Origin of the sequence: Tenacibaculum geojense (genome assembly GCF_042676005.1) — a bacterium.
Classification (GTDB): domain Bacteria; phylum Bacteroidota; class Bacteroidia; order Flavobacteriales; family Flavobacteriaceae; genus Polaribacter; species Polaribacter geojense.
This window is the reverse complement of the sequence record NZ_JBHTJR010000050.1, coordinates 1-57,671: the sequence shown is the minus strand read 5'-3', so window position 1 is coordinate 57,671 and position 57,671 is coordinate 1. Positions and strand designations below refer to the sequence as shown.

Genomic DNA, 57,671 nt, shown 5'->3' with positions numbered 1-57,671 from the left:
TGAGGTGTTGGTAGCTAAAATTGTATCTTCAGCACAAACTTCATCTAATTGTTTAAAAATTTTAAGTTTTAAATCAATATTTTCAGTAGCAGCTTCCACCACTAAGCCAGCATATTGAACACCAGTTTTAATATCGGTGTGTTTCGTAATATTATTTAAGGTGTTTTGTTTGTCTTGTTCACTAATTTTTTCTTTAGCTACCATTCTGTCTAAGTTTTTAGCAATAGTTGCTACACCTTTTTCTAAGGCAGCTTCAGAAATATCAATTAATTGAACATTGTAACCAAATTGAGCAAAAGTATGTGCAATACCATTCCCCATTGTTCCTGCACCAATTACGGCAATATTTTTCATAATAAAAGTATATATAATTTTGGGCGTTCCCCTTCGGGGCGGGCTTTTGTTACTCGCTTTTTGTAACGTAAACTAAACAAAAGAGCTCATACAAATAACGCAATCCCTAACGCAATAATTAGTTAATAATTTAAAAACAGTCTATAATTTGTTGTGCTACTCGTAATGCTTCAGTGCCTTGGCGTAAAGATACTATTGGAGTAGTATTGTTTTGAATAGCATCTGCAAATGACTCTAATTCATCTAAAATAGCATTGTTGGCTGTAATTTTAGGGTTTTCAAAATAAATTTGCTTTTTTATGCCTTCTGCATTTTGTAAAATCATAGCAAACTCATCTGGATTTTCTGGAGCGTCTTTCATTTTAACAACTTCAGATTTTTTTTCTAAGAAATCTACTGAGATATATGCATCTTTTTGAAAAAAGCGAGACTTTCGCATGTTTTTCATAGATATTCTGCTAGATGTTAAGTTGGCTACACATCCGTTTTCAAATTCAATTCTAGCATTAGCAATATCAGGAGTTTCAGATATAACAGACACTCCACTAGCATGTACATTTTTAACTTTAGATTTTACTACAGACAAAATAATATCAATGTCATGTATCATTAAATCTAAAACTACCGGTACATCTGTACCTCTTGGGTTAAACTCTGCAAGTCTATGAGTTTCTATAAACATTGGTGTGTCAATCATATTTTTAACAGCTGTGAAAGCTGGATTAAAACGTTCTACATGTCCAACTTGACCGCGAACGTGATTTTGACTCGCTAATGTTCTAATTGCTTCTGCTTCTTGAACGGTTGTGGTTATTGGTTTTTCAATAAAAATATGTCTTCCTTTCTCAATTGCTTGTTTTGCACACTCAAAATGAGAAAGTGTTGGCGTAACAATATCAACAATATCTACGGCATCTATTAATTCATCAATAGATTTAAAAAGTGTATAACCAAACTCTTCGGCTACTTTTTGAGCGTTTTCAGTAAAAGGATCATAAAATCCTACTAATTCATATTTATCTGATTGTTGTAATAAACGCAAATGAATTTTTCCTAAATGACCAGCACCCAGAACCCCAGCTTTTAACATATGTAATTAAGTTATTAGTTTTTAGTTGATTATTGTTTTTTGGTTATCAACGCAAACAAAGATACACTTTTATAGATTTTTTTTGGCAATAATTACTACTTTTAGCTTGCTGAAAATGTAGGATTCGTGAGAGATACAACCAAACACCAAGGACTTAGAAATCAGTTAGCAAACGTATTACAAGCAAAGGGAATTACTGATGAAAATGTATTAAATGCCGTAAGAAAAATTCCACGTCATTTGTTTATTGATAGTAGTTTTGTAGATCATGCGTATCAAGATAAAGCATTTCCTATTGCTGCCAATCAAACCATATCACATCCATATACAGTAGCGTTTCAATCAGAAGTTTTGGCAGTTAAACCTGGAGAAAAGGTTTTAGAAATTGGTACAGGCTCTGGGTATCAAACTGCTGTTTTGTTAGAGTTAAAAGCACAGGTTTATACCATAGAAAGACAGCATGAGTTGTTTAAAAAAACATCATTGTTTTTACCTAAAATAGGATACAGACCTAAACGTTTTATTTTTGGTGATGGTTATAAAGGGTTGCCAGAACAAGCTCCTTTTGATAAAATTATAGTAACTGCAGGCGCTCCTTATGTTCCAAACCCACTATTAGCACAATTAAAAATAGGTGGTAAGTTATTAATTCCTGTAGGGGATGGAGAACAGGTTATGACTTTATTTATAAGAAAATCAGCAAAAGAATTTGAAAAGCACGAGCTAGGTGATTTTAGATTTGTACCGATGTTGGAAGAAAAGAATTAAATGTTTATCATAAAACAATAAAATCCGCCTGAAAAAGCGGATTTATTGAATTTGAAAAAAAGAACAATCAATCTTATTCAACAGTTGCGTCAGCAACTAATACTTCAGATTGATGATTTTGTTTAGTTTGTTTAGTTTTTTGCGATAAACCACAAGGACTTGTGCTTCCGCATGAAGTAAATCCTAATAAACCAACGATACAAATTGCAATAAATACTACTCTCTTCATTTTTAATAATTTATGGGGTAAAGTTACAAAATTCCTATTAATTTACCAGAATCAATCTTCTTTTCTATAACGTTGAAGTTTTCCATTTTATTTTGAATTCTGGTTAATATATTTTTTGAAATGGGTTTTCCATCGTTCCATTCGGTAATAGAAAGCCATTCTTGAATATCTTCTAGCTGTTGTTCATACCTATCAGCTAACGTTGCATCAATATTATTAATTTTTTTAAAATCTGAAGTACAATTATTAATAATATTTAAGACCGTAGCAACTTCTTTTGGATGATTTTCTAAAATTTCATCTCTTACAGCAACTACAAAACATGGCCATGGAGTAGGGCAGTCACCAACTCTTCTAAAAGTTCCGTTATCTACCAAAGGTTTAGTGGTAAAATGTTCCCACATAAAGTAATCAGCCTCTCCAGTTGTTAAAGCATCAATACCTCCTTGAATATCACCTACAACTTTAAACTTTAGTTTGGTAACATCCCATCCATTATTGTATGCGTTAACAATAGCCATTAAATGAGAACCTGAGCCAAACCTACTGATGGCAACTGTGGCATGCTCTAAATCTTGAATAGTCTTAAATTTAGAATTAGCTCCAACATGAATTCCCCAAATTAAGGGACTTTTAACAAAAGTTTGAATTATTTTAGATGGATTTCCATTAATAATATCTTTAATAATACCTTCAGTAAGAACTATGGCAATATCAACTGTTCCGTTGCGTAAGGCTTTACACATATCACCAGTTCCTCCAGGAAAATCAGACCATCTTAGATTGATTCCTTTTTTTGTGTATTCTTTATTTTTTAATGTAATGTACCACGGATAATTAAAATGTTCTGGTACACCACCTACTTTTAAATTTAGCATTTACTCTACTAATTTCTCTAGTGTATATTCAATTAAATCAGCTACAACTTTGCTTGGGTTATTGCTAAATGTTCCATTTGCTCTGTTGGCAATTATAGCATTCATAGAAGCTGCATTGTGTCCTAATAATTTAGCTAAACCATAAATAGCAGATGTTTCCATTTCTAAGTTAGTAACTCTAATTTTTTTAAAGTTAAAACTATCTATTTTAGTGTTTAAGTTGTTGTCTTGTAACGCTAAACGTAAAACTCTTCCTTGTGGACCATAAAAACCACCTGCGGTAGCAGTCATACCTTTGTACACCTTATCAGAAGATAATTTTTGATCTAAAACAGACGAACCTGCTATTACTATAGGAGCAGCTTTTTTTGAAGACCAGTTGGTATGAGCAACAAAAGCCTCTTCAATTTCTGGATGACTAATATCTTCTATTTGATAAGAGTGTAACATTCCGTTAGTATCAATAGCATGTGAACTTAATAAAAAGCTATCTACAGGTATATCTGCTTGTAAAGAACCAGAGGTTCCAATTCTAGTAATATTAAGTGTAGTATGTGTCTCTTTAACTTTTCTTGTTGCTAAATCGATATTAACAAGTGCATCTAATTCGTTTAAAACAATATCAATATTATCAGGCCCAATACCAGTTGAAATAACTGTTAAGCGTTTTTCTTTGTATACTCCTGTTGTGGTTTTAAACTCTCTTTTTTGAGTGGTAAACTCAATACTGTCAAAGTGTTTGGTAACTTTTTCAACTCTATATTGATCGCCAACAAATATAATATCATTGGCTATATTTTCTGGTTTTAAATTTAAATGATAAATACTTCCGTCTGCATTTAAAATTAACTCTGATTGTTGTATACTCATTTATGATGTAATTTTCAGTAGCTTGTTGTTTGCGTTCACATACAAGTAGCTGTATTTTTTAGAACCGCCAAGATACGAAAAATCAGAACGAATTTGCCCGTAGTAGTTTACTTGATTTTGGAGAACTTGTTTACCAAGTTCATTAAGTTTTACTGGATTAAAACTTTTAAAAAGGTTTTTAAGGTCATTTACGGTTTTATTGTATTGAGTATCACCAAAACCATAAACTTCTTGCTGCTTTATTATTTTACCAATAAAGGCTTCTTTATTTGCCGTTTTTTGATGTTCAGCAACTTGTAAAATATTATTTTCAATAGTATTTAACCCGTTCTCTATAGATGGAAAGCGTAATAAATGTGCTTTAATAGCTTCCTCTAAATATATAAACGGAGACATTGGATTGAATTTATGTACAGTTTCTAAACGTAATGGACTGTCTGAACAATATAATTGCCAAATATAATCGGCATATTCAATGTCATCTTTAGATAAAGTTATTCTGTTGTTATAGTGTGCTAATAATTGCTTTTGATTGAGTTCTCCTAAACCTTTTAATTTTTTGCTATTTTTTACATTACCACTTTGTACCAAAGTAATTTTTCGGTTATTTCTGTATTGTTTTAACCAACTAATAACAGCAATCATGTTAATTTGACAAAACAAATCATATTCAAACCATAAAACAATTTCATCTTGTTGTTTTTGATTACAAAGATTTCGATATTCTTTTAAGGTAAAATTGATAAATTTTTGCTTACTAATTTTATAATTGTCATTTAAAAAGTCAAATCTAGTTTTCCAGAAACCTTCGCTTCCAACATCTGTTGTAGTTTTACCTTCACATAGCATTTCTCGCCATGTTATTATTTCATCTTTAAAACCTAATTGTTTTAATTGCTGTGTGGTTACATCACCATTGGTTATATGTAAAATTGATTTCATGATTTTAGGGGTAGGTTTGTTGTTCAATAATACTAAAAAAACGGTAGAAAGTAAATTTTTAGTGTGTAAGTGTTTTATTTTTAGTTATTTAGTTTGGTTTTTGTTAAAAAAAAACGAATATAAAAAAATAAGTTGCTAAAAACATTCTGTTTTTAACAACTTACTATATTATCCGCCAACTCTTTTAACTTTAAAACCTTTATCTTTTAAAAGTGACATAATTTTATCTCGGTAGTCACCTTGAATTATTATGGTGTCATCTTTAAAGCTACCACCAACAGAGAGTTTGGTTTTAATTTCTTTGGCTAATTTTTTAAAATCTGATGAAGCGCCGTTATATCCTTCTAAAATAGTAACTGGCTTTCCTTTACGTTTTTCGTATTTACATATTATAGGATCATCTTGAAGCCAAATATCAGGTTTTTCCTCTTTTTTGGGTTCTTCGAATTGATGATCTGGAAAAAGATTTTTTAACTGATCTTGTAAATCCATCAGATACTATTTTATCAATCCTAATTCACGTAAACGTTCATTTAAAAACTCACCCGCTGTAATATCATCATATTTTTTTGGATTGTTTTCGTCTATACAATTCTCTAAAACATCTAATTTCATGTCAGATACTGGATGCATAAAGAAAGGAATTGAGTAACGTGAGGTGCCCCATAATTCTTTAGGAGGGTTAACTACTCTGTGAATTGTAGATTTTAATTTATTATTACTATGACGAGATAACATATCGCCAACATTTATCATTAACTCATCAGGTTCAGCAATTGCATCAATCCATTCTCCTTCATGATTTTGAACTTGTAAACCTTTACCTTGAGCTCCCATTAAAAGTGTGATTAAATTAATGTCTCCATGAGCAGCAGCTCTAACAGCACCTTTAGGCTCTTCATGTATAGGAGGATAGTGAATAGGGCGTAAAATACTGTTACCGTCTTTGATATATTGATCAAAATAAGTTTCTTCTAAACCTAAGTGAAGTGCTAAAGCGCGTAAAACGTATTTAGCTGTTTTTTCTAACATTTGATAGGTCTTTTTACCAACAGCATTAAACTCTGGTAATTCTTCTACTTCAACATTAGCTGGATATTCATTAGCGTATTTAGAATCTGCATCTACATACTGGCCAAAATGCCAAAATTCTTTTAAATCTCCTTCTTTTTTTCCTTTTGCACTTTCTTTACCAAAAGAAACATAACCACGTTGTCCACCAATACCTGGAATTTCGTATTTCTGTTTCGTATCTACTGGTAATTCAAAGAATTTTTTTATTTCTGAATATAAATTATCTACTAATTTATCGTCTAAAAAATGTCCTTTTAGAGCTACAAAACCAATGTTTTCGTAAGCGCTACCAATTTCATCTATGAATTTTTGCTTTGTTGCAGCATCATCAGATAAAAAGTCTTTTAAATTTACGCTTGGTATTCTATCCATTGTTAATAAGTTTTATTTTTCGAGCTGTAAAGTTAGTGAAATCAATACAATCAGCGAAAATTACTTATTAACAAAAGGTATAAGGTAAGATATGGTATAGTTAAACCCAAAACCTGTATTACTACTGAAAACCCTATTAAAACCAGGTGCATACAGTGTTTTAAAGCCTTCTTGATCTTCAATACTAATTCCAATCTTATAGGCAGCACTAAAACCAACAAATAAATTTTTAAATGTTTCTGCTTTAATTCCTACCTGAAATTCAAACCAATGGGAGGTTAACCCAGTTTGAGTTTTTGAAACGATTTGTTCAATACCCGGGAAATATGTTGAATTTACGTTTGGTGTAAAGCTATTTAAAGTATGATCAAAAATTGCAAGCCCGTATCTTCCACCAACATAAATTTCATTATTCATATCTAACCAATTATTGTAGGTATTTAAGTTAGCTCCTAATCGTATATACTGACCTTTGGAAGTGGATTTGGTAAAGTCTTCAAAAGTAATTTCTTCTTCATGACCTATTTCTGCAGCAACATACCACCTTTTTGAAACTCGATAGTCTCCAACAATCTCAAAGCCTGTATAGCTTTTATCTACAAATTGGAGAGCAGGTTTACTAATATCAACTCCTAATCTAAGTCCGTAACCTGTTTTGTATATAATGGTGTCTTTTTTTTGTTCTTGCTTATCTTTTTCTTGGCTTACTATTAATGTAGACGATATGATAAAACAAAGACTAATGAAATACTTTAACATGTGCGCTATTTTCATTGTTAATAGTAGTAATTTGTGAGGTAGATAAACTATCTATCCATCCTGTTTTTTCTAGAATAACATCGTTAAAAACTATTTTAAAACCACATGATCTAGAAACAAATTCTTCTTCGGTATTATAATTAGCTTTCAAAGTTGCTGTTTCTCTTGTGGTATTTACGCCATCCACAGTAAAGTCAGCTACAAGTGTATATTCTGTTTCTAATGCTGCAGCGTTTAAAGGAATAGCAATACTATCTGTAGTACTAGTTGTTAGTATACTATCTGTTTTTCCACTTGCAATTACAGATAATCTTTGTACGGTTTTAAGAGTATCTGTATTTGAGTAATCATAAAAACGGATGACTAAATTAGGTGTAACTGGATTTTGTGTGCAAAAATCATCTTTTTCACAGGATAAAAAAGATATAATTACAACTAATACAATGGCTGAAAGGATTCGTTTCATATATTATTTTTCAAAAAGCACCACAGTTTCAATGTGAGAAGTATGTGGAAATTGATCTACTAAGCTTATTTTTTTAATATTATAGCCAGCTTCCATTAATTGTTCTGTATCTCTTGCTTGTGTTGCTGGGTTACAAGATACATAAACCATTCTTTCTGCTTTTAAATTTATAATCTTTTTTAAGGTTTTTGGAGCTATTCCAGCTCTTGCAGGATCTAATATAATGGTTCTTATTTTGTTTTTATACTGCGGATGCTCTGTTAAAAACTTGCCTACATCTGCTGCAAAAAACTCCACACCACTAATATTATTTCTTTTGGCGTTTTCTTTAGCATCTTTAATGGCAGAAGCCACAATGTCTACACCTACAATTTTTGTATTATTGCTTTTTGAAGCTAAAATTTGACCTATGGTACCTGTACCACAAAATAAATCCATAACAACAGTGTTATCGATAGCTTCTTTATTTTCTAGAGCATAATCAATAACTTTAGTGTATAGTTTTTCTGCAGATTTAGGATTGGTTTGAAAGAAGCTTTTCATACTTATTTCAAAATTTAGTCCTAATAATTCTTCTACAATTTTACTTTTTCCATATACTAATTTAATACTACCGTCAGTGGCAATAGTTCTATCACCAATTTCGTCATTTATGGTATGTAATAAACCAGCAATTCTGTTGCCAAATAAATCAACTAAATATTTAGAAAAAGCATTTAAATCAAAACTATCTAAACCATCAGAAGTTGTTACTAAATTACATAGCAACTCATTAGTTTTGTATGATTTACGAACTACAAAATATCTGAAAAAACCTTCTTTTCTTGGTGCATGCCAAGGAGGTAACCCAGTTTTTTGTAAATAGGCTCTAATATTTTTAAGGTTATTTTCTAACTCAGCATCAAAAAGTCCGCTATCTTGGTCAAGGTTTTCACCCATCCACCAAGTACCACGCTTTTTAAAACCAAGAGTAAACTCATCTACATCAGAATTTAATTCTTTATCAAACCCAATAGCAGAAAAGCTATATTCCATTTTATTTCTATAATGAAATACGTTAGGAGAGCTTATGAATTCATCAAAATAATCTTCAATATTAGCTACTTTACCAATCTTTTTAAATAAAGAAAGAGTACTTGTGTATTTATATTCATGCTGTTTTTCTAAAGGAAGCTTAATATATGGAGCACCAGGTATTTGTTGGTAGTTAATTGCTATTTCATCATCAGAATCTTTGATTACTTCTAATAGTTTACATTCAGCATATTTTTTTTGTGATTTTGCAACACGAGCCTTTACCAATTGCCCTGGCAGTGTGTTAGGAACAAAAACAATAAATTCTCCTAATTCATTTCTAATTCTACCAATACCTTTTCCTCCAAAGGCATAGTCTTCAATAAGAAGTTCAATTACTTCTCCTCGTTTAACAAATTTATTACGTTCTCTGCGTGGCATGTGTTACAATTTATAAAGATTGCAAAATTAGAAAAAGATGAGTTGTTAACGTAAAAAATAGTAAAAAATCGTTGTAAGTGTTGCTTAATATTTACTAATTTGCACACTCATAGGGATGATTTCTCTCCCACGCTGCTTTTTCGAGTTCTTCGAAAAAATAAAGGTACAGTAGGAATGGTTATTTTATTCACACACTAAAATTTTTAAAATGGCTGTTTTAGACCAATTAACTTCGCAACAAGCGATAGATTTAGAAAACCAATACGGAGCACATAATTATCATCCATTACCTGTAGTTTTAAGCAAAGGTGAAGGAGTTTATGTTTGGGATGTTGAAGGAAAAAAGTATTACGATTTTTTATCTGCTTATTCTGCAGTAAACCAAGGACATTGTCATCCTAAAATTGTGGATGCCATGGTAAATCAAGCAAAAACATTAACATTAACCTCACGAGCGTTTTATAACGACATGTTGGGTAAATATGAAAAATTTGCTTCGGAGTACTTTGGTTTTGATAAATTATTACCTATGAATACTGGAGCAGAGGCTGTAGAAACTGCTTTGAAAATTTGTAGAAAATGGGCTTATGAAGTAAAAGGAATTGATGAAAATGAAGCAGAGATTATTGTTTGTGAAAACAATTTTCACGGTAGAACTACTACTATTATTTCGTTTTCAAATGATCCTGTAGCTCGTAAAAACTTTGGACCATATACGCAAGGTTTCATTAAAATTGAATACGATAATTTAAAAGCATTAGAGGAAGCTTTAGAAAACAATAAGAATGTTGCTGGATTTATGGCAGAACCTATTCAAGGTGAAGCAGGAGTATATGTGCCTTCTGAAGGGTATTTAGTAGCAGCAAAAGCATTATGTGAAAAATATAATGTGTTATTTATTGCTGATGAAGTACAAACTGGAATAGCGCGTACAGGAAGATTATTAGCAACTTGTGGTAACTGTTCTTGTGCTGATAAAAATTGTTCTGGAACACCAGAAGTAAAGCCTGATATTTTAATTTTAGGTAAAGCATTATCAGGAGGAGCTTATCCGGTTTCTGCTGTGTTAGCTAATGATCCAATAATGAATGTTATTCGTCCTGGTAATCATGGTTCTACGTTTGGAGGAAACCCTGTTGCAGCTGCAGTTGCTATTGCTGCTTTGGAAGTTATTAGAGATGAAAAATTAGCTGAAAACGCTTTTAGATTAGGTGAAATATTTAGAGAAGAAATTGGTAAGTTAGTTGAGGAAACGGAACTAGTCACTTTAGTTAGAGGTAAAGGTCTGTTAAACGCTATTGTAATTAATGATACTGAAGATAGTGATACTGCTTGGAATATTTGTTTAAAATTACGTGATAATGGTTTATTAGCTAAACCAACACATGGTAACATTATTCGTTTTGCACCGCCTTTAGTAATGACTGAAGAGCAATTAAGAGATTGTATTGCTATAATTAAAAAGACAATTGTTGAGTTTGATAAATAGATCAAAAATCAATGAATTATATAATTAAAAAACCTCACTTTTGTGAGGTTTTTTTAATTTATACTGCTGCTTCATGAACATTTAAATGTCTTTTTAAAACACCTGAAGGTGTGTTTTTTGTTTCGTCAAATATTTGTGTATCACCAAATAAAATAAAACTATCTTTTGCTCTGGAAACGGATACGTTTAGCATGTTGGGCTTGTTATCTTTTTCAAAAAACATTGTTCCTTCGTCTTTGTGTGTGTAAACAGAGCTAAATAATATTATGTTTCTTTCAGCACCTTGCAGCGCATGCACCGTTCCTAATTTAATATCATTAATTTTGTATCCTGCTTCAATTAAAGCTTTAGATAATTCACCTTTTTGGCTAGCAAATGGTGTAATAATCCCTAAAACACTTTCTATGTTTTTTACATTATATGCTTTTTGAATATCGTCTTTATGTTGCTGTAACCATGTAATTATTGCTTTTACCTCTGCAATATTACATCTGCTATTATATTTACGTTCACTAACACCATCTACATGGTAAGCAATCATAGAAGGGAATATTTGATCTTCTTTTGCTTTTCCTTTCATAGGTTGTAATATACCACCATAGGCTAACTCGTTACAAAAGTTAATAATTTCATCATTACATCGCCTATGCTCTAGTAAAATTAAACCTTTTTCAATTGTTTTTTTAACTGGAGTTTGGTATTCGCAAGCATGTTGTGCCATTTTCATGATACATCCATTTGAGGCTAAAAAACCAGTCTCTTGAAGCTGATCATAATTATAATGTTGAAATAACTCTTGCGTCGCTAAATTTCCCTTATCTATTTTTTGAGGGATAGACCAAATAGGTTCAATTTGTTTTAAATCACCAACAACAAAAGCTTTTTGAGCTAGTGCAAATACAGGAATACTTACTTCAGGGGTAACTTGTCCAGCCTCGTCAATAATTAAAAGATCTATAAAATTATAAAGCGGTAAATAATCAAATTGAGGTTTTCCGTTTTCGTTTTCACCTTGGTATTGACTGTATACAAAATGACTTGGCGCCATATAAAATGTAGCAACAAAGCACGGAGTTAACATTGCTCTTCGTTTCCATTTTAATTGAATTACGTGTTCACCAGTACCTTTTTCGGTATCTTCTTCTAATGCTTCTCTTGTAGCTACTAACCAACGAGCTTCCCAATAATGAGTAGCTAATAAGAAGGCTTTATGACGTAAGTTTAGATCTAGTTCATCATAAAAATATTGATGTTTTACCTCTTCTTCTTGCAGTTTATTAAGTTCAGATTCCCAGAGTTTTTCTTCAGATATAATAGGGAATCCATTAATATTGTGCTGAAAGCGCCAATCTTTTAATTTTAAATGGTTTTGTAATACGCTATTTAAGGCATTGTTTAATATTTTTATTTTTTGAAGAATAGATTTTTCATTTAATTGTTCTATTTTAAATAAAGCATTTGTATTAGGAGCCTCTCCAAATATTTTTTGAGCTTCATCTAAAAAAGATTGTTCTTTATTTTTACTTTTTAATTGCGTTAGCAATGCGCGCCATTGTGTAATTTTTTCAACCTTAAAATCATCTTTTTGTAAAAAATCTTTCTGGTTGACTAGTAGGTTGTTAATTACGCTTAGTGAAGCTAAGAAGTTGGTAGAATACTCTACACCGTCCATTAAAATATCTTCAATAGCAATAATTTCAGTTTGTAAATGGTGTATAGCATCTTCTAAAGAATTACTTTCAACCTTAAAATAATTACAGTATTGGGTTAAAAAGTAATATTCTGCATTGTTTAAATAGGCTTCATCTTCAAGATCACACAGAGTGCCCTCGTGCCCAAATAAATTTCCTTTCAAGAAATTAATATCTCCTAAGTATTTTTCATTTTTAGAATTGGAAGGAAGGTAAGTGGCATATCCTTTAAAATCAGGGATCCATCTTTCAGAGAGTTCTTCCATACTACTTTCAGCATTAATGAAACTATCAATAATATTCGTTACTGCTTGGTTATTGTTAGAACAAGCTAATACTATTGGAGGTTCTTCTCCAATAATAGCGCTTTTCACCACCTCTGTAGCAACTAAGCTTTGTAGTAATGTAGTTTTTCCTGTTCCTGGTGGTCCATTTACTGCCGTTACAGCACTTTCTTCAGCTGCTAAATAGGAAAGAAGTGTTTTACGTTGACTAATAGATAATGGAAATTGATCGGACATTTGCCCTAAATGTAAATGTGTATAATTTAAAAAGTCAATATTGGTAATAGCCTCTTTTTTATCTTTTTCTACAGGATTGGTGATTTTTGACAATAAAGGAAGCTCTTCTTCGGTTTTTAAAATATTTTCATATAAAAATAGAATACTTTTTGCGGTTGATATTTTAGAGCTAATGGCAAAATAAGTAAGCTTAAATTGTGTGGTATATCTTTCTGCTCTGTAGGTTTGTAAATTGGTATAAGTAATTGCAGTAAATACTTCATTAATGTAATTCCAATAGTCATTCCAAGCTACAGGCTCTGTATCGTCATCTTCACCCGGAACAGGTATGTTCTTAGCGTCTAATATGGTTTCTATAGATGAGAATATAAAGTCGTTTTTTATATCAGCAATAGGAGTTACATAGTTTCTTACAATTAACGGAAACAAATCTCTTGGTGCAGATAATTGACCTAATCTATTTACAACAGCGTTAATCCAAAAAGGATAAATAGTTTTTTGCTTGAAATTTTGATTATCTGTTTGATATTCTAAATGAAAAGGAGCTATTAAAATGCGAGTTTCTTCTATACTTTTCCAGTTTTTATGGTCTTTTTTTAAAATACCACGTAGTCTGTTAATTCTCTTTTCTTCAGCATCAATAAGTTCATTAGCTTGTTTTTTATTTAAAAAAGCATTGCTTACATCGGCATTGTTTTGGTGGTATAGATTTTTAATTTTAGTAATATCAATAGCTAAGTTTTCACTATCTGTTAAACTGTTTTTATAATATTCTAACCAATTCTTTTCGCTCATTATTTAAAATTACAAAGTGAAGAAAGTTGGCGAAAATAGTATTATTAGTGAGAAATGAGGTGTGTTTTTAAGTGATTTTGTTAACAATGAAAGAACAAACTAAAGAATAATTTTAAGAAGGTGTTTAGTAAGCGGTTTAGAAAATCTAAACCGCTTACTGAGTTAATGAACTTTGTAATTTCCTGCTTCTATTTTAAAAGTTCTCATAAGTCTTGTCCAAGTATTAATATGGGTAATGGCTAATGTGATGAAAATTATTTCTGATTTAGAAAAATAAGTATTCATAGTTTTGTAATTACTGTTAGAAATTGTTTTGGTGTTTAATTTTGTAACTGCTTCAGTAAAATGTAATAACGCTTTTTCTTTATCAGTAAAATAAGTAGTTTCTTCCCAAATAATTAAAGATGATAGACGTAAATCGGTTTCATTTAAGTGTTTTAATATTTTATAATGCATATCTATGCAATATGCGCATCCGTTAATTTGTGCTACTCTTAATCTAATTAATTCTAATAACTTCATGTTAATACCGATGTTGTTGATATAGATTTCTAAATCAACTAATTTATCCATCATTTCTTGAGGGATATCTGTAATTAATATCTGTTCCATTTTTGTTTTGTTTAAGTTTAAAACAAAAGTACCTTTGGTAATGCAGGTAGAAGTTAAGATATCTTAAGAAATAGATTTTGCTCTAATGGTACTTAAATGTTGAGGGGTAATATCTAGATAGGAAGCAATCATGTATTGAGGTACACGTTGAATGAACTCAGGAAATGTAGAAATAAATTTTTCATACCTACTTTTACTGTCTAAATTTAAATAATATTCACTTCTTTTTTGGATAGCAATCAACCAGTTTTCGGTTATTTTTTTGAATATGTTTTCTAAAGAAGGAATTTTAGTAAAGGCAAGTTTTAAAGATTTTTTTTCTATTTGTAGAAGTGTGGTATTTTCAATGGCTTGAATGTAGTTGTTAGACGGAGTTTCATTTTTATAACTATCCCAATTTGTAAGCCACCAATTCTCTAATCCAAATTGTGTGATTTTTTCATTTCCTTTATAATCAATATAAAAAGTTCTTGTTAAGCCTGATAAAATAAAGTATTGATGTTTGCAAGTTTTACCAGGTTCTAAAATATATTCAGATTTAAGAAAAGTTTTTAATTTAGTTTCTTTAACAAAGTAGTTAATATCTGATTTAGAAATGGTTCCGTAGCGTTTTAAATAGTTGGCTAATTGCTCTTTTTCATGCATTGTAGTCTTTTTTAAAAACAAACATCCTATTTAAATTATAGGATGTTTGTTGTGGTTCTATTTTAAAACAAACCGTCCATTCCTGGAATATTGGGCATACCACTTTTAGCAGCTACAGCCATTTCTTGTTCATTAATTTCACCTGCTCTTTTTAAAGCTTTGTTCAAAGTTAAAATTAAATAATCTTCTAATTCTTCAGCATCAGTTAATAAAGAATCATCTATAATTATTGATTTAATTTCACGGTTGGCAGTAACTGTTACTCTAATTTTATTATCAGCACCACTTTCATCTATTAAAACAGTATTTAAACGTTGTTTTGTTTCTTCAACTTTTTGCTGAGCTTGTTTCAGCTTATCCATCATTCCAGATAAATCTCCAAACATAGTGTTGTGTTTTTTTAATTACGTGTTACAAAATTAGTATTTTAACCAGATAAAAATCAATAAAAAATGAGAAAGCTACTACTACCCAGTTTCGTTTTATGTGTTATTTTTGCGTCCTGCAAAGAAAAGAACATGAATAACGATACTAAGGCACCGGTTGCAGAAAAGCAACCCAAACAGTTAGAAATGCATGGTGATGTAAGGACAGATAATTATTTCTGGATGCGATTAACCGATGCACAAAAAAATGCTGAAATTAAAGATGAACAAACACAAAAGGTGTATGATTATCTAAATGCTGAAAACAAGTATTTTGAAAGTGAAATGGGATATACCAATGATTTTCAGAAAAGTTTGTTTGAGGAAATGAAAGGAAGAATTAAAGAAGATGATGAGTCTGTACCTTATAAAGATAACGGTTATTTTTATATTACAAGGTATGAAACTGGACAGCAGTATCCAATTTATTCAAGGAAAAAAGAAACCTTAGAAGCTGAAGAAGAGGTGTTGTTTAATGTTAACAATGAAGCTAAAGGATATGATTATTTTCAGCTAGGAGGTTTAAATGTATCTTTAGATAATAAGTTAGTCGCTTTTGCTACAGATACGGTAAGTAGAAGACAGTATTTTATAAGAATAAAAAATTTAGAGACGGGTAAAATTTATAAAGATATTATAGAGAACACAACAGGAGGAAGTGTTTGGGCAAATGATAATAAAACATTGTTTTACACCAAAAAGGATCCTGTTACTTTAAGATCGTCAAAAATTTACAAACATACTTTAGGATCGGACTCAAAGTTAGATGAATTGGTTTATGAAGAGAAAGACGATACTTTTGGAACTTTTGTTTTTAAAACAAAATCTAACAAGTTTTTAGTAATAGGCTCTTACAGTACTGTATCTACAGAATATCGTGTTTTAGAAGCAGATAATCCAAATGGAGAATTTAGAGTTATTCAGCCTAGAGAACGCGATTTAGAATATGAAATTTCTCATTATCAAGATCATTTTTACATCAAAACCAATAAAGACGGAGCAACAAACTTTAAGTTAATGAAAACTCCTGAAAATAAAACTACCAAAGAAAATTGGGTTGATGTTATTCCGCATAGAGAGGACACACTTCTTGAAGATTTTTCTATTTTTAAAGAGTATTTGGTGTTAGAGGAGAGAAATGAAGGACTAATAAAAATTAGAATTAAGCGTTGGGATGGCTCTGAAGATTACTATTTACCTTTTGATGAGGAAACTTACACAGCAGCTGTTTACAATAATCCAGAGTTTGATACAGATATCATAAGATATTCTTATAACTCAATGACTACCCCAAGTTCTGTAGTTGATTTTAATATGAAAGATCAATCTAAAGAAATAAAAAAAGAACAAGAAGTATTAGGAGGGAAGTTTGATAAAGCAAATTATATCAGTAAACGTTTATGGGTTCCTGCTCGTGATGGTAAAAAAATAGCTTTATCTATTGTTTATCATAAAGATACTAAAATATCAAAAGATACTCCTGTTTTACAGTATGCTTATGGTTCATATGGATACACAGTTTCTGATGGTTTTTCTACCACTAGACTAAGCTTACTAGATAGAGGTTTTATTTTTGCGTTAGCTCATATTAGAGGAGGGCAATATTTAGGAAGAGACTGGTATGAAGACGGTAAAATGTTACATAAGAAAAATACATTTACTGATTTTGTGGATTGCTCAAAGTATTTAATAGATAACGGTTATACGTCTTCTGATCATTTATATGCAATGGGAGGTTCTGCTGGAGGTTTATTAATGGGAGCTGTGGTAAATATGAATCCAGAATTATATAATGGTATCATAGCTGCTGTTCCGTTTGTAGATGTAATTTCTACCATGTTAGACGATAGTATTCCGTTAACTACAGGTGAATACGATGAATGGGGGAATCCAAATAATAAGGAATATTATGATTATATTAAATCTTATTCTCCTTATGATCAAGTAGAAGCAAAAGAATATCCAAATATGTTGGTTACCACAGGTTTACATGATAGTCAAGTGCAATATTGGGAACCAGCAAAATGGGTAGCTAAATTAAGAGAATTAAAAACCGATAATAATTTATTATTACTGCATACTAACATGGAAGCAGGACACGGTGGAGCATCTGGTAGATTTGATGCTTTAAAAGAAACAGCAAGAGAATATGCCTTCTTTTTAGCTTTAGAAAATAAGTTAGAAAAATAATGTTACTTTTGCCCTCGAATTGAGGAATTTTCATTTTGAGCAGAGCGAAAAATCAGTGATACAATACGATTCTTCTCTTCTGTTCAAAATGACTTTTTTATTATAATAAATGGAGAATAATACCACGATTAAAAACAATATCTTAGAATTAATAGGGGAAACACCAATTGTTAAACTACATAAAATTACTAAAGATTTACCAGGTAATTTTTACGCTAAAATAGAAGCTTTTAACCCTGGACATTCAGCAAAAGATAGAATTGCTCTTCATATAGTAGAAAATGCAGAAAAAAAAGGGATTCTAAAACCCGGAGATACCATTGTTGAAACTACTTCAGGTAATACTGGTTTTAGTTTGGCTATGATTAGTTTAGTTAAAGGTTATAAATGTATTTTAGCTGTAAGTGATAAATCATCTCAAGATAAAATAGATATTTTAAAAGCTATGGGTGCTGAGGTGCATGTTTGTCCTGCTAATGTTCCTGCTGATGATCCTCGTTCGTATTACGAGACTGCTAAAAGGATTCATTTAGAAACTCCTAATTCAATTTATATAAATCAATACTTTAATGAGTTAAATATAGAAGCTCATTACGCTACAACTGGTCCTGAAATTTGGAAACAAACAGAAGGTAAACTAACACATGTAGTTGTTGCGAGTGGAACAGGTGGAACTATATCTGGTATTGGACGATATTTAAAAGAACAAAATCCTGATGTAAAAATTTTAGGAGTAGATGCAATAGGTTCTGTAATTAAAAAATACCACGAAACAAGAAAATTTGATGCAGGAGAAATATCTCCTTATAAAATAGAAGGTTTAGGAAAGAATTTAATCCCTACATCTACAGATTTTGATGTAGTTGATGTTTATGAAAAAGTATCTGATAAAGATGCAGCATTGCAAGCTAGAGCTTTAGTACAAGCTGAAGGTATTTTTGGAGGTTACACCTGTGGTGCGGTTATACAAGCAACGAAACAATACGCTGCAAAAAAATATTTTACAAAAGATAGTTTTGTAGTTTTAGTTTTACCAGATCATGGAGTTAGGTATATGAATAAAGTATATTCTGATACCTGGATGAATGATTGTGGTTTTTTAGAGTAAATTTATTGGATTGTAAAATACTTACTTGTAAAGTAAGTATTTATCACGGATTTTTTTAAATTTATTTAAATCTTCTTTCCAGCTCGCTTTAATTTCTTGTTCAGAAAATCCATTTTTAATCTGTTCTTGAAGTTTAGTTGTACCAGCTAGTTTGGTAAAAAACGAATTGAAAAATGTTGTTTTGTCTGAAGTCTGTTGGTATGCGTTAATCAACCACTTTAAATGTATTTGTGCTACTTTTTTAGTGCTACTCAAGTCTTCTCCATAACAAATTTTACCGTTGTGTTTTGGGTATTTAGCACCTTCATTAGGTTTTGGAGTAAAACTGAATTCTGATTTGTTTAAAAATGGCGAGCCGTAAATTTGAAATTGTTTTGATGTTCCTCTTCCGGCAGAAACGTTAGTTCCCTCAAAAAAACAAAGACTAGGGTAAAGGTTTATAGCTGTATCATTAGGAAGGTTAGGAGAAGGTTTAATAGGTAGACTATAGGGTGTATTACGGTTGTAATTTTGGAGTTTAATAACTGTTAAATCACAATTAATGTTATTTTGAAGCCATTTTTCGCCATTAATCATGTTTCCATATTCGCCAATTGTCATTCCGTAAACTACGGGAACCGGGTGCATTCCTACAAAACTTTTATGTTTTTTGTCAAGTAAAGGTCCGTCTACATAATGTCCATTGGGGTTTGGTCTGTCTAAAACAATAATAGGTATATTGGCTTCTGCACAAGCTTCCATAACGTAATGTAAGGTTGATATATAAGTGTAAAAACGTGCACCAACATCTTGAATATCAAAAACAACAATATCTATGTTTTCAAGTTGACTAGGTGAAGGTTTTTTATTTTTACCATATAACGATATTATTGGTAAACCTGTTTTTGTATCAATGCCATCTTTAATGGTTTCTCCAGCATCTGCTTTACCTCTAAATCCATGTTCTGGAGCAAACACTTTTAGAACCTGAATTGATGATTGTTTGTGTAAAAAATCAACTAAATGAGTATCTCCAATAGTTGAAGTTTGATTAGCAACTATGGCAATATTTTTTCCTTTTAATAAAGGTAAATACAAAGAAGTACTTTCGGCACCAGTTATTATTTCTTTAACAGCGGTTTTATTATTGTTTTTTTTCTCTTTTTTAAGAGCTTGTGCACATGCACTAATTAATAATAAGGAACTAAAAAAAGCACTAAATAAATATCTCATAAATTATAATTTATAAGCTATAAATTTAATGCTTAATTGCAATTCATAACAATTTATACTTTAAAACTTTCTGTTTCCCAAGCAAAATTTAATTCCAATTAAAAAAGAGAAAACACTTTTAGTGTAGAATTTAATTGATACTCAATATTATAAATATTCCATATTTTTTTGAAATATGTGGTACGTATTTTATACGTATTTTAATAACTTACTTGTTTTTAGTTGTTTATTTTGTTTTTAAAATCGTTTCTGTTACTAACATTTGTTTTTTTAAATATGTTAGAAGCATGTTTTGAAACGGTTTTTTCGGTAATAAACATTAGTTCTGCAATGTCTTTGTACTTATAGTTCTTTAAAATTAAAGCGGCAACTTCTTTTTCTTTAGTTGTTAAGTTAAAAGTATCTAAAGGTTGTTTTTGCTCTTCAGTTTTATAGTAGTTTGATATAATTTCTTGATTAGCTCTCTGTAATCTAATTTGATTTTTAATATAAACATTCAGCATAACAAAGTAGCCAAGGTTTACTGAAGGTTGCTCTATGTATTGATAATCACCGATAAAAACAATAATCGGTAAAGTTAATAAAGAAAACACTCCAATATTAGCTGATATTATTCTGAGCTTATAATGCTTTTGTAGATTATTTATTGATTCTTTTTGATAAATATTAAGTAAGCGTAATGAGGTTTTGAAGGAGTAAATAATAGCTAAAACAAGTGGAATAAAAATGAATAACTTACGAGTAAAATTTAAATCATACCCAAGTATCAAAGGGATTACAAATAGAAATATAAATAAAGAAATTAAGTAGGTGAAAATAGACTTTACAGAAAAATACTTAAAAGGAGTAATATGAAATTCATTGTAAATATAATACACAAAATACAACACGTATAATATTCCTACACCATAAGCAATTAGGTTTTGTATAAGGGTAGGAATTGGTATTGTAACATCTGGGAATAACCCTGAGAAAAAGTTATAAATTATAAATACAATAGTTAGGTATAAAAAACGCTTTCTGTATAAGTTTGATTTATCATACAAATAATTAATATACAAGAACGGAAGTATAGCTATTTGAACTACTAATATTGTAAAAGTAACCCAGTGAATTTCTGTGCCAAACATTTACTTACTTTTTTAATATAAACAGTTTATAACCTAAATTTATTTCATTAATAATAGAAAAACCATGTCTTTTATATAGAGGTAAATTCCTTAATGTTGAGGTTTCAAGATAAATTAAATCATTTTTATAAAAATCTAGAAGATCTGTTAAAAATTTTGATCCTATTCCTTTTCCTTGTGATTTTGGAAAAACACCTAAGTACCAAAGATGTTTAAAATCACTTTTGGGTTGATTTTTTGCTATTTCTTGCTCTCTTTTTAAAACATTAAACACGTTTTTAATACCTATAACTTTAAATACAAGTTTTAAATCCCATAAAATAGATGATAAGGTAGTTTTCTTTTCATGTAAAAAAATAGCACAAGCTAAATTAGTATCATCAATATATACAGCACCGCTACTCATCCCTGTAAAAAAAGAATATTCCATTAAAGTTTTTACTCTTTGGGCTCTTTTTTTATCTTGTTTAACCACAAAATTTATCGATTTATTCTCATTAAAAGATTGAGATAAAATATCAACAACTAAATCTTTATCATTAAATGTAGCTTTTCTCATAAGTAAATATCAATATACATAGTGTATGATTTTAAGTTTTAATTGATACTTTTGAAATAGAAAAAAATCACAACTATTGAATTTCGAATTATTTGTTGCCCAAAAAATAATTGCAGGCAAAAGAGGTAAAAATACTATTTCATCACCAATAATAAAAATTGCGGTTTTAGCAATTGCATTGGGGGTTGCAATAATGATGATATCTATAGCTATTACAGCTGGTTTTCAGCATAAAATACGAGATAAAATAGCAGGTTTTAAAGGGCATGTACAAATTACTAATTATGACAATAATAATTCTGATGTATCTACAGTTCCTATTGATATAAACCAAGATTTTTATCCTGAATTTAAAGATGTAAAAGGTGTTAAAAATGTACAGATTTACGCTAATAAAGGCGGAATTATAAGAACTACAATCGATTTTGAAGGGATTATTTTTAAAGGAGTAGATGAAGGCTATGATTTTTCTTTTTTTGAAGAATATTTAACCCAAGGCAGGTTGCCTAACTTTAAACAAGCTAGAAATAGAGAGATTATTGTTTCAGAACTTATTTTAAACAGGCTTCAATTAAAGGTTAGTGATACAATTCAGGTATGGTTTAGCGCAGAAAACTCAAAAGTCCCTTTTAAAAGAAGAAAGCCTGTAATTGTAGGCTCCTTTAAAACTGGGTTTGACCAGTTTGATAGCTCAATTATTTTAGGAGATATTAGAGAGGTTCAACGATTAAATGGTTGGACTGAAAATCAAGTTGGAGGTTTTGAGGTATTACTTAATAACTTTGATGAAATACAAGTAAAAGGAAATGAAATTTACAGTAATACAGGTGCTACATTAAACAGTACAACCATAATTAATCAATTTCCTGCTATTTTTGAGTGGATTAAATTATTTGATAATAACGTTTGGTTTATTTTGGTAATTATGATTTTAATTGCAGGAATTAACATGATTACGGCTTTATTAGTTCTTATTTTAGAGCGTGTACAAATGGTTGGAATTTTAAAAGCTTTAGGAGCCCAAAATTGGAGCATTCAAAAGGTATTTTTATACAATGCAGGCTATCTTATATTAAAAGGCTTGTTATGGGGGAATTTAATAGGATTGGTTTTGTTGTTTGTACAACATTATTTTAAAATTATTCCTCTAGATCCCGAAACATATTATGTATCAACGGTGCCAGTATTTTTTAACTGGTGGCATTTATTTTTATTAAATGTAGGAACCATGTTTTTATGTTTGTTAATGTTGTTGGTCCCGTCAAAAATAATAGCCAATATTCATCCTTCTAAATCTATCAAATTTGCATAAAAAAAAGCCTTAATGAATTTCATTAAGGCTTTTTACTTTTATTTTTTCGATTGTTCTAACGCCGCTTTTATAAAGTTAACAAATAAAGGGTGTGGAGTTAAAACGGTACTTTTATATTCTGGGTGGTATTGAACACCAACAAACCAAGGATGATTTGGTAACTCAACAATTTCTACCAAACCTGTTTTGGGGTTTACTCCAGTTGCAATCATGCCTGCAGCTTCAATTTGAGCTTTATAATCATTATTGAACTCATATCGGTGTCTATGTCGCTCACTAATCAATGTGTTTTGATATGCTTCATACACTTTTGAGTCAGTAGAAATTTCACAATCCCAAGCACCTAAACGCATAGTGCCACCTTTATCAGTAATATCTTTTTGTTCGTCCATTAGGTTTATTACTGGATTTGCTGTTTCAGGATTCATTTCTGTAGAAGTGGCATCTTTTAATCCAAGTACATTTCTAGCAAACTCTATAACTGCCATTTGCATTCCTAAACAAATACCTAAAAACGGAATATTGTTTTCACGTGCATATTGTACAGCTGCAATTTTACCTTCAATACCTCTATCACCAAAACCTGGAGCAACTAAAATACCATTTAAACCTTGCAATTCAGTTTCTATAGTTTCTGGATTTAATTCTTCAGAATGAATCCAACGAACATTTACTTTGGTTTCATGAGTAGATCCGGCATGAATGAAAGCTTCTGTAATAGATTTGTAAGAATCATGTAATTCTACATATTTACCAATTAGTCCTATTTCAACAAACTCTTTAGGGTTCTTATGTTTGCTTAAGAAGTTATTCCATTTATCCATTTTAGGAGGATTAACATCAGATAGTTTTAATTTTTCTAAAACCACACTATCTAAACCTTCATCAAGCATTAAGTTAGGAACATCATATATTGTTTCTGCATCTAAAGATTGTATAACATCTTTTTGTTTTACATTACAAAATAGAGCTAATTTACGTTTAATGTCATCAGAAATTTCGTTTTCAGATCGGCATACTAATATATCTGGGCTCACACCACTTTGCATTAACATTTTTACAGAGTGTTGTGTAGGTTTAGTTTTTAATTCACCAGCAGCAGCTAAATAAGGAACTAAAGTAAGGTGTATTACAATAGTATTGTTTTCACCTAAATCCCATTCTAATTGCCTAACTGCCTCTACATATGGTAACGATTCTATATCACCAACGGTACCTCCAATTTCAGTAATAACAATGTCATAGTTACCTGTATTTCCTAAAATTTGAATACGGTTTTTAATTTCATCAGTAATATGAGGTATAACCTGTACTGTTTTTCCTAAAAACTCACCTCTACGTTCTTTATCAATAACAGATTGATATATTCTACCAGTAGTTACATTATTAGCTTGTGAGGTAGGAATGTTTAAAAAACGTTCGTAGTGACCAAGGTCTAAATCAGTTTCAGCACCATCATCCGTTACATAACACTCACCGTGCTCGTAAGGGTTTAAAGTTCCTGGGTCAATATTAATATAAGGGTCTAGTTTTTGAATGGTTACCGAGTAGCCTCTTTCTTGTAATAATTTTGCTAAAGAAGCGGCAATAATTCCTTTTCCTAAAGATGAAGTAACGCCTCCTGTTACAAATACATACTTTGTGTTGTTCATGGTGTTGTTAGGTTTGCGCAAAAGTACGATGTTTGAAAATAAGGGCAAATAATTTGTATTAAAAATTGCTTCAAAAAAAATATTTTAAAAATTGTAAAATTAACCTTGTTAGAATAAAAAATGATTGTATATTTGCAATCGCTTTTAGCAGTCGGAATTTCACTATTAGCAACGATTCAATTTATTTAAGTTTTTAAGATATTTAAAATGAGTAAAAGAACCTACCAACCATCGAAAAGAAAGAGAAGAAACAAACACGGTTTCCGCGAAAGAATGGCTTCTGCTAATGGTAGAAAAGTATTAGCTAGAAGAAGAGCAAAAGGAAGAAAGGCATTAACTGTATCTTCAGCTCCAAGACCAAAGAAATAATGATTTTACAATTGTTAATATAAAGGTGTTACTATTTTTTAGTAACACCTTTTTTTTAACTACTAAATAATTTATACTTTTATTACACAACAACACAACAAATACAATCATGCCAAAAAGAAAAGACCTTAAATCGATTTTAATTATTGGATCAGGGCCTATTGTTATTGGTCAAGCATGTGAGTTTGACTATTCGGGATCTCAAGCGTTACGTTCATTAAGAGAAGATGGTATTGAAACCATTTTAATTAACTCGAACCCTGCTACAATTATGACCGATCCTTCAATGGCAGACCACGTGTACTTATTGCCATTAAACACAAAGTCGATCATTAAAATTTTAAAAGAACACCCACAAATTGATGCTGTTTTACCAACTATGGGAGGACAAACAGCATTAAACCTTTGTATAGAAGCAGATGAAAAAGGAATTTGGGAGGATTTTGGTGTAGAGATTATAGGAGTAGATATTGATGCTATTAACATTACTGAAGATCGTGAGAAATTTAGAGAGTTAATGACTAAAATTAACATTCCAATGGCACCTCAAGCTACTGCAACTTCTTATTTAAAAGGAAAAGAAATTGCACAAGAGTTTGGTTTTCCGTTATGTATTCGTGCCTCATTTACCTTGGGTGGAGCAGGAGCATCTATTGTTTACAATGAAGAAGAATTTGATGAATCATTAACAAGAGGACTAGAAATTTCTCCAATCCATGAGGTAATGATTGATAAAGCTATGATGGGATGGAAAGAATATGAGCTTGAATTATTACGCGATGATAATGATAATGTTGTTATTATTTGTTCTATAGAAAATATGGATCCGATGGGGATTCACACCGGAGATTCTATTACTGTAGCTCCAGCAATGACTTTATCTGATAAAACATATCAACGTATGCGTGATATGGCTATTAAAATGATGCGCTCAATTGGTGAATTTGCCGGTGGATGTAACGTTCAGTTTGCGGTTTCTCCAGATGAGAAAGAAGACATTATTGCGATAGAAATTAATCCACGTGTATCGCGTTCATCTGCATTGGCATCAAAAGCAACAGGATATCCAATCGCAAAAATAGCCTCTAAATTAGCAATTGGTTATACATTAGATGAATTAGATAATCAAATTACAAAATCTACTTCAGCTTTATTTGAGCCAACCTTAGATTATGTAATCGTTAAAATACCACGTTGGAACTTTGATAAGTTTGAAGGTTCTGACAGAACGTTAGGCTTACAAATGAAAGCAGTAGGTGAGGTGATGGGAATTGGACGCTCATTTCAAGAAGCACTTCATAAAGCCACGCAATCATTAGAAATAAAAAGAAACGGAATTGGTGCAGATGGAAAAAGCTACACCGATTATAATCAGATATTAGATAAATTAAAGTATGCATCATGGGATAGAGTATTTGCCATTTATGATGCTATACAAATGGGAATTCCTTTGTCTAAAATCCACGATATTACCAAAATTGACATGTGGTTCTTAAAGCAATATGAAGAGCTTTATGAATTAGAAAAAGAGATATCTAAGTTTACAATTGATACTTTAGATAGAGAGTTATTACTAGAAGCTAAACAAAAAGGATATGGTGATCGTCAAATTGCACATATGTTAGAATGTTTAGAAAGTCAAGTTTATAAAAAACGTGAAGAGTTAGGTATAAAGCGTGTATATAAGTTAGTAGATACTTGTGCTGCAGAGTTTAAAGCTCAAACACCTTATTATTACTCAACTTTTGAACAAGAAATCGAAACTGCAGACGGAGTTAAACAAGTTGCTAACGAAAGTGTAGTTTCAGACAAGAAAAAAATTATTGTTTTAGGCTCTGGACCTAATAGAATTGGACAAGGTATTGAGTTTGATTACTGCTGTGTTCATGGTGTATACGCAGCTAAAGAATGTGGTTATGAAACAATCATGATTAACTGTAACCCTGAAACTGTTTCTACAGATTTTGATACAGCTGATAAATTATATTTTGAACCAGTTTTTTGGGAACATATTTATGACATCATTAAGCATGAAAAACCAGAAGGTGTAATTGTTCAGTTGGGAGGACAAACTGCCTTAAAATTAGCTGAAAAGTTAGATCGTTATGGTATTCCAATTTTAGGAACAAGTTATAAAGCATTAGATTTAGCAGAAGATAGAGGAAGTTTCTCTACTTTATTGAAAGAAAATAATATTCCTTATCCAAGATTTGGTGTTGCTACAAATGCAGATGAAGCTTTAGCTTTAGCAGATGAATTAGACTTCCCAATTTTGGTTCGACCATCATACGTATTAGGGGGACAAGGAATGAAAATAGTTATTAATAAAGAAGAGTTATTAGAGCATGTAGTAGATTTATTACGTAAGATTCCAAATAACAAATTATTATTAGATCACTATTTAGAAGGAGCAATTGAAGCAGAAGCAGATGCTATTTGCGACGGAGAAAATGTGTACATCATTGGAATTATGGAGCATATTGAGCCATGTGGAATACACTCTGGAGATTCAAATGCAACGCTGCCTCCTTTTAACTTAGGAGAGTTAGTAATGGAACAAATTAGAGAGTATACCAAGAAGATTGCTTTAGAATTAAATACAGTTGGTTTAATAAACATTCAGTTTGCCATAAAAGATGATAAAGTGTACATTATTGAAGCGAATCCAAGAGCTTCTCGTACAGTTCCGTTTATTGCAAAAGCATACAAAGAGCCTTATGTTAATTATGCTACTAAAGTAATGTTAGGTGAGAAAAAGGTTACAGATTTTAACTTTAATCCACAACTAGAAGGTTATGCAATTAAGCAACCAGTATTTTCGTTTAACAAGTTTCCAAATGTAAATAAGAAGCTTGGACCAGAGATGAAAAGTACAGGAGAAAGCATTTTGTTTATTGATAGTTTAAGAGACGATGCTTTTTACGACTTATATGCAAGAAGAAAAATGTATTTAAGTAAATAATATATTGATTTTTACATAAAAAAAAGCTGCTTGTCATCAAGCAGCTTTTTTGTTTTAAGGTTCTTTATTAGTTTTCCTCTTTATAATCTTCAGCAATAGAAAGTAATAATTCAGAGCTAATACGTTTTTTAAAGTTGGTACTTACAAACTTAAAAAGAATTTCCCCATCATTATTTAAAATAAAAACAGAAGGTGCAGGTATTACTGATGAATTTCTTCCGTTAGAGTATTTTTTTAAGGTTTTTGAAAGTTTTTTAGGAGCTTGATAGGCTACACCAAGGTTTTTAATTAATTGTGTATTATAATCGGAAGCTACAATGTAGTTTTGAGAATATCTTTTAGATTCTACGGTAGATCTTGAATCTGGGCTAACTACTACTAATTGATAGCCTAATGAAAGTAAATCATCTTTAATTTTTGCAAGCCCACTTAATTGTCTGTTACAAAACGGACACCAACCACCTCTGTAAACCACTAAAATAGTTTGTTTAATGTCAAAAAGCTTATCGGTACTCATATTTTTACCTGAAAATAAAGCAATTTCTGTATCCGGTACTTTTGTACCTAATGGTAAAGATTTTAATTTTTTAGGTGAGTCAGGTAAGGTTTGTGAAATAACAAAACTAGTTGTGATAGTGAGAATAAGGGAAAGAATTAATTTTTTCATGTTATTATAATTTAAATACAACTCCTTAGTCTTAAAAAATCTAACAACTTACAAATGTTAATGATAAAGTGTTGTAAAATAAAAAAAACGAAGCTATTGCTTCGTTTTTAGTTAACATAGGATAGTTAATATGTTATTGTATAGCTTTGGCAGTAGCTAACAATAATTTTGTGTCAATTCTATTTTTGTAATCTGGACTGATGTATTCATATAAAATAACTCCTTCTTTATTAATAATAAATACTGATGGAGCAGGTAATGCAGATTTATTTTTTCCTCCAGAAGCTTTACCTAACATATCTCCGTATTTTTCAGGAGCTTTAAAAGCGATACCTAAATTTTGAATTAATTGAGTTGAGCTATCAGAAATCAATTCATATTTAGATGAAAATTTGTTAGCATCTTTAGAAACTTTATCTGGACTAACAGCTATGATTTGATAACCTGAAGTTAATAATTCGTCTTCAATTTTTTGTAATCCTTCTAATTGACGATTACAATATGGACACCAACCACCTCTGTAAACTACTAACACTGTTTTTTGTTGCTTAAAAATATCAGAAGTACTAATTTCTTTACCTTTTGAATTAGTAACAGTTGTTGCTGGAATTTTTTCACCTACTAATAATGGTGAAATTTCCTCTGCAGAATTAGCTATTTGTGCAGTAGTAACTTGAAAAGCCAATGTAATGGCAAGTATTGATAAAAATTGTTTCATTGTTAAATATTTTTTGTGTTAGTCTTAATTAAATTAAGTCCTTACAAAAAACATTTCAAGGCTTTCAGAAAACGGGGTTTTTATTTAATTCAAAAAGATATAAGTAGTTGTTTTTTATTTTTTTACAGGAGTGTCAAACTTTTTGTGAAAATTAATTATTTCTTCAAGTTAACTTGTACATTGTAGTTTTCTAGTTCTTTTAAATAATCATTTGGTATAAAGTCATCACTATCAAATTCGTCTTGTCTTTTTCTTTTCATTTCAATTCTTTTGATAGCTTTTAAAAAACGTCGTACTTCTAAATCGCTATCTAAAATTAAGCCAGGTACTTGTTTGCTTTTTCCATCATCAGTTCTGGCAACCATTGTAAAATAAGAAGAGTTACAATGTTTTACGTTTCCTGTTTGAATATTTTGAGCTTCTACTCGAATACCAACTACCATTGACGATTTACCAACGTAATTTACAGAAGCTTTCATGGTTACTAATTCACCAACTTCAATTGGATTTAAAAAATCAACAGTATCTACAGATGCAGTTACACAATAAGTTCCTGAATGTTTAGAGGCACAAGCAAAAGCAATTTGATCCATTAAATTTAATATATAACCTCCATGAATTTTTCCGCTAAAATTAGCAAATGAAGGCAACATTAATTCAGATATTGATATTTGTGTTTCCTCTACATGTTTGTATTTATTCTTCATTGTCATAATTTCTACCTCCGCTAAAATGTGGTGATTTTTCTTCTTCTACTTTAGTGATAAAATATTTACTATCCCCTAACCAAAAGAAAGTTCCGTATCGTTCTTTATAATACACTTTTACATAACGACCTTGGTATTTTTGTAAGTCATATATAGCCTCTTTCTGTTTGTTTTCAACAGAAAACTTAAAAATTTGAGCTCCAGAAATTCCTTGACTAATTTCACCTTCCCAAGTTTTAATCATAACACCTTTACGACTAAATTTTATTAACTCACCAGATCTTATTCCTTCACTGTAAGGTATGTAATAAATAAAAGCATAATACATTGCTGTTATTATTAAGATACCCAATAAAATAAGTGCTAATATTTTTTTCATAATAACAAAAGTAAGATTTATATTTTTACTTGAATACGAAAATAGTAAGTTTGTATAGCTTCAAAACAGTATACAAAATGAATTATATTTTATTTGATGGTGATGTTCGCACCGCATTATTACCTTTAACATTTACACGTCCGGTTGCCGATATTAGAGTTGGTATTTTAACTATTAGAGAAAAATGGGAAAAATACCTTGGTTACACAACTTCAACAATAACAGAAGAGTATTTAGAAGAAAAATACCCAATGGTAGAGTTAGCGCAAAACATTATGCTAAATGCTTCTTATTTACCTAATGAAGTTTTAGCTACAATGGTTAAAAATCTACAGCCTAACGAAGCAATTTTTAAAGGTGAAGATGTTATAGCATTTTATACTACAGATGAGCAAGAGGAGGTAAATTTTGAAGATTATAAGCAAATAGAATTTGAGGAAGATTGCATTCAAATTAAAAATACGTGGGATATATTTTCATTAAATGATGTCGCTATTCGATCAGATTTTGAGTTAATTACTAAAGATAGAAAGTCTGAACCAATACCAGATACTGTGCAATGTGTTGGTAAAGAGCAAATTTTTATTGAAAAAGGAGCTAAGCTTACTTTTTGTACCTTAAATGCTACTACAGGTCCTATTTATATTGGGAAGAATGCCGAAATAATGGAAGGTTGCGTGGTAAGAGGTGCATTAGCAATGTGTGAAAATTCAGTATTAAAATTAGGAGCCAAAATTTATGGTGCAACAACCTTGGGACCTTATTGTAAGGTAGGAGGAGAGGTTAATAATTCGGTATTATTAGGGTATTCTAATAAGGGGCATGACGGATTTTTAGGAAATTCTGTGTTGGGTGAATGGTGTAATTTAGGAGCCGATACTAATAATTCTAACCTGAAAAACAATTACGCAGAAGTGCGATTATGGAATTATGAAACCGGAAGATTTGCAAAAACAGGTCTTCAGTTTTGTGGTTTAATAATGGGAGATCACTCTAAATGTGGAATTAACACCATGTTTAATACAGGAACAGTAATAGGAGTATCAGCAAATATTTTTGGTAGTGGTTTTCCAAGAAATTTTGTGCCTTCTTTTAGCTGGGGAGGAGCTTCTGGTTTTACAGAATATAAATTAAATAAAGTAGATGAAGTTGTAGAAGTAGTAATGCGTAGAAGAAATATTGAATATGATGCTGTTGAACAACGAATTTTAAGCGCCGTATTTGAAGAAACTAAAGCATTTAGGAACTATTAAAGCATAAAAAAACTCACTATAATAGTGAGTTTTTTTATTAATCTTTCTTTATAAAAAGGTAATAAAGGTTGAAAGCCACAATAAAACCATTGGTAATAATAATTGGCATATCATTTCCTAATAAAACTCCGTAATAAATAAAAGCAGCACAACCAAACGAATTAATAATACGTAAGGTTTTAACATTCTTCATCATAAAAGAAATAATTAAAAGTGCCGAGGCTAAATAGCCAATCCAATCTGTAAAAGTAATACTTGATAAATCCATGCTGCAAATGTAAAATTTTATACCAATTGATAAGCTTAGATTGGTGTTCAAAAGTATATATTTTGTAATTTTATATGCTCAAACCACCCATTTATCAATGTTTAATAAAGAAAAAGAATTTTTTTCTGTGCTTTTTGAAGCTGTATCTGAAGGTGTTATTGTAGTTAATACAGCACAAAAAATAGTAGCTTCAAATAAGTCTGCCGAAACAATGTTTAATTACTCAAAAAAAGAGCTGGAAGGTCTACCATTACTTAATTTAATCCCAAGAGATTATCATCAAAATCACGAAAGCCATGTAAGTAAGTTTATGAAAAACAACCAAACAAGGCAAATGGGGGTTGGTAGAGATTTGTATGGTGTTAAAAAATGTGGCAATATATTTCCGGTAGAAGTTGGTTTAAACCCTTTTACAGTTGAAGGGGAAACGTATGTAATGGCTTTAGCAGTAGATATTACGTTAAGGAAACAACAACAAGATCAAATTTATGAATTAAATGCTCAATTAGAGCAAAAAGTAGCAGAGAGAACTCAGGAGTTAAGTGATGCAATTCAACAATTAAAAACGGTAAATACAGAGTTAGATGATGAAAATAAAAAACGTTTGGTTGCCGAGCAAAATGCTAAAGAAGCACTTCAGAAAGAAAAAGAGTTAAACGAGTTAAAAACTAAATTTTTATCGTTAGTATCTCACGAGTTCAAAACACCGTTAAGTGGAATTTTAACATCAGCAATGTTGTTAAGTAAATATAAATTATCTGAGCAACAAGAAAAGAGAGATAAACACATTAAAACTATAACAGATAAGGTACATTATTTGAATAATATTTTAAATGATTTTTTATCTGTAGAAAAATTAGAGCGTGGTAAAATAAGTTATAAACCTTCTCACTTTAAGTTAAGTAAGGTTGTAAACGAGGTTGTTTACAATGCAAATATGATGTTAAAAGAAGGTCAACGTATTAATTATCCTGATAATATAGATGGAATTTCATTGTATCAAGATGAAAAAATAGTAGAATTAGCATTATCTAACTTATTATATAATGCAATAAAGTATTCTTCAGAAAATACACTCATCGATGTTTTTATTCATCAAAATGAAGAAAATACTCATTTTACTGTGAAAGATAATGGTATTGGTATTCCAGAAAATGATCAAAAAAATATATTTAAACGCTATTTTAGAGCTGAAAATGCTTTGTTAACTCAAGGAACAGGAATAGGGTTAAACATTGTGAAACATCATTTAGAAAATTTAAAAGGAGATATATCTTTTAGTAGTAAAGAAGGCGAAGGAAGTACGTTTGAGTTTTTTGTCCCTAATAAGTATCAATAATTCCACCATGAAACATATATTATTAATAGAAGATGATGCTGTGTTAAGAGAAAATACAGCAGAACTCTTAGAATTATCTAACTATAAACTAACCACTGCCGCAAATGGTAAAATTGGAATAGAAAAAGCAGAACAAATCTTACCAGATATAATTGTTTGTGACATAATGATGCCAGAAGTAGATGGTTATGGTGTATTATCACAGCTTTCCAGGTCAGAAGCAACTATGTATATTCCTTTTATATTTTTATCGGCTAAAACAGAGCGTAAAGACATTCGAAAAGGAATGGATATGGGAGCAGATGATTACTTAACCAAACCATTTGCCGAGGAAGAATTAATTAGCGCCATAGAAAGTCGTTTAGCAAAGGCTGCCATTTTAAAAGAAGAAAGAGAGTCAGCGTTAATCCAGCCATTAGAAACTGTGGAGGAACTTCAATCATTACATCAATTAAAAATCTTTTTTGATGATAATGGAAAAGAATTATCTTTTAATAAAGAAGATGTTATATTTCACGAAGGACAACATTCTAACAATGTGTTTTTAGTTACTAAAGGTGTTGTAAAATGTTACAAATTAGATGAGCAAGGGAAAGAATTAGCAACAGATATTTATAAAGAAGATGATTTATTTGGTTATACTTCTTTTATGCAAGAGTTGCCATATCAAGAAACAGCTGTTGCAATGGAAGATACTTGTTTGGTTGCAGTAGGAAAAAATGAACTTACAGAAGTGTTAGACAACAACCCAAAACTTGCTTTTGAACTTATAAAGTTATTAGCAGATGACGTTAGTTCTGCTAAAAATCAGTTATTAGAAATGGCTTACAGTTCTGTTCATAAAAAAACAGCTACTACTATTTTAAAGTTTGCACATAAAATTAATAGATCGCCAAATGAGCCCATAAAAATATCAAGAAATGACTTGGCGAGTGTTGCAGGAATAGCAACAGAGACATTAATTAGAACGCTCTCTAAATTTAAAAAAGAAGAAATTATAGCTATTGAAGGTAGAAACATCAGTATTTTAGATTTAGAAGCATTAAAATCTATTCATTAGTGCTATAACATGATGAATATCATTTTTTATCATAACGCTTACTTTTATTTTTGAAGTAAGCTTTTTTTTATGATGAAAAATATATTATTACCTACTGATTTTTCGAGCAATTCTATGAATGCAATTAATTACGCACTCCAGTTTTTTAAGAGCGAAAAATGTAATTTTTATATTTTACATGTAAATAGAATTGTTTCTGTATATGACGGAGCTTCTGTATATACTCCTGCTGCAAGTACCAATATAAATGCTGTTTGTGTAGAAGAGTCAAAAGAAGTATTAAAAGAAAGGTTGCAAACTCTTCAAGAACAAAATAAAAACAGTTTACATAAGTTTTATGCTTTGCATGATACTAATTTTTTTATTGAGTCTGTAAGAAAACATGTTGAAGAAAAAGAAATAGATTTAATTGTTTTAGGTACAAAAGGAGCAAGCAATGCGGCTAATAAGGTAATTGGTACCAATACTGGTGATGTTATTAGAAAAGTTGCCTGTAAAACCTTAATTATTCCTGAGAAAGCAATTTATACCGATTTGTCCACTATAACTTTTCCAACAGATTTCTCTTTAAACTACAGCATACAAACCTTAAATCCGCTACATGAGTTGTTGCGTAAAACAAATGCCAACTTACAAATTTTACATGTTACAAACTCTGAGGTTTCTTTAAATGCAAATCAACAAGAAATAAAGATTTATTAGAAGATTTTTTTACGGAATTACCGTATACTTTTTTTTATAAAAAATCTAAGGTTATAGAAAATGCCATTGAAGAGTTTACCTACAAATACAGTACAAGTTTGTTAGTTATGGTGGCAAAAAACCTTAATTATTTTCAACAATTATTGTTTCATCCTAAAGTAGAAAAATTAAGCTTTCGAACTAAAATTCCTTTGCTAGTTTTACATGAATAATTGCTTGAAAAAATAAGTTATAATCAACTTTTCTTATGCTTTAATAATTTTTGTTTACTTTTTTTAACATAAAGTTAAACAAAAATATAGTATCTTTGAATTGCAATAAAACATACACACATTTTCAAATAGATACTACCATGGCAAAGAAAAAAAATATTAACAAATCAGATCTTATTTCAATGTATATGGATTATGTGTTAGAGCACAATGAAGATCCAAAATCTGTATACAAGTTTAGTAAGGATAATAATTTTGATGAAGCTTTATTTTATCAGAGTTTTACTTCTTTTGAGGCCATAAAAAATGAAATTTTCACTGTTTTTTTAGAAAACACACTTGGCTTACTTCATAAAAGTGAAGAATTCGAATCTTTCGATGCCAGAAATCAACTTCTAAGTTTTTACTATACCTTTTTTGAAATGCTTACAGCTAACAGAAGTTATGTTGTTTACGCATTAAAAAATCAGAAAAACAAACTAGAAGTAATGAAAAGCCTTAAAGGATTAAAAAAAGGATTTACCAAGTTTGTAGATAATCTTGACATAGAAAAATTAGATGTTAAGCAAGAAAAATTAGAAAATATTCAAGACAAAGCGCTAAGTGAAACTGCTTGGTTACAATTAGTAGTAACTATTAAGTTTTGGTTAGAAGATACTTCTTCGGCATTTGAAAAAACAGATCTATTTATTGAGAAATCTGTGAACGCCAGCTTTGATGTAATCAATATAGCACCTATTAAAAGTATAATAGACTTAGGTAAATTTTTATTTAAAGAAAAGATGATGAAGTAATGAAAACAATAGATAACATTCCCACTTCCAAAATACAACGTGCGTCTAAATTAGTTCAAACGGGAGCTAAAGTAGGTGTAAACTACTTAAAATATTATGGTAGTAAGTTGGTTAATGGAGAAGATGAAGCCAAAGAACAGCTAAATAAAGACAATGCAAAAGATATATATAATGGCTTAAAACAGTTGAAAGGAAGTGCTTTAAAAGTAGCTCAAATGTTAAGTATGGAAAAAGGTATTTTACCACAAGCATATGTTGAGCAATTTTCTTTATCACAATTTTCTGTTCCGCCATTATCTGCTCCTTTGGTGAAAAAAACATTTAAAAAGTATTTTGGTAAAAATCCAGATGAATTGTTTGATACTTTTAACCTGAATGCCGTTAGTGGAGCAAGTATCGGACAAGTACATGTTGCAAAAAAAGATGGCAAAAAATATGCTGTTAAAATTCAATATCCTGGAGTAGCTGAAAGTATTTCTACAGATTTAGCGCTGGTTAAGCCGATAGCTATTAAGATGTTTAATATTAGAGGTAAAGACAGCGATAAGTACTTTAAAGAAGTAGAAAATAAATTAATAGAAGAAACAAATTATGTATTAGAGGTTGCTCAAAGTCAAGCTATTGTTGATGCCTGTAAACATATTCCAAATCTTAAATTTCCAAATTATTACAAAGATTTATCTTCAGATAGAATCATAACGATGGATTGGATGGATGGTATTCATTTGTCTGAATTTACTAAAGAAAATACCAATCAAAAAGTAGCAAACAAATTAGGGCAAGCGTTATGGGATTTTTACATGTATCAAATGCATGTGTTAAGAAAAGTTCATGCAGATCCTCATCCAGGAAACTTTATGATATCTAAAGACAATCAACTAATTGTTTTAGACTTTGGTTGTATGAAAGAAGTGCCTGAAGAGTTTTACGTTCCTTATTTTGAATTAGCCAAAAAAGAAGTCATTTCAGATCCAAAATTATTTGAGCAAAAGTTATTTGAGCTAGAAATTTTAAGAGAAGATGATAGTAAGGAAGAGTTAGCCTTTTTCAAAGAAATGTTTTATGAAATGCTAAGTTTATTCACAGAACCATTTAATACGGAAGAATTTGATTTTTCTGATGAAACATTCTTTGGAAAAATTACAGAGTTGGGTACCAAGTATGCAAAAAATACAGAGTTACGTAACATGAACGGAAATAGAGGATCAAAGCATTTTATTTATATCAATAGAACCTTTTTTGGATTGTATAATTTAATGCATGACTTAAAAGCAACCAACATTATAATTAACAATTTTACTAAGTACTAATGGCATTTTTTAACAGTGAAGACATAAAAAATTTTGATAAAATTCACAGAATTAATTTGATGAATAGTTTATCAGGATATAAATCTGCTAATTTAATTGGTAGTATATCAGAAGAAGGTGAGGAAAATGTGGCAATTTTTAGTTCGTTAATACATTTAGGTTCTAATCCGCCATTGTTAGGTTTTATTGTTCGTCCAACCCTAATTCCTAGAAACACTTATGAAAATATCAAAAATACTGGTGTTTTTACTGTAAATCATGTTTCAGAAGATATTATTAAAGACGCTCATCACACATCAGCAAAATATGAAAAGCATGTGTCTGAGTTTGATATGACCAGTCTTACACCATCTTATATAAATAATTTTAAAGCTCCTTTCGTATTTGAGTCACCTGTAAAAATAGGTATGAAATATCTAGAAGAGTATCCTATAAAAGCAAACAATACTATAATGGTAGTAGGTCAGATAGCGTTTTTTGTAGTTGATGATTTGATGCTTCAAAAAGATGGTTTTTTAAACCTTTCTAAAGGAAGAGTGGCCACAATAAATGGTTTAGACGGGTATGCAGTTCCTAACTTGTTCACAAGAGAAGCGTATCAAAGACCCAAGTCTTCATTAGTAATGATTAATGACAAGTAGAAAAAAACAACATTTACCCAGTAAAATATGTCCTGTTTGCGAACGACCATTTACATGGCGAAAAAAATGGGAGCGAGACTGGGAGAATGTAAAATATTGTAGTAAAAAATGCAGCAAAACAAAACAGCCATAGTATGGTTTACCAATAATTTACGTGTTCAAGATAATGAAGCTTTATATCAGGCTTGTGCTAATTACGAGCAAGTAATTGCAGTGTATTGTTTTGATGAGGAATTATTTACAAAAACACAGTTTGGATTTAAAAAAATTGAAAAATATAGAGCACAGTTTTTAAGAGAATCGGTTATAGATCTTCAAAAAAACTTACAATCTTTAAATGTTCCTTTTTCTATTTACTATGGGTGTCCGCAACAGGTGGTTACAAGTGTATGTTTAGAATACAACGCGGACGCCCTCTTTTTTCAGAAAGAGTTTACTAGTGAAGAAAACAAACAAATAGATGCTGTATTAAAAAACTTGCCAAAAAATGTAACAACTCATAGTTTTTATGATCAGTTTTTATTTCACCCGGATGATGTTCCATTTTCTATCAGAAAACTACCAGAGGTTTTTACAATATTTAGAAAAAAGGTAGAAAAATTATCAGAAGTAAGATCAAGGTTCTCACTTCTCCCTAAAAAAGAAACAAAAGTATCAGTTCCTGAGTCTAAAGTACCATCTTTAAAAGCATTAGGCTTCGATTCATTTGAACTTCCTGTAAATACTGCTTTTCCTTTTAAAGGAGGAGAAACAGCCGCGTTACAAAGGTTAAATGATTATTTTTTTAATACTAAAAAGCTAGCTTTTTACAAGAAAACAAGAAACGGACTCATTGGAACAGATTATAGTTCTAAATTTTCATCATGGCTAGCAAACGGAAGCATCTCAGCAAAAACCATTTATTGGAAAGTAAGAGAGTTTGAAAATGAATTTGGTGGAAATCAATCCACTTACTGGATGATTTTTGAGCTTATTTGGAGAGATTATTTCAAGTTTATTGCTTTAAAACACCAAAACAAACTGTTTAAAATTAGTGGTTTAAAAAACATACACTATGATTGGAAAGAAAGTCAAGCTCAAATAGATCGATGGATTAACGGAGAAACTCAAGAGCCATTTGTAAACGCAAATATGATAGAGTTAAAATTAACTGGTTGGATGAGTAATAGGGGAAGGCAAAATGTAGCATCTTATTTTGCTAAAGAATTGCTGCTAGATTGGCGAATTGGAGCTGCATATTTTGAGAGTATGTTAATAGATTATGATGTACACAGTAACTACGGAAATTGGCAATATGTAGCAGGTGTAGGGAATGATCCAAGAGATAGAAAGTTTAATGTTCAGCTACAGGCAGAAAGGTATGATGGCAAAGGTGCTTTTCAACGCATGTGGTTACAACCAACACTTTTTTAGTTATGAATGAAGTTACTGTTATATTTCCGCATCAATTATTTAAAAATACTGAGTTTTTACCTTCAAAAACAACCGTGTTTTTAGTAGAAGAATACTTGTTTTTTAGTCAATATAATTTTCATAAACAAAAAGTAGCTTTCCATAGAGCAAGTATGAAATTTTATGAAAGTTTTTTAGCTGACAAAGGTTTCAAAGTTATCTATGTAGAAGCTTCAGACAAAAGAAGTGATGTTAGAAAGCTATTTTCTTTTTTTATTGATGAAGAGATAACAACAGTTCATATAATAAACCCTACTGATAATTGGCTGGAGAAAAGAATAAAAACTTTTTCAGAGCAAATATCAATTCAGTATTATGAAAATCCGTTATTTATAAATTCTAAAGAAGAATTAAGTTCATTTTTTAAACCTAATAAAAAGAAATTTTTTCAAACGTCATTTTATAAAAATCAACGTACAGATAGAAATATTTTAGTCACAAACGGTGAACCTGTTGGTGGTAAATGGACTTTTGATGCAGATAACAGAAAAAAATATCCAAAAGATAAAACACCTCCAACTATTACATATCCAAAGGTTAATAAACATTTTAAAGAAGCAATAGATTATGTAAATGCCAACTTTAAAAATAATATAGGAGAGGTAGATTCAATCCAGTACTATCCTACAACTTTTAAAGAATCTGAAGATTGGTTACAAGAATTTTTTAAGGTGCGTTTTCATGATTTTGGTGCTTATGAAGATGCTATTGTAAAAAAAGAACATTTTTTAAACCATAGTATTCTATCTCCTTTAATTAATGTTGGATTATTATCTCCATTATATGTAATTGAAGAGGCTATAGATTTTGCTGCTAAAAATGACATTCCTATTAATTCTTTAGAGGGTTTTGTTAGACAAATTTTGGGGTGGAGAGAATTTATAAGAGGTGTTTATGAAGTAAAAGGTACAGAAGAACGTACAAAGAATTTTTGGAATCATACTAGAAAAATACCAGCTTCATTTTATACCGGAACAACGGGTATTGATCCTATAGATACTACAATTAAAAAACTATTAAAAACAGGATATGCGCATCACATAGAACGTTTAATGATTTTAGGAAATTTTATGTTGTTATGTGAGTTTGACCCTGATGAGGTTTACAAATGGTTTATGGAGTTGTTTATTGATGCTTATGATTGGGTTATGGTACCAAATGTATATGGTATGACTTTGTTTGCAGACGGTGGTTTAATGTCTACAAAACCCTATATAAGTAGTAGTAATTATATAAAAAAAATGAGTGACTATCCTAATGGAGAATGGCAGCAAATTTGGGATGGTTTATTTTGGAATTTTATGGATAAAAACAGAAGTTTTTTAAGTAAAAATCCACGTTTAAATATGTTATTGTCCAATTTAGATAAAATGGATAATTCTAAAAGAGAAACTCATTTTAAAAACGTTGCTATGTTTTTTGAACAATTAGAAAATCCTAAAAAAGAAACACAGCTTAATTTATTATAAATGAGTAAAAAAGAAAACATATCTGTTGTTTGGTTAAAACGAGATTTGCGTTTACATGATAATGAAGCAATATATAACGCTTTACAGTCAGGAAACAGAGTGCTTTTTATGTTTGTTTTCGAAAACTTACTACTTCAAGACGCTCATTACAGTGAGCGTCATTGGAACTTTATAAAACAATCTATTCAAGATTTAAACGAAGATTTAAAACACTATAACACGCAAGTTTTTTGTGCTACTGGAGAAATTTTTGCCATTTTTAATCAGTTACTTACCAATTTTGATGTAACACAAGTATTTTCTCATCAAGAAACAGGATTACAAGTTACTTTCAATAGAGATAAAGAATTCGCTAGATATTGTAGAAACAATTCTATTGAATGGATAGAAAATATAAATAATGGTGTATTAAGAGGTTTATTAAATAGAGAAGATTGGTTTGATAAGTGGGAGAATTACATGTATTTACCACAAATACCTTTTGAAGCTTCTTCAGAAAACTTTATCAGTATTGATGAAATTCAAAACATAAGTAAGTATTTTCATGTTACAGATTTATCAACAGAAAAAGACATAAATTTTCAATATGGCGGAACAAAAATGGCTTGGAAGTATGCAGATTCTTTTTTTAATGAACGATATGAAAAATATATGTTTCATATATCTAAACCAGAAGCGTCTAGAAGTAGTTGCAGTAGGTTATCACCATATATAGCTTGGGGAAATATATCTATCAGAACCGTATTTCAAAAAGCCAAAGAAGTTAAAGCGCAATCAAAAAATAAAAGACATTTAAGCGCTTTTATATCTCGATTACGATGGCAAGCGCACTTCATTCAAAAGTTTGAAATGGAGTGTACTATGGAAAATGCAAGTGTTAATAAGGGATATCACAAGCTAAAAAAATCTATATCAGAAACCTATAAAACTGCTTGGGAAACAGGATATACGGGTTTTCCTTTAGTAGATGCTTCTATGCGTTGTTTAGCACAAACAGGTTATATAAATTTTAGAATGCGCGCTATGTTAGTATCTTTTTTTACACATATTTTATGGCAACCATGGCAAGAGGCAACCCATCATTTATCACGCTTATTTCTTGATTTTGAACCTGGTATTCATTTTCCACAATTACAGATGCAAGCAGGTGAAACAGGTATTAATAATTTACGAATATATAATCCTGTTAAAAATGGACAAGAGCATGATCCTGATGCTGTTTTCATAAAAAAATGGGTGCCTGAATTAGCTCATTTACCAGTTCCGTTTATTCATGAACCCTATTTATTGACTCCTTTAGAGCAACAATTTAATAATTGCATTATAGGGGAAGACTATCCAGCCCCAATTGTAGATATTAAAGAGAATAGAAAACGTGCTAGTGATATTTTATGGAATATGAAAAAAGATCCTGAAGTACGTAGAGAAAGCTATAGAATATTAAAAAAGCATACGATTAATAATAGAAGTAGAATGTTAAGAGATGAGTAATTATTTATAAAAAATAATCCTATGATTTTTAATACAACATACCACAATACAGATTTTGAAATTCATAGTAAAGAACTATTGGGAAAATCATTCTCTTTATTAGAAAAAATAAAGATGAATGGTGCAGGATCTGGTAGGTTTATGATTGCAGAGGTAAGTGAAAAGTTAGCCGCTGCACAAAAGCAGTTTTCAGAATTAAATTACGCAAACATAGAACTAAGGCCTAAAGGTATTTTAGTACATTATACAAATCGTTTACAACGTTTTTCGTGGTCTGTTCCATATCATAGAATGGTAATTTATAGTACCAATTTATTTAGTATACATGCCGAAGGAAGTTTTATAAAATTTTACAAGAACAAGAATTATAAAGAAAACAAAAAGTTTATTGAGAAAATGATAGACTTCAAAAATGAATATTTAGACTTTGAATATTATGACCGATAGAGATATAGATAGAATTATTGAAATGGCTTGGGAAGATAGAACCACTTTTGATGCTATTCAGTTTCAATTTGGTTTAAAAGAACAGGAGGTTATTAACTTAATGCGAAGAGAAATGAAGCCTTCTAGTTTTAGAATGTGGCGCAAAAGAGTTCAAGGTAGAGCTACAAAGCATGAAGCTAAAAGAGCATTTATAAAAGGTCGTTTTAAATGTTCAAGACAAAGAAATATATCTAATAATAAAATATCTAAAAGATAAAATATGAAAACAATTATAGTAGTAGGAGGGAGTAAAGGTATTGGAGCTGCCATTATAAACAGCTTAAAAGATACTCATAAGGTTATTAACATTAGTAGAACAGCAGCAATATCACATGCTAATGTTACCAATTACACCGTAAATGTTTTAGAGGATGAGCTGCCAGAAATTGAATCGACAATTAATGGATTAGTGTATTGCCCAGGTAGTATTAATTTAAAACCTATTAACCGATTAAGTTTAGATGATTTTAGAGCTGATTTTGAGATTAATGTTTTAGGAGCTGTTAAGGTTATTCAAAAATATGTTAATAATTTAAAGAATAACAACGGTAGTGTAGTATTGTTTAGTACGGTGGCTACTAAGTTAGGAATGCCTTTTCATGCAAGTGTTGCAGCAAGTAAATCTGCCGTAGAAGGTTTAACAAAATCACTGGCTGGAGAATTTGCTACCAAGGTACGTTTTAATTGTATTGCACCTACTGTTACAGAAACATCATTAGCAGACAAACTATTAAGAAACGACAAACAAAAAGAAAACATGGAGAATAGACATCCATTAAAAACCTATTTACAACCTACTGATGTTGCGAGTTTAGCAAATTATTTATTGTCAGATAATGCTTCGGCTATTTCAGGACAAGTATTTCCAATAGACGCAGGTATTGTTAGTTTAAAATTATAATAATATGATGTTTCTCTATCTTTTAAATTTATTAATTATACAAACACATGTTATGATAGCAGATTTTTCAAATTCATACCCTATAGAATCATGGAATATTACTAATGATGTTGTTATGGGAGGCCTATCAAATTCTTCTATGAGTTTAACTAGTGATGGCTATGCTGTGTTTTCAGGAGATGTCTCCACCAAAAATAATGGAGGTTTTGCTATGACAAGACATACAGAATCCATCAATTTTGATAAAAGTCATTCTAAAATAGTTTTAAAAGTTAAAGGGGACGGAAAAAAATATCAGTTTAGAATAAAATCTAATATATATCAACGTTATTGGTACATACAAACATTTAATACAACAGGTGAGTGGGAAGAGATTATCTTATTGCTAAACGATTTTTATCCATCTTTTAGAGGAAGAAAGCTAGATATAGCTAACTTTTCATCAGAAAATATTGAAGAGATAGCACTATTAATCGGCAATAAAAAAGACGAAAGCTTTAAGTTATTGATAGATTCTATTAAAATTTATTAAATTAGTTATATGTTTAAACCAATAATTCGTTTTTTTATATTTTTAGTTGCTAATTTTTTGGCTTTGTACATTGGTACTTTATTGATGAATGACGGACCACAAACTTCTTGGTATCAAAATTTAAATAAAGCTCCGTGGACGCCACCCGGTTGGGTTTTTGGTGCAGCATGGACTACCATAATGGTTTTATTTGCGCTTTACATGACCAAACTAAGCTTTCAATTTTATCTTTTTGATAAAAAACTAATTCTTTTATATTCTTTACAATGGGTTTTAAATGTAAGTTGGAACTTATTCTTTTTTAACAAACACCTTACAGCTATTGGTTTAGTAATCATAACACTGCTTTGGTTATTAATAGGATATTTTACGTTTAAGTTTAAAAAAGATCTTAGCTATAATACGTTATTTATTTTACCTTACTTAATTTGGATGACCATTGCTACTAGTTTAAATGCCTATGTAGTTTTGTATAATTAAAGAAGCTAAGTTTGTTATTGTTTGATACTTTTGTGGTATGAACAATAATTTTATAAATGAGTTTTTTGGAATTGGTATTTTAAATGGTAAAACTCCTGAAAATTTAGGTGTTTTATGGAGATCTGCCCAAAACTTAGGTGCTAGTTTTATCTTTTCTATTGGCAACAGGTATGCCAAACAGGCGTGTGATACACATGACGCTGTTAAATCAATGCCTTATTATCACTACAACACTTTTGAAGACTTTTTTAATAATTTACCCAAAGGTACACGTATTGTTGGGGTAGAATTAGATGAGAGTGCTCAAGATTTAGAGACCTTTAATCACCCAAGGCGATGTGTATATTTATTAGGAGCAGAAGATCATGGACTGAGTAAAAAAGCCATTGAAAAATCTCATTTTCTAGTCAAGTTTAAGTCAGAGTTAAGTTTAAATGTTTCCGTAGCTGGTAGTATTGTAATGTACGATAGAGGACTAAATAAGCTTAGAAGTTAGTTGTTTCTTTTTAGTTTGAATTTGTAGTCAAACTAAAGTATGTGCTTAGATTTTTTGTAGTTTTATTTATTGTTTATAATAATAACAATACAAATAATAAATTCGGCATCACTGCACTAAGCATAGTTATAATAACTTCTACAAATACTATTTTTTAATTATTTCTTATGAAACTCAAATTTTTAATGAACGTATTCCTATTATACCACCTTATGATTCAAATAAAACCGAATAAATGAAAAAATATTTATACTATTTAGTACTCTTTTTAGGTTTTTCAGCATTAGTATCAGAAGTAGTTAATAGTTTTGAGGAAACGAAATTATCTTATGCTACATTCAATAGTTATAAATATTTTGTGGCAGAAGAATTTAAAGATACTTTATGTTATGCTGCTAGTGGAACTAATGTATCTCATGATTTAAAATTTTATCAGGGTTATTTAATTAAGAATAAGGTCGAAGCAAGCCTCACAGGATATAAAAAATTTATTGATAAAATAAGATTAAAAAATGGTAATATACCTGTATGGTTTTGTAACATCAATGGTGTTTCTGAATTAGTTTTTAGAACAAAAAGCTCACCTCCTAACAAACCTTTTTTTAAAATATACTTTTATGTTTTTTGTTGGATTGGTTCTATATACTCATTAATATCTTTAAAAAAATTAAAAGATGAAAAATAAATTTCTATACATAATAGCTTACTTTTTTTTGAGCTCTACATTTGGACAAGTTGAAGAAAATAATGGAATTGTTATTGAATACAATAAAGATTTATCAATAGAATATATTACTTATAATCTTCCTTTAAGGATAGATAAAGTAGAAAATCAATCAAAAATTGATTATTCAAAAATTGAAGGTTTGGTACAATCATTTTTTTCAGCTTCAAATTTAAAATGGGCACTTTCAGATTATCTCAGCGAGAATCCAAAAACAGGTAGAGGAAAAAAACATTTTGATGCCGTAAAAGAGTTAAATCCTCAAAATAATTATGCACAATTGGAGACTATATACAAGTTTCTCTATAATTCAAGACAGTTTGCTTATGTAAAATATTCACTTATAACAGAGAAAATTCCTTTTCCTATAATTGGAATGTTATCTCTTGAGAAGAAAGATGATAGATGGTATATTAGTAATCTTTTCAATCAAAGTGATGTTCAACTTACTTTTGCAAACTTGAATCAAAATGTGATTAGAGATTTATTTAGTCAAAAAAGTAATAATAGTGAAATTGTTAAAATTGCTAATAGTCTTAAAAATTCGAAAGGGTATTTTGATTTTACAATTATAAATGAGATGTATTCTGATTTAATGTCTGATCGTAAAACAAAAACATTACTGAAAGACAAAAGATTAATTGATAGGAATGTTAATTTTAGAAACGCTTCTTTTGAATCAGAACCAGTGACTTCTAAGCATATGGTAAGTCAACCATTTATATTAGACAAAGCGATTTTCACAGAGTATTCTTCCAGAGAACAAAGTATTATTAAAGATGAAAAAAACCAAGATAAATTTTCAGGAAAACCTGAAAGTATTTTGTTAAAAGACACACCAATATCTCTCATACATAAGTTTTATTTTGTTGATAATGATGAAAATTATTTTATCATAAAGTATGTAGATAATGATGTTAAAAAAGTTGTAACGATAAAAGAAAATAGTGGAGTGTATTTAATAGTTGAACCAAATAAATTTAAATCTTGGGAAAATTTATTTTTACAAATTAAAGGGAGTTTTTTTATCGATTTACTTCAATTAGATATTACAGATAAAAATTTAATTGAAATAAAAAAAGAGAATTCTAGCATTTCAAAAGGTATTAATCTGGACTTATTATCAATACATATTGAAAAAAATAAAACAACTTTAAGTAAATATTTAGACTAAAAAGCCTCCAGCTAGCGCTAGCGTTCCGCTAATGCCAGTCATTATTGAGAGATTGAGTTCATAATAAAGAAGAAGTATACTTTATAAGTTTTGAAACCGTATATTGGTTAGATATTTTTGTGCAATAAATTTTTCTGAAATAGAAGAAAGTATAAGGTATTCTAGAAAAAAAATGGCTCCCATGGACAATTGAACATGCGGCTATAAAAAAAGTAATGTTAAAAAACCTCAATTTTAGCAACAACATAACAAACCAATAGAATTATGGATTAAAAAATTATACTACAAGAAATAGTTTATATGCATAATAACGATATAGATATCTAGTTTATAATAGGTACTATAGACTAGAAATATTGTAGCGTTAGAAATTATCGAGATGACCAAACCATTTTAAAAATTGATATATGAAGGTAATTGAAGAATTTAACAATAACGAATACACAAATATGATGCTAGCGCCAACGAAGGAGATATTTTTAAATTAGGGTCAAAATTTAGAGTTGATGAACTTACATTTCAACCTAGAATTTTTCCAGAAGACCCTATAATTAGAGTTATTAAATTAACAATATATACCTTAAAAATGAATGCTATTCTAAAACAGCTGGATATCTTAAGAAAACGAATAGAGTCTATTCGCTTAGAAGATAAATCTAAATATGATGAAGATTATAAAAAACACTTGTCAATAGAAGAATCTGTTTACAGGCGATTGATAGAAAATATTGAATACCAAATTTTATCTCCTATTGAAAAACAAAGTAAGAGAGTTTTAAATCTATCCAAATTAAGAGAGCAAAATAAAGATGTTATAAATGAATTAAATGAAATCAATCTATATTCAAAAATTAAAGAGGTTATTCCTTATATAATGGCAGTTAGTTATAAAATAAATATGGAGGAAAAACACCTAACAGAAGATTTATTAGAGTTTTGCGAAAAGCAATTAGAAATTATTGATTCATCTCCTTATAAGAGGAAAATTATCTTTCCTACTAAAGAGGAAATTGAAAAAGCTTTTAAGAGTTATACAGAAAAAATAAAACCTAATAAAATACCTGCTTTAAAAGTTTATAAACAACCAGAGGTAAATAAAAAAATAGAAGAGTTATATCAAATGTTTTTAAAGCTTTCAGTTACCAATTAAAATGAAAAATTATTTAAAATATTATGACTATAATAATTTACAAATTATAAAATTAAAGAGACTACAAAAATGAGTTTAAAGTCACTGTTTTTTTATCAGCGAAGATTTATCTTAACCCTAATTTATATTATAGCAGGACTTATATTTATTAGTTTTTCTATAATGGCAATGCTAGAGCCATCGCAAAAAAGTGAGCTACATTTTTATAAAGGGAAACCAGAAAAATTAACTATAGAATATAAAAAAGGATCAAAAGATAGTTATCTTAAAATTTTAAAATTATGTATTAAAGAAAAAGAAATAAATACAGTAATCAATAACAGAGAGTCTGAATTATTAACAAAAAGTTTAGGTGATGTTTTATTTGAAAAAAGTAATCAAAAAATAATTGTTCAAACCCCCATTAAAGTAATTGAGTTGAGTAATTCTTATTTAAAGAAAGAAGATTTAAATAAAATCAAGGTGGAGGTTTATTACTCAGAACAGGTTATTAAAGAAATAAAGATAAATGATGTTAAAATTGTTGTTTTTGAAGAAAATTCAAGATTAATTTATATTGTTGTAACTGTGTTAGGTTTACTATGGTTATTATGGCAATTTAAAATTTTGTTTTCTCTAATTAAAAATAAACCTGAAAAGTTATACAAATAAAAAAGTTAGGTTATAACAACAACGTTAAAAATTATTGTTAAATACTGTTTAATATAAGTAGTATAATTATATTTCATTAGTTGTTATCATAACTTGTAAGCACGATGGTACAACTATTATTTATCATACATCGTTAAGAGGTTGAGGTCATAATATATAATAGCCTTCAAGGAACGAGAAAAAAATAGAAGAGTTATATCAAATATTTTTAAGGCTTTCGGCTACTTATTAATATAAAGCTATATTAAAATTGATTTTATCTAAAGAACATTATTATAAAAGAAGATGGTTTTTAGCAATTTTGTTTTTGCTAATGGGTTTTTGGCTACTATATCTTAGTTATGGTCTGTTTACTTATAACAAAAATAAAAGTGAATTAATTACAAAAAATAGTACTCCATCAATTATAAAAATAGAAAAGATAAGAATTAGTGGTTCACCCTCAGTAGCGCTAACAATTGTAAACGATAATGCTAAAATATCAGCCATCATAAATGATGATATTATAAATAAATTGTCAGAAATATACAATTTACCAGATTTAAACAAATATAGTTTTGGTAGCGAATTAATTTTTAACAACAACAGAAAATCATATACATATTGTTATTTTAAAGATAGGTTATATCAATTAGAAATTAATGATGTAGAGGTAATCGTATATAATAAAAGTAAATCTTTTATGGGGTTTTTAGTATTAATTGTAGCATTAGCTTGGATAAGTTTTCAAATTTGGGTTTTGTATACATTAAAAACAAAAGGTTTAAAAGCTTATGGTTAATAATTGTATGTAAAAAGTATAAATTTCTCTTATGCTATAGCTAGTAAACAACATTTGAATGTGCAGCTAAACATAACAAAGTGAGATTTAAAGTTTCAATATTACCTTCTGGATAATGTTCAAAAAAAAAATAATAGATATTTTAAGTAAAAATAATTTAATAAAAAGTGAAAAGGAGCTTTTGAATCAAGTGCCTGTTATTCTTCAAAAAAAATGATTTGGAGTTTCTTGTAAATACTTAACTTATGAAAAAAACAAATTATAAATTTATCAAATAATGATTAAAAAAATATTAACGAATATTTTTAACTATACTTTTATAAGTTTAATAACTTTAATAAATGGAGCATTAATTTATTTAATGTTTTCTAATGTTTTTTTTACAATTAAAAATTGGAATAATATAGAAAAAGGAGTTATCATTAATACATGGGTAAACACATTTAATAGTGAAAGTTATCATGCAAAAATGTACGATGTAAAAATAAATAGTTTAACCTTTAGAGCAAAAGATGAAATTGAGACAAAATACGCTGTTGGAGATACTGTATTAGTACAATATAAAGGAAATAAAAATGTAAGAATTTTATATGTAAATGGAAAAAAAGTAGGAAGTAAAATAGGTCTTTTTGAATATATCTCTTTTTTCTTTACAATAATATTACTCCTAATATCAATAGTTTTTATAAAAAATAAATTTAAAAAAATTAAGAGCAAAAGGTTGGGCTGATCATACAACAGCATTAACTAATATGAAATAAACAATTTAAAGAAATTTAACATGGCGATAAATCAAAAGATGCCTTAGAATCAATATGGGGAAATCAAAATCTGAGAAACTAATTATTTGATTTTAACCCTAACTTATTGCCAAGATAACAATTTGATAATTCAATTAATTCAACAGATAGTAAGCTATATACATTAATAAAAAAACAATATGTTTAAAGAGAGTAAAATAATAGATAAAATTAATGAAATAGTTATTTTAAATGATGTAATCACATATAAGAGAGAGTCTAAGCTAATAATAAACAATAAAGAGATTGATATAAACCCTTTATTATGGTTTATAGATGAATTAAACGAATGTATATGGTTGAAAGATGAGATGTGGGATAATTATTTTATTAAATTAAAAAAATTAAGTTTTGAAAAAATAGATATAAATATTGCAATAAATTCTGTGAAAGGAAAATATTGTATTGGTTTTTTTGACAATCAGTTAAGTGTTGTTAATATAAAAAATTTCACTTTAAATTTTAAGCTTTCTACAGAAATACAAAGTTTTAAAGAAAGCTTTTTTTTATCAGAAGTATTAATAATAAGTACTGAAGACATTATTCAATGTTTTTCTATTTTGAATAAACAAATGATATGGAGTTTAGACATAAATAAATTAGAGAGTAAGGAAATTACAGTTGTTTTTAGCTCTATTTTAGGTATTCTAAATAATTCATTATTTATATCATGTAATAAGAATAATTCAATTTTATCAGTAGATATAAATACTGGAAAAATTCAAAATAAATGGAGAGAGATACCAGGTATAAATATTAATTCTCAAATAGAAGGTATAATACCTAATACTGAAAGCTTTGTATTAGACAAAGAGCAAAGTAAGCTCATAGGTGCCTTTCATAAATATTATTTAGAAATAGATCTAAAATCTAATGAAATTAGTTATGTTGATGTTTCAGAAGAGTTGAGTAAGTATGATATTATTTTTATAAAACAATCAAACGATATTTCTTTTACTAAAGATCATTTGTACTTAACTGCAATGATAGAGCAATATGAAAATGATACAAAATTTACCTACGATTGCATATTCTTATTAAACAGAAATACACTAAAGATTGATTGGATATATAAATTTAAGGAAGCAAGTTTAGGAACACATAAACCTAAATTATCAGGAAATAAATTATACCAGTTAGATAATAATAACACATTGCATGTGTTTGAAAAAGTAATCAAATAAAATAACAAATGAGTAAAAATAGGGTTTAATCAAAATAATTCATTTTTTAGTTTCTTACGCTCATAAGACATTTGTGTTCTCAAAAATAAATTGCTGTAATTTTGATAAAAGAAAAACTTTAATAAGTTTATAAACAACTATTTTAATGAGAGGAATATTTTATTTCATTTTATTTTTTTTGGGTTTAGCTTCTATTTTCATGACTATTAATGATGTGATTAATAATAGGTATTTAAAGGAAATAAAGAATATTAAAAGTTTAAATAATAAAGACAAATACATGTCTGAAGATTTACTTTTAATAACAGAAACAAGAGATCGTAATGAAAATACAAGTGAAACAATGCGTTTTGATATTGAAGGAATTCTTCAAAGTAATGATTCTATTATAAGTTTAGATATCGGGTTTTCCGAGTATTTAGATTTTAGTTTAAAGTATCAGCCAGTATATAAAAGTAAACTAACAGGAACTTACTACTTAAAAGGTGCACCTTTAAAATATTATAATGGCAACTTAAGAGAGTTGTATTTTTTTATTTTTTTAAAAATCTGTTTTTATCCAATTTTTATATTCCTAATGTATTTATTAAAGCAATATTATTTATATCGAAAGTATAGAATTTAGTTATGTTAATAGATTTTATCCAAATACACCCAATGATTATTTTCTTTGGTAAATGAAGAATGCTCTTCAATAACGTCAACTGATCCATTTTCAAAAAAGTAAGCTTTAAAATGAACGGTATTTTGGGTGCTTTTTAAAACATCTAGTTTTATCCAGTTCACAGATTGAGTCCATTTTTTGAGTTCTTGATACTCGTTTTTAGATAACCTTGTGCTGCTATGGTGACTTTTAGCTAAATATTCAATATTGGCTAAAACAAAAGCACTGTAGCGAGAGCGCATTAATATTTCAGCAGAAGAAACGTTGGTTATATCTGTATGTGCTTTTTTACAACATTCAGCATATAAAACTTGGGGGTTACAAGGACATTTCATTCTTTAATTAATCTTTTTTGAGGTATTTGTAATTCTAAAACAACGTTCTTCGCCTAAATATTTAGGATTTCCATGTTTTTCAGACCAAAACCCGTCTAAAATATCTTTAGTTAAACACTTATAAACAACCACACCCTTGTAGGTTAACTCAGTGTCACATTTATAGTGAAAGTTTATTACTAAAATATTGTTCTTAAAAAATCCTGTTCCTTTTTGTACTTGGGAATCACCAATAGTCCATGTAGCAATAATCCGTTTATTAACATCTACAGTTAAGGTAAGCGTTCCGCTGTATGAGCTTCCATCTTCATCTTGATTATTACCAGATATAGCAAAGTTTCCAACCAAATCATCTACTGTCATACTACAAAAATTATTATAAGCAAATATAAAAATAGTAACTTATATATAGTATTAGTTCTTGTAAGGTTACGGAAAATATATATTTTTACAAAAATGAAAAAGAACTTTGCTATACATTATACTTACTATTGGGCTTCTTGTAATTGTTTATAATTTTATAAACAAGAAAAAAAACACATCAAAAAATATACATAAAGTTGAAATTGAAGATCACTGGTATAGTTTGTTAGAAGAACATGTGCTGTTTTACAAAAAGCTAAACACTGAAGATCGATTGCATTTTAAAAAAAGAATGCAATCTTTTTTATCTAATGTTACTATCACATCTGTAGATTTTGAATTAGAAGATATTGATGTTCTTTTAGTAGCCGCTAGTGCAATTATTCCTGTTTTTGGTTTCGATAACTGGTCATATCCTAATATTAAAAAGATTATTATTTATCCTGATTATTTTAATTATGATATGGAGTTTACCAAAGATGCTAAAGACAAGTTAATAGGAGGTATGGTAGGAAATGGCCCATTAGAAAACAAAATGATTTTATCTAGAAAAGCACTACATCATGGTTTTTCAAATAAAACTGACAAAGGGAATACTGGTATTCATGAATTTGTTCATTTAATAGATAAGTTAGATGGAGATATAGATGGTGTTCCAAAAGTTTTAATGGAAAATAAAAATCTAATGCTTTGGCTAGATTTAGTATACGAAAAGATGGAGGCTATTAATAATAACAAGTCAGACATTAGAAGTTACGGAGGCACATCAGAAGTAGAGTTCTTTGCCGTAGCATCTGAATATTTTTTTGAACGCCCAATGTTATTAAAAAGAAAACACCCTGATCTTTATAAAATGCTTCACCAATGTTTTGTACCTTAATTAAGAAAGGATTAGTTGGAAATACAATTCTTAATACCTATTAAAATAACAAGTCATTTACTTTCCAATACAGAAATTAGAAAAAATATGTCCTAAAATATCTTTGTCAACATCATATTCACCAGTAATATTTCCTAAATGACGTAAACATTCACGGATATCAATTGCAAATAAATCTGAAGAAATCCCTAAATCCATTCCATTTTGAACTGATGTAATACTTTCTAAAGCATTATTTAGCGCCTCAAAATGTCTTGAGTTAGTTACAATTGTTTCATTATTACTTAACGCTCCAATATTAACCAATGAAATTAATTCGTTCGTTAGGTCATCTATACCTAATTTTTCTTTAGCAGATAGTAATATCAGGTCTGTAACCTGTTGTTGTAAAAGTTCTTTGTGTTTTAAATCAAGTTTATCAATTTTATTAGCAATAGTAAGTACTCTTTTATTAGGAAAACGAGATTTTATAAGTTCTAATTCTTGTAAAAATACAGGAGAATCTGTAGTAAACTTTTCAGCATTAATTAAAAAGATAATTAATTGAGCTTTTTCTGCTTTTTCATAAGCTTTTTGAATACCAATATTTTCTACAACATCTTCAGTTTCTCTAATACCAGCAGTATCTATAAAACGGAAAGCAACACCGTCAATAATCATTTCATCTTCTATAGCATCACGAGTAGTTCCTGCAATGTCAGATACAATTGCTTTTTCTTCATTTAAAAGGGCGTTTAAAAGTGTAGATTTACCCACATTAGGTTCACCAATAATAGCTACAGGTATACCATTTTTCATAGCATTTCCAAAAGCAAAACTATCTATTAGTTTTTTTAATACAGATGATATGGTAGTTAATAGTTCTTGAAATTTGGTTCTGTCGGCAAACTCTACATCTTCTCCAGAAAAATCTAATTCTAATTCAATTAAAGCGGCAAAATCTAACAATTTTCCTCTAAGCTCTTTTAATTCGTTAGTTATTCCACCGCGCATTTGCTGAATTGCCATTTGATGAGATGCTTCAGAATTAGAAGCTATTACATCAGCAACAGCTTCAGCTTGGCTTAAATCCATTTTACCATTTAAAAAAGCACGCATGGTAAACTCTCCATTATCGGCCATTCTACAACCATTTTGTAAAAAAAGTTGTATAATTTCTTGTTGAATGAAAATAGATCCATGACATGAGATTTCTACTACATTTTCACCCGTATAAGAATTCGGATTTTTAAATACAGATACTAAAACTTCATCCAATATTTTGTTGTTATTAACAATATGGCCAAGGTGAATGGTATGGGTTTTTTGATCTAATAGTGATTTATTTTTTCTAACCGATTTAAAAAAACGATCTACTAATGAAATGGAGTTTTCACCAGATAATCTTATCACAGCAATTGCACCAACACCTGCTGGAGAGGCTAAAGCAATAATGGTATCATTTTGTATCATACTGCAAAATTAAATATTCCGTAGTATAGAACATGATATTTTTTGCATTTTGTCAAAAAAATAAAAAAGGGAAAATCACTTTAATTAAAAAAATGCTTTGGTTGTTTTGAAAAATAGTTACATATTTGCCCACGAAAATTAAAAGTTTTTTCCCTCCAAATTCTTTTCTTTTTTATTGAAATTCAGTTAAGTGCTGTTTTTTTAAAAAATTGTTACCCCCATTTTATTACCCTTACAAATAATTATGTAATCCCCATTACAATGTTTCCTGCTATCAGAATTTTTAACTCTGATTGCAAAATATTTATATAAAAAATTGGAAAGCTAATGAGGGCAAAAATTACTATTCTATTATTTTCACTTTTGTGCACTATATCATATGCGCAAGTTAAAAAAGAATTTTCTCCAAGATTTTCTCAGGGTGTAAACGGAAATGTTACTGTTATTGCAAATAACGTCTTGTCAAGAACAGCTACTGGTAACTACAATGGAGATGCTGGGAATCATGATTTCAACAACAATGTTTTTGTTGATATTGATTCAGATAACTCTACCTTTAATTCTAGTAGCGCTAATTTTTCTAACCCATTACCAACAGCCAGTTGTGTAAGTATTAAAAAAGTGTTTTTATATTGGGCGGCAGCCAATATGGAGGAAGATGATCCTGCTGATGAGTTGGATTGGGATTTTAATCAAGTAAAATTAATGCTTCCAGGTTCTTCAACCTACCAAACGCTAACCGCTGATGATGTAGTTTTTAACGGAAGACAACCAGGGGAACATTTTGTTAACGATCCTTATGTTTGTTTTAAAGATATAACAAACTTGGTAACACCATTAAATACACCTTATGGTAAATATCAAATTGCGAATGTTAGAGCTAAAAAAGGAGAGTTAATTTCTCATATCAATAGTAATACTGGTACATCAGGTGGTTGGCAAGTTGTTTTTATATATGAAAGCTCAATTTTACCTGCTAAAAACATAACTATTTTTGATGGTTATGCAAATGTAACTCGAAACACTAACAATTTTGAAATTGATTTTGACGGGTTTTTAACGATTCCTAATGGAATTGTAAAAGCAGATTTATTAATAGGAGCTTTGGAAGGAGATAAGGATTTAGGAGGTGATAAATTTCAAATTAAAGATAGTAGCAATAATTGGATTGATATTTCATCTAACTTAAGAAATAGCAATAATTTTTTTAATAGTAGTATTTCACAAAATGGAGTACCTTTTACAGATAGAAATCCAGCCAGTACAAATACTTTAGGTTTTGATTCAGATGTGTTTCCGCTTTCAAATCCATCTAATTCAGTAATTACTAACGATCAAACATCCGCAACAGTTAGATTAACTTCAAATCAAGAAACTTATGGTTTATATTTAGTGGGTTTATCTGTTGATGTTTGGGAACCCAATATTGCACCTTTGTTATTATCAGTAAATAGACCAACTGGTACAGCAGTGAGTATAAATGAAGAATTAGAATTTTCTTTTGAAGTAGAAAACAACGGAAATGATGATGTTACAAATTTACAAATAGAAACAGTATTACCTGATGAAATTGAACTAGTTGAACCAATTTTAAATCTACCAACCGGAGTTGCTTACTTATATAATCCATTAACAAGAAAGCTAACGTTTAATATTTTAGATGGCGTAACAGATGTAGATTTTGATGCTTATAGAATAGCTTTTAAAGCTACTGTAAAAGATCAATGTTATTTTTTAAAAGAGTATTGCTCAGATGGATTTTCATTACAATTCACAGCAACCTATGCTGGTGAAGTTAATTCAAACGTAAAAACTGTTATAAGTTCAAGTGCTATTAATGATTGTCTAATAGGAGATGAATTACCTTTGTTAATTCCCATCAACCGACCAGCAGAAGGAAAGTGGATAACTCCAGTAGGTTCTTTAGATGAAGTAATTGCCTGTGATAATGTAAAAAGATTACAGTTAGCACTATTGTCGCTTCCTTCAGCAACCTGTAATTTACCAATTACTAAAGTTAGAGATGAATTTATTCCTAATGGTTGTGGCGAATCTTCAGGATCTTACATTAGAGAATGGACTTTTACAGATAAATGTGGAAGAGAGTCTGAGGTTTTTAGACAAACAATTATAATTGAAGATACAGAAGCACCCGTTTTTAATGAATCATTACCTACAGATGTTACGGTTAGCTGTTCAGAAGTACCTGCAGCAGTAACGTTAACCG

60 protein-coding genes and 1 pseudogene (1 of these 61 running past the window's edge) are annotated in these 57,671 nt (G+C 29.6%); 34 read left to right on the top strand and 27 right to left on the bottom strand.

The genetic code is table 11. From position 1 onward, the window contains the following. Together ACFQ1U_RS10445 and ACFQ1U_RS10440 are read right to left on the bottom strand one after the other, a co-directional pair. Window positions 1-354, bottom strand: the 5' portion of a protein-coding gene (locus ACFQ1U_RS10445) for a 3-hydroxybutyryl-CoA dehydrogenase (RefSeq protein ID WP_386108073.1). Its footprint begins 534 nt before the window's first position; 354 of the gene's 888 nt are visible here — the first part of the coding sequence; it begins with the start codon at window positions 352-354; the stop codon falls past the left edge of the window. A 130-nt stretch (window positions 355-484) separates the two neighbouring features. Beyond that, window positions 485-1,444: a Gfo/Idh/MocA family protein gene (locus ACFQ1U_RS10440; protein WP_386108071.1), complete on the bottom strand. Its 960-nt coding sequence runs from the start codon at window positions 1,442-1,444 to the stop codon at window positions 485-487. Window positions 1,445-1,570: 126 nt separating this feature from the next. Here ACFQ1U_RS10440 and ACFQ1U_RS10435 point away from each other — a divergent pair, with 126 nt between their 5' ends. Further along, complete coding sequence (locus ACFQ1U_RS10435) at window positions 1,571-2,212, top strand: protein-L-isoaspartate(D-aspartate) O-methyltransferase (RefSeq protein WP_386108069.1); 642 nt, start codon at window positions 1,571-1,573, stop codon at window positions 2,210-2,212. Between the two features lie 73 nt (window positions 2,213-2,285). On the opposite strand, the gene ACFQ1U_RS10430 is transcribed toward ACFQ1U_RS10435, so the two are convergent. The 9 genes from ACFQ1U_RS10430 to rlmD all read right to left on the bottom strand — a co-directional run bounded on the left by ACFQ1U_RS10430 (window position 2,286) and on the right by rlmD (window position 9,257). Further along, on the bottom strand, window positions 2,286-2,441 hold the full coding sequence (locus ACFQ1U_RS10430) for a hypothetical protein (RefSeq protein WP_386108066.1): 156 nt from the start codon (window positions 2,439-2,441) through the stop codon (window positions 2,286-2,288). A 23-nt stretch (window positions 2,442-2,464) separates the two neighbouring features. Next, window positions 2,465-3,319, bottom strand: a complete 855-nt coding sequence (locus ACFQ1U_RS10425) for a substrate-binding domain-containing protein (protein WP_386108064.1) — start codon at window positions 3,317-3,319, stop codon at window positions 2,465-2,467. Beyond that, complete coding sequence (locus tag ACFQ1U_RS10420; protein WP_386108062.1) at window positions 3,320-4,189, bottom strand: nucleoside phosphorylase; 870 nt, start codon at window positions 4,187-4,189, stop codon at window positions 3,320-3,322. After that, the gene (locus tag ACFQ1U_RS10415) at window positions 4,190-5,131 is read right to left on the bottom strand and encodes a DUF1835 domain-containing protein (RefSeq protein WP_386108060.1); all 942 of its coding nucleotides are present in this window, start codon (window positions 5,129-5,131) and stop codon (window positions 4,190-4,192) included. Between the two features lie 168 nt (window positions 5,132-5,299). Continuing rightward, window positions 5,300-5,623, bottom strand: coding sequence for a translation initiation factor (locus ACFQ1U_RS10410; RefSeq protein ID WP_386108058.1), 324 nt, complete (start codon window positions 5,621-5,623; stop codon window positions 5,300-5,302). Between the two features lie 6 nt (window positions 5,624-5,629). After that, complete coding sequence (locus ACFQ1U_RS10405; protein ID WP_386108056.1) at window positions 5,630-6,577, bottom strand: isopenicillin N synthase family dioxygenase; 948 nt, start codon at window positions 6,575-6,577, stop codon at window positions 5,630-5,632. A 60-nt stretch (window positions 6,578-6,637) separates the two neighbouring features. Next, window positions 6,638-7,351 carry a DUF6048 family protein gene (locus ACFQ1U_RS10400; RefSeq protein WP_386108054.1) on the bottom strand — a complete coding sequence of 238 codons (714 nt, stop codon included), beginning with the start codon at window positions 7,349-7,351 and terminating at the stop codon, window positions 6,638-6,640. After that, complete coding sequence (locus ACFQ1U_RS10395; protein ID WP_386108052.1) at window positions 7,317-7,802, bottom strand: DUF6452 family protein; 486 nt, start codon at window positions 7,800-7,802, stop codon at window positions 7,317-7,319. The genes ACFQ1U_RS10400 and ACFQ1U_RS10395 overlap by 35 nt, the downstream gene beginning before the upstream one ends. Window positions 7,803-7,805: 3 nt before the next feature. After that, window positions 7,806-9,257: a 23S rRNA (uracil(1939)-C(5))-methyltransferase RlmD gene (gene rlmD / locus ACFQ1U_RS10390; RefSeq protein ID WP_386108050.1), complete on the bottom strand. Its 1,452-nt coding sequence runs from the start codon at window positions 9,255-9,257 to the stop codon at window positions 7,806-7,808. Between the two features lie 208 nt (window positions 9,258-9,465). Here rlmD and rocD point away from each other — a divergent pair, with 208 nt between their 5' ends. Next, window positions 9,466-10,746, top strand: coding sequence for an ornithine--oxo-acid transaminase (gene rocD, locus ACFQ1U_RS10385; protein WP_386108048.1), 1,281 nt, complete (start codon window positions 9,466-9,468; stop codon window positions 10,744-10,746). A gap of 58 nt (window positions 10,747-10,804) precedes the next feature. On the opposite strand, the gene ACFQ1U_RS10380 is transcribed toward rocD, so the two are convergent. The 4 genes from ACFQ1U_RS10380 to ACFQ1U_RS10365 all read right to left on the bottom strand — a co-directional run bounded on the left by ACFQ1U_RS10380 (window position 10,805) and on the right by ACFQ1U_RS10365 (window position 15,396). Then, window positions 10,805-13,753 carry a DEAD/DEAH box helicase gene (locus ACFQ1U_RS10380; RefSeq protein ID WP_386108046.1) on the bottom strand — a complete coding sequence of 983 codons (2,949 nt, stop codon included), beginning with the start codon at window positions 13,751-13,753 and terminating at the stop codon, window positions 10,805-10,807. A gap of 162 nt (window positions 13,754-13,915) precedes the next feature. Next, window positions 13,916-14,365: a carboxymuconolactone decarboxylase family protein gene (locus tag ACFQ1U_RS10375; RefSeq protein ID WP_386108044.1), complete on the bottom strand. Its 450-nt coding sequence runs from the start codon at window positions 14,363-14,365 to the stop codon at window positions 13,916-13,918. A 63-nt stretch (window positions 14,366-14,428) separates the two neighbouring features. Then, window positions 14,429-15,010: a Crp/Fnr family transcriptional regulator gene (locus tag ACFQ1U_RS10370; protein WP_386108042.1), complete on the bottom strand. Its 582-nt coding sequence runs from the start codon at window positions 15,008-15,010 to the stop codon at window positions 14,429-14,431. Between the two features lie 62 nt (window positions 15,011-15,072). Further along, entirely contained in the window at window positions 15,073-15,396 is a 324-nt protein-coding gene (locus tag ACFQ1U_RS10365) for a YbaB/EbfC family nucleoid-associated protein (protein ID WP_386108040.1), read from the bottom strand. 132 nt (window positions 15,397-15,528) lie between these two features. Here ACFQ1U_RS10365 and ACFQ1U_RS10360 point away from each other — a divergent pair, with 132 nt between their 5' ends. Then, on the top strand, window positions 15,529-17,625 hold the full coding sequence (locus ACFQ1U_RS10360; RefSeq protein ID WP_386108038.1) for a S9 family peptidase: 2,097 nt from the start codon (window positions 15,529-15,531) through the stop codon (window positions 17,623-17,625). Between the two features lie 109 nt (window positions 17,626-17,734). Next, a complete protein-coding gene (locus ACFQ1U_RS10355; RefSeq protein WP_386108036.1) occupies window positions 17,735-18,733 on the top strand; it encodes a PLP-dependent cysteine synthase family protein in 999 nt (332 codons plus the stop codon). A 21-nt stretch (window positions 18,734-18,754) separates the two neighbouring features. Here the strand turns inward: ACFQ1U_RS10355 and ACFQ1U_RS10350 are convergent, their stop codons facing one another. The 3 genes from ACFQ1U_RS10350 to ACFQ1U_RS10340 form a co-directional block, all read right to left on the bottom strand. Further along, the gene (locus ACFQ1U_RS10350) at window positions 18,755-19,945 is read right to left on the bottom strand and encodes an exo-beta-N-acetylmuramidase NamZ family protein (protein WP_386108034.1); all 1,191 of its coding nucleotides are present in this window, start codon (window positions 19,943-19,945) and stop codon (window positions 18,755-18,757) included. A 218-nt stretch (window positions 19,946-20,163) separates the two neighbouring features. Continuing rightward, the gene (locus ACFQ1U_RS10345) at window positions 20,164-21,075 is read right to left on the bottom strand and encodes a helix-turn-helix domain-containing protein (protein WP_386108032.1); all 912 of its coding nucleotides are present in this window, start codon (window positions 21,073-21,075) and stop codon (window positions 20,164-20,166) included. Window positions 21,076-21,079: 4 nt separating this feature from the next. Beyond that, window positions 21,080-21,634: a GNAT family N-acetyltransferase gene (locus ACFQ1U_RS10340; protein ID WP_386108030.1), complete on the bottom strand. Its 555-nt coding sequence runs from the start codon at window positions 21,632-21,634 to the stop codon at window positions 21,080-21,082. 76 nt (window positions 21,635-21,710) lie between these two features. Here ACFQ1U_RS10340 and ACFQ1U_RS10335 point away from each other — a divergent pair, with 76 nt between their 5' ends. Next, window positions 21,711-22,946, top strand: coding sequence for an ABC transporter permease (locus ACFQ1U_RS10335; protein ID WP_386108028.1), 1,236 nt, complete (start codon window positions 21,711-21,713; stop codon window positions 22,944-22,946). Between the two features lie 38 nt (window positions 22,947-22,984). Here ACFQ1U_RS10335 and ACFQ1U_RS10330 read toward each other — a convergent pair whose 3' ends face one another. After that, entirely contained in the window at window positions 22,985-24,598 is a 1,614-nt protein-coding gene (locus ACFQ1U_RS10330; protein WP_386108026.1) for a CTP synthase, read from the bottom strand. Window positions 24,599-24,805: 207 nt separating this feature from the next. Here ACFQ1U_RS10330 and rpmH point away from each other — a divergent pair, with 207 nt between their 5' ends. Both rpmH and carB read left to right on the top strand, forming a co-directional pair. Beyond that, complete coding sequence (rpmH, locus tag ACFQ1U_RS10325) at window positions 24,806-24,967, top strand: 50S ribosomal protein L34 (RefSeq protein WP_320417135.1); 162 nt, start codon at window positions 24,806-24,808, stop codon at window positions 24,965-24,967. 109 nt (window positions 24,968-25,076) lie between these two features. After that, window positions 25,077-27,929 (top strand): carbamoyl-phosphate synthase large subunit, encoded by a 2,853-nt coding sequence (gene carB / locus ACFQ1U_RS10320; RefSeq protein WP_386108023.1) that lies wholly within the window; start codon window positions 25,077-25,079, stop codon window positions 27,927-27,929. Between the two features lie 67 nt (window positions 27,930-27,996). On the opposite strand, the gene ACFQ1U_RS10315 is transcribed toward carB, so the two are convergent. From ACFQ1U_RS10315 to ACFQ1U_RS10300, 4 genes are all read right to left on the bottom strand, one after another. Beyond that, entirely contained in the window at window positions 27,997-28,596 is a 600-nt protein-coding gene (locus ACFQ1U_RS10315; RefSeq protein ID WP_386108021.1) for a redoxin domain-containing protein, read from the bottom strand. A gap of 133 nt (window positions 28,597-28,729) precedes the next feature. Further along, window positions 28,730-29,314: a peroxiredoxin-like family protein gene (locus tag ACFQ1U_RS10310; RefSeq protein WP_386108019.1), complete on the bottom strand. Its 585-nt coding sequence runs from the start codon at window positions 29,312-29,314 to the stop codon at window positions 28,730-28,732. Window positions 29,315-29,469: 155 nt separating this feature from the next. After that, window positions 29,470-30,021, bottom strand: a complete 552-nt coding sequence (locus ACFQ1U_RS10305; protein WP_386108017.1) for an acyl-CoA thioesterase — start codon at window positions 30,019-30,021, stop codon at window positions 29,470-29,472. Beyond that, entirely contained in the window at window positions 30,011-30,400 is a 390-nt protein-coding gene (locus tag ACFQ1U_RS10300) for a 6-phosphogluconate dehydrogenase (RefSeq protein WP_386108015.1), read from the bottom strand. Before ACFQ1U_RS10300 ends, ACFQ1U_RS10305 begins: the two co-directional genes overlap by 11 nt. Window positions 30,401-30,477: 77 nt before the next feature. Between ACFQ1U_RS10300 and ACFQ1U_RS10295 the strand changes: the two genes are divergently transcribed. Continuing rightward, window positions 30,478-31,653 (top strand): GlmU family protein, encoded by a 1,176-nt coding sequence (locus ACFQ1U_RS10295; protein ID WP_386108013.1) that lies wholly within the window; start codon window positions 30,478-30,480, stop codon window positions 31,651-31,653. Window positions 31,654-31,690: 37 nt separating this feature from the next. Here ACFQ1U_RS10295 and ACFQ1U_RS10290 read toward each other — a convergent pair whose 3' ends face one another. Next, on the bottom strand, window positions 31,691-31,921 hold the full coding sequence (locus tag ACFQ1U_RS10290) for a uroporphyrinogen decarboxylase (RefSeq protein WP_386108011.1): 231 nt from the start codon (window positions 31,919-31,921) through the stop codon (window positions 31,691-31,693). 97 nt (window positions 31,922-32,018) lie between these two features. Between ACFQ1U_RS10290 and ACFQ1U_RS10285 the strand changes: the two genes are divergently transcribed. The 24 genes from ACFQ1U_RS10285 to ACFQ1U_RS10170 all read left to right on the top strand — a co-directional run bounded on the left by ACFQ1U_RS10285 (window position 32,019) and on the right by ACFQ1U_RS10170 (window position 52,375). Further along, window positions 32,019-33,260, top strand: a complete 1,242-nt coding sequence (locus ACFQ1U_RS10285) for a PAS domain-containing sensor histidine kinase (RefSeq protein ID WP_386108009.1) — start codon at window positions 32,019-32,021, stop codon at window positions 33,258-33,260. Window positions 33,261-33,267: 7 nt separating this feature from the next. Next, window positions 33,268-34,320, top strand: a complete 1,053-nt coding sequence (locus ACFQ1U_RS10280) for a response regulator (protein WP_386108007.1) — start codon at window positions 33,268-33,270, stop codon at window positions 34,318-34,320. 69 nt (window positions 34,321-34,389) lie between these two features. Further along, the gene (locus tag ACFQ1U_RS10275) at window positions 34,390-35,022 is read left to right on the top strand and encodes a universal stress protein (protein ID WP_386108005.1); all 633 of its coding nucleotides are present in this window, start codon (window positions 34,390-34,392) and stop codon (window positions 35,020-35,022) included. Between the two features lie 352 nt (window positions 35,023-35,374). Next, window positions 35,375-36,028 carry a TetR family transcriptional regulator C-terminal domain-containing protein gene (locus ACFQ1U_RS10270; RefSeq protein ID WP_386108003.1) on the top strand — a complete coding sequence of 218 codons (654 nt, stop codon included), beginning with the start codon at window positions 35,375-35,377 and terminating at the stop codon, window positions 36,026-36,028. Then, window positions 36,028-37,338, top strand: a complete 1,311-nt coding sequence (locus ACFQ1U_RS10265) for an ABC1 kinase family protein (RefSeq protein ID WP_386108001.1) — start codon at window positions 36,028-36,030, stop codon at window positions 37,336-37,338. Before ACFQ1U_RS10270 ends, ACFQ1U_RS10265 begins: the two co-directional genes overlap by 1 nt. Further along, window positions 37,338-37,979: a flavin reductase family protein gene (locus tag ACFQ1U_RS10260; RefSeq protein ID WP_386107999.1), complete on the top strand. Its 642-nt coding sequence runs from the start codon at window positions 37,338-37,340 to the stop codon at window positions 37,977-37,979. Before ACFQ1U_RS10265 ends, ACFQ1U_RS10260 begins: the two co-directional genes overlap by 1 nt. Next, a complete protein-coding gene (locus ACFQ1U_RS10255; RefSeq protein WP_147130484.1) occupies window positions 37,969-38,112 on the top strand; it encodes a DUF2256 domain-containing protein in 144 nt (47 codons plus the stop codon). The genes ACFQ1U_RS10260 and ACFQ1U_RS10255 overlap by 11 nt, the downstream gene beginning before the upstream one ends. Further along, window positions 38,088-39,392: a DASH family cryptochrome gene (locus ACFQ1U_RS10250; RefSeq protein WP_386107997.1), complete on the top strand. Its 1,305-nt coding sequence runs from the start codon at window positions 38,088-38,090 to the stop codon at window positions 39,390-39,392. The genes ACFQ1U_RS10255 and ACFQ1U_RS10250 overlap by 25 nt, the downstream gene beginning before the upstream one ends. 2 nt (window positions 39,393-39,394) lie before the next feature. After that, complete coding sequence (locus ACFQ1U_RS10245; protein ID WP_386107995.1) at window positions 39,395-40,900, top strand: cryptochrome/photolyase family protein; 1,506 nt, start codon at window positions 39,395-39,397, stop codon at window positions 40,898-40,900. After that, complete coding sequence (locus tag ACFQ1U_RS10240; protein WP_386107993.1) at window positions 40,901-42,391, top strand: cryptochrome/deoxyribodipyrimidine photo-lyase family protein; 1,491 nt, start codon at window positions 40,901-40,903, stop codon at window positions 42,389-42,391. It abuts the gene before it with no gap. A 21-nt stretch (window positions 42,392-42,412) separates the two neighbouring features. Next, window positions 42,413-42,838, top strand: a complete 426-nt coding sequence (locus ACFQ1U_RS10235; protein ID WP_386107991.1) for a hypothetical protein — start codon at window positions 42,413-42,415, stop codon at window positions 42,836-42,838. Next, entirely contained in the window at window positions 42,828-43,094 is a 267-nt protein-coding gene (locus ACFQ1U_RS10230; protein ID WP_386107989.1) for a TIGR03643 family protein, read from the top strand. Before ACFQ1U_RS10235 ends, ACFQ1U_RS10230 begins: the two co-directional genes overlap by 11 nt. A gap of 3 nt (window positions 43,095-43,097) precedes the next feature. Continuing rightward, window positions 43,098-43,778 (top strand): SDR family NAD(P)-dependent oxidoreductase, encoded by a 681-nt coding sequence (locus ACFQ1U_RS10225; protein ID WP_386107987.1) that lies wholly within the window; start codon window positions 43,098-43,100, stop codon window positions 43,776-43,778. 52 nt (window positions 43,779-43,830) lie between these two features. Beyond that, window positions 43,831-44,310, top strand: coding sequence for a CIA30 family protein (locus ACFQ1U_RS10220; protein WP_386107985.1), 480 nt, complete (start codon window positions 43,831-43,833; stop codon window positions 44,308-44,310). Window positions 44,311-44,319: 9 nt separating this feature from the next. After that, complete coding sequence (locus ACFQ1U_RS10215; protein ID WP_386107983.1) at window positions 44,320-44,790, top strand: TspO/MBR family protein; 471 nt, start codon at window positions 44,320-44,322, stop codon at window positions 44,788-44,790. A gap of 37 nt (window positions 44,791-44,827) precedes the next feature. After that, window positions 44,828-45,286 (top strand): RNA methyltransferase, encoded by a 459-nt coding sequence (locus ACFQ1U_RS10210; RefSeq protein ID WP_386107981.1) that lies wholly within the window; start codon window positions 44,828-44,830, stop codon window positions 45,284-45,286. Between the two features lie 235 nt (window positions 45,287-45,521). Then, a complete protein-coding gene (locus ACFQ1U_RS10205; RefSeq protein ID WP_386107979.1) occupies window positions 45,522-45,971 on the top strand; it encodes a hypothetical protein in 450 nt (149 codons plus the stop codon). Window positions 45,972-45,999: 28 nt separating this feature from the next. After that, window positions 46,000-47,184 carry a hypothetical protein gene (locus tag ACFQ1U_RS10200; RefSeq protein ID WP_386107977.1) on the top strand — a complete coding sequence of 395 codons (1,185 nt, stop codon included), beginning with the start codon at window positions 46,000-46,002 and terminating at the stop codon, window positions 47,182-47,184. Between the two features lie 586 nt (window positions 47,185-47,770). Next, a complete protein-coding gene (locus ACFQ1U_RS10195) occupies window positions 47,771-48,334 on the top strand; it encodes a hypothetical protein (RefSeq protein ID WP_386107974.1) in 564 nt (187 codons plus the stop codon). 69 nt (window positions 48,335-48,403) lie between these two features. Next, a complete protein-coding gene (locus ACFQ1U_RS10190) occupies window positions 48,404-48,985 on the top strand; it encodes a hypothetical protein (protein ID WP_386107971.1) in 582 nt (193 codons plus the stop codon). 250 nt (window positions 48,986-49,235) lie between these two features. Beyond that, window positions 49,236-49,766 (top strand): hypothetical protein, encoded by a 531-nt coding sequence (locus ACFQ1U_RS10185; protein ID WP_386107969.1) that lies wholly within the window; start codon window positions 49,236-49,238, stop codon window positions 49,764-49,766. Between the two features lie 277 nt (window positions 49,767-50,043). Further along, entirely contained in the window at window positions 50,044-50,496 is a 453-nt protein-coding gene (locus tag ACFQ1U_RS10180; protein WP_386107967.1) for a hypothetical protein, read from the top strand. Between the two features lie 210 nt (window positions 50,497-50,706). Further along, the gene (locus ACFQ1U_RS10175; protein ID WP_386107965.1) at window positions 50,707-51,750 is read left to right on the top strand and encodes a hypothetical protein; all 1,044 of its coding nucleotides are present in this window, start codon (window positions 50,707-50,709) and stop codon (window positions 51,748-51,750) included. Between the two features lie 145 nt (window positions 51,751-51,895). Continuing rightward, window positions 51,896-52,375 (top strand): hypothetical protein, encoded by a 480-nt coding sequence (locus ACFQ1U_RS10170; protein WP_386107963.1) that lies wholly within the window; start codon window positions 51,896-51,898, stop codon window positions 52,373-52,375. 5 nt (window positions 52,376-52,380) lie between these two features. Here ACFQ1U_RS10170 and ACFQ1U_RS10165 read toward each other — a convergent pair whose 3' ends face one another. Both ACFQ1U_RS10165 and ACFQ1U_RS10160 read right to left on the bottom strand, forming a co-directional pair. Beyond that, window positions 52,381-52,749: a YchJ family protein gene (locus tag ACFQ1U_RS10165; RefSeq protein ID WP_386107961.1), complete on the bottom strand. Its 369-nt coding sequence runs from the start codon at window positions 52,747-52,749 to the stop codon at window positions 52,381-52,383. 3 nt (window positions 52,750-52,752) lie between these two features. After that, on the bottom strand, window positions 52,753-53,112 hold the full coding sequence (locus ACFQ1U_RS10160) for a hypothetical protein (protein WP_386107959.1): 360 nt from the start codon (window positions 53,110-53,112) through the stop codon (window positions 52,753-52,755). Window positions 53,113-53,218: 106 nt separating this feature from the next. Here ACFQ1U_RS10160 and ACFQ1U_RS10155 point away from each other — a divergent pair, with 106 nt between their 5' ends. Beyond that, a complete protein-coding gene (locus ACFQ1U_RS10155) occupies window positions 53,219-53,992 on the top strand; it encodes a M90 family metallopeptidase (protein ID WP_386107957.1) in 774 nt (257 codons plus the stop codon). Between the two features lie 57 nt (window positions 53,993-54,049). On the opposite strand, the gene mnmE is transcribed toward ACFQ1U_RS10155, so the two are convergent. Next, complete coding sequence (mnmE, locus tag ACFQ1U_RS10150; protein WP_386107955.1) at window positions 54,050-55,444, bottom strand: tRNA uridine-5-carboxymethylaminomethyl(34) synthesis GTPase MnmE; 1,395 nt, start codon at window positions 55,442-55,444, stop codon at window positions 54,050-54,052. Between the two features lie 327 nt (window positions 55,445-55,771). Between mnmE and ACFQ1U_RS10145 the strand changes: the two are divergent. Continuing rightward, window positions 55,772-57,671, top strand: a pseudogene (locus tag ACFQ1U_RS10145) (hypothetical protein); the annotation flags it as partial.

What these genes read in the sequence shown, in the direction of transcription:
- ACFQ1U_RS10440 (WP_386108071.1), bottom strand. Translation starts at nt 1,444, where the DNA reads ATGTTAAAAGCTGGGGTTCTGGGTGCTGGTCATTTAGGAAAAATTCAT.
- ACFQ1U_RS10430 (WP_386108066.1), bottom strand. Translation starts at nt 2,441, where the DNA reads ATGAAGAGAGTAGTATTTATTGCAATTTGTATCGTTGGTTTATTAGGA.
- ACFQ1U_RS10425 (WP_386108064.1), bottom strand. Translation starts at nt 3,319, where the DNA reads ATGCTAAATTTAAAAGTAGGTGGTGTACCAGAACATTTTAATTATCCG.
- ACFQ1U_RS10420 (WP_386108062.1), bottom strand. Translation starts at nt 4,189, where the DNA reads ATGAGTATACAACAATCAGAGTTAATTTTAAATGCAGACGGAAGTATT.
- ACFQ1U_RS10415 (WP_386108060.1), bottom strand. Translation starts at nt 5,131, where the DNA reads ATGAAATCAATTTTACATATAACCAATGGTGATGTAACCACACAGCAA.
- ACFQ1U_RS10410 (WP_386108058.1), bottom strand. Translation starts at nt 5,623, where the DNA reads ATGGATTTACAAGATCAGTTAAAAAATCTTTTTCCAGATCATCAATTC.
- ACFQ1U_RS10405 (WP_386108056.1), bottom strand. Translation starts at nt 6,577, where the DNA reads ATGGATAGAATACCAAGCGTAAATTTAAAAGACTTTTTATCTGATGAT.
- ACFQ1U_RS10400 (WP_386108054.1), bottom strand. Translation starts at nt 7,351, where the DNA reads ATGAAAATAGCGCACATGTTAAAGTATTTCATTAGTCTTTGTTTTATC.
- ACFQ1U_RS10395 (WP_386108052.1), bottom strand. Translation starts at nt 7,802, where the DNA reads ATGAAACGAATCCTTTCAGCCATTGTATTAGTTGTAATTATATCTTTT.
- rlmD (WP_386108050.1), bottom strand. Translation starts at nt 9,257, where the DNA reads ATGCCACGCAGAGAACGTAATAAATTTGTTAAACGAGGAGAAGTAATT.
- rocD (WP_386108048.1), top strand. Translation starts at nt 9,466, where the DNA reads ATGGCTGTTTTAGACCAATTAACTTCGCAACAAGCGATAGATTTAGAA.
- ACFQ1U_RS10380 (WP_386108046.1), bottom strand. Translation starts at nt 13,753, where the DNA reads ATGAGCGAAAAGAATTGGTTAGAATATTATAAAAACAGTTTAACAGAT.
- ACFQ1U_RS10375 (WP_386108044.1), bottom strand. Translation starts at nt 14,365, where the DNA reads ATGGAACAGATATTAATTACAGATATCCCTCAAGAAATGATGGATAAA.
- ACFQ1U_RS10370 (WP_386108042.1), bottom strand. Translation starts at nt 15,010, where the DNA reads ATGCATGAAAAAGAGCAATTAGCCAACTATTTAAAACGCTACGGAACC.
- ACFQ1U_RS10365 (WP_386108040.1), bottom strand. Translation starts at nt 15,396, where the DNA reads ATGTTTGGAGATTTATCTGGAATGATGGATAAGCTGAAACAAGCTCAG.
- ACFQ1U_RS10360 (WP_386108038.1), top strand. Translation starts at nt 15,529, where the DNA reads ATGAATAACGATACTAAGGCACCGGTTGCAGAAAAGCAACCCAAACAG.
- ACFQ1U_RS10355 (WP_386108036.1), top strand. Translation starts at nt 17,735, where the DNA reads ATGGAGAATAATACCACGATTAAAAACAATATCTTAGAATTAATAGGG.
- ACFQ1U_RS10350 (WP_386108034.1), bottom strand. Translation starts at nt 19,945, where the DNA reads ATGAGATATTTATTTAGTGCTTTTTTTAGTTCCTTATTATTAATTAGT.
- ACFQ1U_RS10345 (WP_386108032.1), bottom strand. Translation starts at nt 21,075, where the DNA reads ATGTTTGGCACAGAAATTCACTGGGTTACTTTTACAATATTAGTAGTT.
- ACFQ1U_RS10340 (WP_386108030.1), bottom strand. Translation starts at nt 21,634, where the DNA reads ATGAGAAAAGCTACATTTAATGATAAAGATTTAGTTGTTGATATTTTA.
- ACFQ1U_RS10330 (WP_386108026.1), bottom strand. Translation starts at nt 24,598, where the DNA reads ATGAACAACACAAAGTATGTATTTGTAACAGGAGGCGTTACTTCATCT.
- rpmH (WP_320417135.1), top strand. Translation starts at nt 24,806, where the DNA reads ATGAGTAAAAGAACCTACCAACCATCGAAAAGAAAGAGAAGAAACAAA.
- carB (WP_386108023.1), top strand. Translation starts at nt 25,077, where the DNA reads ATGCCAAAAAGAAAAGACCTTAAATCGATTTTAATTATTGGATCAGGG.
- ACFQ1U_RS10315 (WP_386108021.1), bottom strand. Translation starts at nt 28,596, where the DNA reads ATGAAAAAATTAATTCTTTCCCTTATTCTCACTATCACAACTAGTTTT.
- ACFQ1U_RS10310 (WP_386108019.1), bottom strand. Translation starts at nt 29,314, where the DNA reads ATGAAACAATTTTTATCAATACTTGCCATTACATTGGCTTTTCAAGTT.
- ACFQ1U_RS10305 (WP_386108017.1), bottom strand. Translation starts at nt 30,021, where the DNA reads ATGAAGAATAAATACAAACATGTAGAGGAAACACAAATATCAATATCT.
- ACFQ1U_RS10300 (WP_386108015.1), bottom strand. Translation starts at nt 30,400, where the DNA reads ATGAAAAAAATATTAGCACTTATTTTATTGGGTATCTTAATAATAACA.
- ACFQ1U_RS10295 (WP_386108013.1), top strand. Translation starts at nt 30,478, where the DNA reads ATGAATTATATTTTATTTGATGGTGATGTTCGCACCGCATTATTACCT.
- ACFQ1U_RS10290 (WP_386108011.1), bottom strand. Translation starts at nt 31,921, where the DNA reads ATGGATTTATCAAGTATTACTTTTACAGATTGGATTGGCTATTTAGCC.
- ACFQ1U_RS10285 (WP_386108009.1), top strand. Translation starts at nt 32,019, where the DNA reads ATGTTTAATAAAGAAAAAGAATTTTTTTCTGTGCTTTTTGAAGCTGTA.
- ACFQ1U_RS10280 (WP_386108007.1), top strand. Translation starts at nt 33,268, where the DNA reads ATGAAACATATATTATTAATAGAAGATGATGCTGTGTTAAGAGAAAAT.
- ACFQ1U_RS10275 (WP_386108005.1), top strand. Translation starts at nt 34,390, where the DNA reads ATGATGAAAAATATATTATTACCTACTGATTTTTCGAGCAATTCTATG.
- ACFQ1U_RS10270 (WP_386108003.1), top strand. Translation starts at nt 35,375, where the DNA reads ATGGCAAAGAAAAAAAATATTAACAAATCAGATCTTATTTCAATGTAT.
- ACFQ1U_RS10265 (WP_386108001.1), top strand. Translation starts at nt 36,028, where the DNA reads ATGAAAACAATAGATAACATTCCCACTTCCAAAATACAACGTGCGTCT.
- ACFQ1U_RS10260 (WP_386107999.1), top strand. Translation starts at nt 37,338, where the DNA reads ATGGCATTTTTTAACAGTGAAGACATAAAAAATTTTGATAAAATTCAC.
- ACFQ1U_RS10255 (WP_147130484.1), top strand. Translation starts at nt 37,969, where the DNA reads ATGACAAGTAGAAAAAAACAACATTTACCCAGTAAAATATGTCCTGTT.
- ACFQ1U_RS10250 (WP_386107997.1), top strand. Translation starts at nt 38,088, where the DNA reads ATGCAGCAAAACAAAACAGCCATAGTATGGTTTACCAATAATTTACGT.
- ACFQ1U_RS10245 (WP_386107995.1), top strand. Translation starts at nt 39,395, where the DNA reads ATGAATGAAGTTACTGTTATATTTCCGCATCAATTATTTAAAAATACT.
- ACFQ1U_RS10240 (WP_386107993.1), top strand. Translation starts at nt 40,901, where the DNA reads ATGAGTAAAAAAGAAAACATATCTGTTGTTTGGTTAAAACGAGATTTG.
- ACFQ1U_RS10235 (WP_386107991.1), top strand. Translation starts at nt 42,413, where the DNA reads ATGATTTTTAATACAACATACCACAATACAGATTTTGAAATTCATAGT.
- ACFQ1U_RS10230 (WP_386107989.1), top strand. Translation starts at nt 42,828, where the DNA reads ATGACCGATAGAGATATAGATAGAATTATTGAAATGGCTTGGGAAGAT.
- ACFQ1U_RS10225 (WP_386107987.1), top strand. Translation starts at nt 43,098, where the DNA reads ATGAAAACAATTATAGTAGTAGGAGGGAGTAAAGGTATTGGAGCTGCC.
- ACFQ1U_RS10220 (WP_386107985.1), top strand. Translation starts at nt 43,831, where the DNA reads ATGATAGCAGATTTTTCAAATTCATACCCTATAGAATCATGGAATATT.
- ACFQ1U_RS10215 (WP_386107983.1), top strand. Translation starts at nt 44,320, where the DNA reads ATGTTTAAACCAATAATTCGTTTTTTTATATTTTTAGTTGCTAATTTT.
- ACFQ1U_RS10210 (WP_386107981.1), top strand. Translation starts at nt 44,828, where the DNA reads ATGAACAATAATTTTATAAATGAGTTTTTTGGAATTGGTATTTTAAAT.
- ACFQ1U_RS10205 (WP_386107979.1), top strand. Translation starts at nt 45,522, where the DNA reads ATGAAAAAATATTTATACTATTTAGTACTCTTTTTAGGTTTTTCAGCA.
- ACFQ1U_RS10195 (WP_386107974.1), top strand. Translation starts at nt 47,771, where the DNA reads ATGAATGCTATTCTAAAACAGCTGGATATCTTAAGAAAACGAATAGAG.
- ACFQ1U_RS10190 (WP_386107971.1), top strand. Translation starts at nt 48,404, where the DNA reads ATGAGTTTAAAGTCACTGTTTTTTTATCAGCGAAGATTTATCTTAACC.
- ACFQ1U_RS10180 (WP_386107967.1), top strand. Translation starts at nt 50,044, where the DNA reads ATGATTAAAAAAATATTAACGAATATTTTTAACTATACTTTTATAAGT.
- ACFQ1U_RS10175 (WP_386107965.1), top strand. Translation starts at nt 50,707, where the DNA reads ATGTTTAAAGAGAGTAAAATAATAGATAAAATTAATGAAATAGTTATT.
- ACFQ1U_RS10170 (WP_386107963.1), top strand. Translation starts at nt 51,896, where the DNA reads ATGAGAGGAATATTTTATTTCATTTTATTTTTTTTGGGTTTAGCTTCT.
- ACFQ1U_RS10165 (WP_386107961.1), bottom strand. Translation starts at nt 52,749, where the DNA reads ATGAAATGTCCTTGTAACCCCCAAGTTTTATATGCTGAATGTTGTAAA.
- ACFQ1U_RS10160 (WP_386107959.1), bottom strand. Translation starts at nt 53,112, where the DNA reads ATGACAGTAGATGATTTGGTTGGAAACTTTGCTATATCTGGTAATAAT.
- mnmE (WP_386107955.1), bottom strand. Translation starts at nt 55,444, where the DNA reads ATGATACAAAATGATACCATTATTGCTTTAGCCTCTCCAGCAGGTGTT.